This window comes from Rhizobium aethiopicum (genome assembly GCF_014197535.1).
Lineage (GTDB): Bacteria > Pseudomonadota > Alphaproteobacteria > Rhizobiales > Rhizobiaceae > Rhizobium > Rhizobium aethiopicum_A.
The window spans coordinates 109,936-166,288 of record NZ_JACIFV010000009.1 but is presented as its reverse complement, the minus strand read 5'-3'; the positions used below and the strand labels follow the sequence as shown (position 1 = coordinate 166,288).

Below are 56,353 nucleotides of genomic sequence, written 5' to 3'. Positions count from 1 at the left end.
GTTGCCCGCATTCGAGATATTGTTCGATACGACACTGCTCTGCGTGCCGGTATTGTTGAATATGTTCTGCGCGGTATTAAGTGCGGACGTGAGCGACATGGCTTACCCGTTACCCTGCTTATCTCTTGAGGTTGACGAGGACGTCCATAATGTCGGACCCCGTCTGGAACACTTTCGAATTGGCGGTGTAGCTGCGCTGCGCTTCGATCATCTCGGTCAGTTCGCCGGCAAGATCGACGTTCGAACCTTCGAGAGCGCCCGACTTGATCGTGCCGAGGCCGTTGGTCTGCGGGAAGCCGGTGACGGTGACGCCCGACTGGCCATTGGCACTGTAGACGTTGCCGCTCATCAGCGTCAGCTTGTCCGGGCTTGCGACATTGGCGAGCGGAATACGATAGAGCGGCTTGGTGCTGCCGTCTTCGTACTTGGCGTAGACGATGCCATCGCCATCGATGGTGACGTCCTTGACCGGGGTCGCCGCCTGGCCGTTCGGCGTACCGGTGCCGGAAAAGGCGGCGCCGAGCTGGGTAAAGCCGGAGAGATCCATTGCTATCGTCTGGCCGGTGGTCGTATCGTTGATGCTGAGGGTGCCGCCAGTGAGCATCTTGCCGTCACGGTCAAAGGTTAGCGATCCCGATCCGACAGCGCCACCGGCGCTGTACGGAAATGAAGTTGTGCCACCTGTCGCCGCGTTGGCGTTGCGAAAGACTGCAACCTCCCAGGTTGCAGCGGTACCGGTTGCCGGCGGCGGCGTAACGACCGAAGTCTTCGTGAAGTAGAAGTCGTACATCACCTTGTTGCCGAGACGGTCATAGGCGACCATCGAGACCTTTTTGGTGTCGGCGGTGGTGGTCGCGAGGTTTGCGCTTGGAAGGGTCGCCGGGGCAACCGGAGCGACGTTAGCGTTGGAATCAAGGTTCCCCTTGAAGACACCTGATGTCGACGCGATTGCGGTCAAACCATCCTGATTGACGTTGACGGGGACGAGGCCGTCGAAGCCGTTGACGACGACGGCGGGAGCGCCGGAGTCGTAGGAATAACCCATCAGCTGGAAGCCGGCGGCATTGACGAGATTGCCTTCGTCGTCCTTCTGGAAATCGCCGGCGCGGGTCAGAACCGGGGTGCCGTCAGGCCCTTGGACAATGAAGAAGCCGTCGCCCGAAATCGCAAGATCGGTGGAGGAGGTCGTGTAAGAAATATCGCCTTGGTCGGAGACGGCCTGGCGCACGGAGGTCTGAACGCCGCCGGAATTGTAGTTGCCGCCCGAGGAGGGAAGAACCAACGAGGAGAAGCTCGTCGATACGGCCTTGTAACCGGTGGTGTTCACGTTGGCGATGTTGTCGGAGACGGTACTGAGGCGGTTTGCCTGCGCGTTCATGCCCGACACTGCCGTCTTCATGCTGCCGAAAATGCTCATCTGAAAACCTCGTTTTACCTGTTAAACTCGAGAGTATTTGCCGGGCCTTGCGTGAAGCTGTCTGTCATGGGGAGCAGCGAGGCCGATATCGAGGTTCAGCCGGGCGCCGCCACCCGGCCGGAAAAATCAGGCCCAATCAATGCAGTAGCCGAGGAAGCGCTTGGAATCGACCGGATCGACGCCGAGCTTCTTGCGCAGCTTCTTGCGCAGCTTCGAGATGTGGCTTTCGACGACGTTCTCCTCGACCTCTTCATCGAAGATGCCGTAGATGGCGTTGAAGATCTGGGTCTTGGTGACCCGGCGACCGCGGTTGGCGATCAAATATTCGAGGATGCGGCGCTCGCGCCGGGGAAGCGCAAAAACCTCGCCGTTGATCTCGGGGTCACGGCCATCCGAGAAGACGCGGATGCCGCCGATGTCGGTATAGTTTGCGATCGCCTTCAGCCGGCGCCGGATTGCTGCCGCCCTGGCGAGGATTTCGCGCGGATGGACCGGTTTGCGCACCACGTCGTCGACGCCGCAATCGAAAAGCGCGAGCGTGTTTTCGAGCGAGGGCTGGTCGCTGACCGCGATCACCGGCGCCATCGAGCGGTCCCGGATCGCCCGGGGCAGTTCGAAGCTGCGCTGGCCCTGACCGATTAGGAAGGCCTCGACCGCCGCAATATCCGAATCGGCGGCGGTCTGCACCCACTCGCCGAATTCCGATGGATCAAAGCCGGTAGAGGGAATGCCCTCCCGGCCAAACAGGGATGTGTATCCGTCTTTCACGAGCTCACGCTCATCAACCACTACGATCATTCGTCCGCCTCCGAATCAGTGTGGCACTTCGATGATCTATGGGTACGAATCGCGCGAATCGGCGACAACTCGTTAAAGTGAATGGCAGAAATTAATAATTGATTAAGACCTGCGTGGCGATTTGATCTACATCTAGTGGCCACTCTCGGATATCCACACAAAAGTTTCGTGGAAAAGTTAACGAGTTGTTAAATGTGACTTGCACACCCATTTGGCGCCGGATTCCTGCCACATTACGCACAGTTTCGTCATAATCTGGCACTTCTATCTTTGGTTGAACTAATTTTGGCAGAAGTTACTCGCATTGGGAGTCCATTTGCCATAGCCGGTGGCCACCAAATTGGCGATGACGCGGCAGACATATTGCTTTTGCGCGGGGTTGTTGTTCGGCCCTGCATGGTATCGGGCTACCGCCATCGTCCACGTCTCATGACGGTCATGCAGGTTGCGGAGAAACTTCGCCGCATATTCGACGTTGCGATGCGGATCGAACATATCTTCGGCGGAGGCGAAATTCTCGCCGTGATAATAGTGATTGATCTGCATGCAGCCGATGTCGATGAGCTTCGCCCCGCTCCTGCGGGCGACATCGAACTGCCTCATCGCATCTTCTTCCGAGGGCGGAAAAATCGCCCTGCCTTCGACGTTCATAGCATAGGGATAGAGTGAGCCCTTGCGACCGGTCTCCGTCAGGCCGACCGAATAGAGGATGCCTTCCGGGATACCGTATTTCACCGCAGCCGACTGGATTTCGCGTTCGCAGGCACCGGTGGAAGCGGCTGCCTCAGAGGTAAACGCCGCCAGCGCCGCTGCTGCGATCACTGCCAGCAGAGACGTCTTCGAAACCGGTCTCGCCTGCGCCATTGAAGCCTCCATCCGTCCGCTGCGCCATCTGATTGTGGCGCTCGCGCGCCTCGCCGCCCTGCCCTTGCTGAGGGAGCGACTGCTGCTGGGAGGCCTGCCCCTGGCTGTCGGCCTGATTGCCGGCGTCGGCCCGCTCGACAGGGGCCATGCTGATGGTGACGTTGTCGACCGCATAGCCCTGGCTGCGAAGGGATTCGAGAATCTTGCCGTGATCTTCCTTCAGCTGCCGGTAGGCGGCGCCGGTTTCGACCTTGAGGTCGACGTTCAGGGCGTCGCCGGTCAGGCGCATGGTCGCCGTCACCAGGCCGAGATCGATCGGGTTCATCTGGATCTTCAGCGTATTGACCACCTTACCGGTGCTCGTCCATTCCGCCGCGTTGGAGAGCGCCGAACTCGGCTGCATGGCGCGCGCCCATTCGGAATCACCAGAGAGAGCGGCGGTGACCGCAGCGGAATTGGTATTCTGCGCCAGGCCGATATAACGGCGCGATTCGAGGACCGAGACGTTCTCGAGATCGGTCTTCTTCGCACCGTCCTTGGACCCGGCCTGTTCCGCGCCGAGGTGAACGTCCATCGACACGCCGCGGCCATCGGCGCGGCTGATCCGGAACGTTCGGCCGTCGGCGGCTTCGGTGTTCTCGGCGCCGGGAACCTTGATATCATCAGCCTTGACGCTTTCGACATTGCCGCTGACGACCGCCAGGGCGTCGGATGCGTGCCCGCTCGTTTTGGCTTCGATACCAGCGGCCGTCTTCTCGGCAGTTCCGGCCTCGCCGGTCTTGGTGATGGCTTGATGGGCGGCTGCGGCGGCCGGCAAAGCGACCGTGCCATCGGCGGGCTCCTGCTTCAGCAAACCGAGCACATCGGAAACGCCGCCGTCCTCGGCCTCACCGTCCGTATCCGCATCTGTTTTCGAGATCTCCGTCTTGACGCGCTTGACGCCCTTCGCCGCCTGCGCGGCCTCGTCGGCTGATTGATCCTTGGCATCGGGCTTGCCGACGCCGGCCGGCAATTTGAGCCCATCCTTCGCAGGCTTTGCGGCGACCTTTTCGACATTGGCGACCGTTTCCGGCTGCACGTCGGCCTGTGCCTTCAGCGCGGCGCTGCCGAGATCGATCAGCGGTTTGGTGCTGCTGCGGCTGCGGATCGTCCGCGCCACTTTCCCTGGATCGCCATCGGCGACACCCTGATCCGGCTGTGCATCGTCGGGCGCGTCGTCGACGGCGCTGCCGCCTGTCTTGGCAAGCACATCGGAGAAGCCGCCCTGCTGACCGGCGGCATCGCCCTTTCCAGCCTTCGCGGATTTCGCGGCCGCAGCCGCCTCCGCACCGGAGGCTCCGCCCGAGACGCTCAAATCCATCATTGTTCGTTGCCTTCCTGCGCCAGAAGACCATCGATCTCGTCGAGCTTGGATCGGCTGGTCGTCACAAATGCGTTGAATGAGGAGTCGGTATCCTGGCTCTGGCCAGTCGATGCCACACCTCCCGGAACAGGCTCGGGAGGCGCGCCTGGCGTCCCCGGTTGCATGGCTATCGCCGCAGCCTTTTCAGAAGTGATTTCTTGTTGAGAAGTGTTAGGATTGGATGCTTGCGTCAAGCTTGCCAGATCCGGCTCACGCAGAATCTGCTCGGCAACGGACCGCGCCGCCGCCTGCAGCGCCTGATCCCGCGGCGAAAGCGTTTCGCCGTCGATGCCACTGACATTCTTCGCCGCCTGGTCGATATCGTCCGTGGGAAGGCCGGCCATGCCGCCATAAAAATCTGCGAGCGGGCCGAAGGCATTGTCGGTGCCCGCGCCAAGCAACTGCACATGTTCGACCGCCATGCGCGCCAGCTCCGGCTTGCCCGCTATCGCGGCGGCGCGGGCGATGCGCAGATAGACCTCGCGCTGGCGCGGGGCATCCATGAAGGAGAGGATATCGACGACATCCTGCGGTTTCACGTCGTGATCATGGGCGACGACAAGCTTGACGAAAAGATCAGCGAACTGGCTGGCATAGGGCGAATGCAGGAAGCGTCTGGCATAACGCTGCGAATAGGCGAGTCCCTTGTCGAGCATTCCCTTGTCGACGCAGATGGCGAGGGAACGGCGCAAGGCCGCCTCCTCGACGATCGTGCCCGGCGCGGCGAGACGTGCCTGGTCGTAGAGGTCAAGCGCATCTGTCGGTTTCGTGGCGATCATCACGTTGCCGCCGATCAGCGCGAGGTATGGACCGATCTTCTTGTCGCGATATTCCCTGGCGGTTTCCTCCAGCGTCTTGGCGACGAGCAGCCCCTTGCCGGTCAGATATTTGCGCAGCACATCGGTGACGCGGTTGTCGAAATAGCCGTTGACGTCATGGGCGATCAGATATTCGAGCGTCTGGGGATTGCCGCCGCTCATCGTATAGATCAGCGCCGCATCGACATTGCGGTCGTCATCGAAAATCGTTGTATCAGCTGTTCGCAGCCGCTCGTCGATCGTGCCCAGCATGAAGCGCTGCATTTCGCCGGCCGAATGATCGCCGGCAACGACCGAATCCTGCACGAACTGCAGCGACCGCAGCATCTTGTACGGCGCAAGATCGTCCGGATCCTGCGCTTTGCCTGCGGCAGGCGAAAGCATCGCCAGGCCGAGGGCCATAAATCCGACGTAGCGATGCTGCCGACGCGCCATCCGACTATCCCTATTCCGCCTGCACCAGGATCTCGATCCGGCGGTTGGCCGCGTTGAACGGGTCGGCGGGGAGCTTCAGCCGACGGTCGGCGAAACCGGAGACCTGGGAGACGCGCGTCTCGTCCAGCCCGCCGCGCACAAGCATGTAATAGGCGCTCTGGGCGCGATCCATCGAAAGCCGCCAGTTCTCGTTCTGCCCACCCTTGTATTGGCGCCCGTCCGTGTGGCCGCGGATGGCGACTGCGCCACCCCTCTCCTTCAGGATCGTCCCGATCTTTGCCATGGCGAGCACCATCTCCTGGCGCGGGACAGCCGAACCGATATTGAACATCGAATCGTCGTTCTGGTCGGAGATGCTGACCAGCAGGCCGCCTTCGGCCGCCGTCACTGTCAGGCCTTCGGCGAGCTTGCCGGCAACACCGCCGATCTGTTGCGCGATCTGCGCCTGAAGCTGTTCGGCTTCCTTCTGCTGCTGCTCGGCCCCAGCCGCGCTCTTGTCGGCTTCCTTCTGATGCTCGGCATCCTTCCGAGCTTCCGCCTTCTTCTCCTCGGGCGCTTTGCCATTCGTCGCCTTGCCGTCCTTGGCCTCGGCGGCGCCGGTCGTTTCCCTGGTCTCCTTGGCTTCTTTGGCGGGAGCTTCCTTAGCGGGCTTCTGATCGGTCGCCAAAGGCACCGGCTTCATATCCTCGGCCTTGGCGATCTCCGTCGTCTCGCTCTCGGTCGCCTGCTGCTCGCTTTTGCCGGGCGGCAAGGGTTTTCCGGCCGTTGTCACCTCGACCTGCTTTGTCCAGAAATCCGGATCGAAGGGATCGCGATAGGCTTGCCCGCCATCGGCGCCGGTGGCAGGGCCGGAATCGGCGGCGCCGCCATCGCCCTTGGCGCTGACATTGGCCTGCTGGCCGACCTCCTGGGCGATCTCGGCGAGAACCGAATAGGGATTCTCGAAGAAATCGGCCTCGGAATAATTGGTCTGGTCGCCTGAGGTCGATGTCTGGTCGTCACCATCGGCGGCCGACTTGCCCTCGGTCGGATTATCTTCCTTCTGTTTCGACTTTTCTTTCTTCTCCTCGCCCTCGGCGTGATCGACAGGCTTCTTCAAGCCTTTCTCGGTCGGCTTTTCGTCGGCAAGCTTGATCGGATTGAAATAGGTCGCGACCGCGGCCTTGGTCTCCTCGTTGGCGGCGTTGACCAGCCACATGACCAGGAAGAATGCCATCATCGCCGTCATGAAGTCGGCATAGGCAATTTTCCACGCACCGCCATGGGCACCATCGTGATCACCGCCGCCATGCCGCTTGACGATAATGATCTCGTTTCTGCCGTGGTGATGGTTTTCGCCGTCGCTCATTCGAGAACTTTCTTCAAGCTGGCCGCCCAAGCGGACATACGGGTGACGATGACGGATTCACCGATTTCGACGGCTAGATCGACATCGTCGGCCTCGATGTGCCGAACCGCCGCGGCATGTTCGCCGAGCTCGGCTTTCAATATGTCGAAGAGGCTGGTCGGCCCCCTGACGACGATCGGTCCGGCCGCGCCTTCGAGAATCGCTTCACGCAGCAAAGCGGCGAGACTTTCGGCAGCCTTGGCCGCCAGCGCTTCCGTCATGACGGGCGCAATGGCCGTGGCTGCGCCGGCGCTGACCAGCTGAGCGACTTCTTCGGCGATATCGAGGACGCGGGATGCAATGACCGCCGCCGCCTCCACTTCGTAGCGAATCTTCAGTTCCTCGAGCGCGCGCGCATGGGCCTCGGCCAGGGCGCGCGCCTCGCTTTCGTATTTCTCGGTCAAATCAGCGGTCGCCGCCGCATGGCCTTGCGCATAGGCCTCGCGCCGCTCCGCCTCGATGTCGACCGGCGGTTCGCTCGGCGTCTCCGGAAAAACATCTCCGGCCAAATCGTCGATATCGATGATCGGCGCTGACGGCTTCGGTTCGCCGAAGTCCTTCAAATACCGAGAAAGCGAAATGCTCATAGAAACCATCCAGCGTCCGGGAAACGTGCGGCATGCCCGCCCCCGTTCAAAATGACCTTGCGCGCGACATGTCCTTCGCAGCGAACAAGGGCTTGACCTTGCGCCGGCACGATTTTCGGACGATGCCTTCATGCCGGAAACTAGGAAGTCAAACTTGCGCGAGGATGAATGGCGCCGCCGCCATCGGTGATCGCGCCCAGCTCTACTCCAGCAGAATGAGGATCTTGCTTGCAGCCGTGTTGAGGATCGAGATCGCTTCGACGGCCATCTGCTTCTGGGTTTCAATCGCCTTCTGGCGGATCGAAGCTTCATCCATATCGGTATCGACGAGCGCGCCGACGCTCTTGTCGATCGAATCCGACAGATCGGCCGCGTAGTCGATCTGGTCGTCGATACGCGTCTTCATCACACCGATGGAGGCGGCCGTCGTCGTCAGCGAGGAGAACAGGGCGTCGGTCACATCGAGCATGTCGACCAGCTGGGCGTCGGTGGTGTTGTTGTCGATCGCGATCTCGCTGCCCGTCGCCGACGTGGTCGAACCGGCGTCCAGCAGGTAATAGTTGCGCGGTCCGGTGCCGCTGTTGTTGATCGCCTGGGCATCAATCGCCTTGGTGAACAGGCCACCGCTCGCATTGTTCTTGTCGATGAGGATGGTCTGCGACGAAGCGAAGTCGATGGTCTGGGCCTGGTATTCGCCCGTCGAGGCGCGCACGAAGCCTGAAATGACCGACCATGTCGGCGGCGCGGTCTTGTCACTGTTCAGCAACCAGTTCTCGCCTGCAAACGACGTCGATTCGACAACTGTCTTCAACTGCTCCTTGTATTCGCTGATCTCGGCATTGATCTTGTCCTTGTCGGTGCCGGGCTCTCTTGCCGCAACCAGCTTGGCGCGGATCTGGCTGACGAGATCGATCGCCGAATTCATTGCCGTGTAGGTCGCGTCCACCTTGGCAGCGCCGAGACCGAGCGCATCGCCGATCGTGCCGAGATTGGTGCTGTCCGAACGCATGACGGTGGCGACCGACCAGTAGGAGGCATCGTCCGCGGCCGTCTCGATCCGATAGCCCGAAGAAACTTGCTGCTGGGTCTGACTGGCTTCTTTGTTGATGCTGCGCAGCACCGCAAGTGCATTCACCGCGGCCGCGCTGGTAATCTTAACGGTCATCGACAGGTCTCGGAATAAGATGAAAGGGCAGGCCGGATTGCCGGCGGCGACTGAAGTGGCCTCATGCCTCCGGCGAGTTTTCACCGGCGCGTCGCAAAAGCAAATCAACTCAAGGCGAAGTTAACTCGATATCAACTTGTTGGGCAAGAGCGGCGCCGAGAGCGCGACAAGCGGATTGTCTCGCAAGTCAAGCTACTGATATTAAATAAAGAACCGCGCCGTTTCGGGCGCGGTCCGGAAGGTTTTCTGCTTGCAGCCGAACGGCGGCGCAAGATTCGGTCCAGCTTCAGCGGCTGATTTAGCTGCGGAACAGCGTGAGGATGTTCTGCGCGCTGGAGTTGGCGATCGACAGCGACTGGATCGCCAGCTGCTGCTGGGTTTGCAACGCCGTCAGCTTGCTCGATTCCTCTTCCATGTCGGCATCGACGAGGCGGCCGACGCCCGAGTCGATCGAGTCGCTGAGCGCTCCGACGAAGTTTTCCTGCAATTCGATACGGGTCGAAATCGAACCGAGCTGCGAGGCAGCCTTGGTCATTGCTTCGAGGCCGGCCTCAATCGAGGTCAGGGCCATGGAGATCTCAGCCGAACCGAAGGTGCTGATGTCCATAGAGTAGATCGAACCGATCGTGCCGTAGGACGTGCCGATGATGCCGGAACTCGTCTCGATCGTACCGGTCGAAGTCATGCCGAAGAGAACGTTGCCCGTGGAGCTCGTGTCCAGGACGTAGTCCGTCGTCTTGACCGAGACGTTGCCGTTGCCGTCGCGGACGAAGGTCGACACGACGCTCTTGGTGCCGTCGGCGCCGGCGACCCAGTTTTCACCGGAGAAGGAAGCCGACTGCGCGATGCTCAGGAGCTGCTGCTGCAGCTGACCGATTTCCTCCTGGACCTTGGTCTTGTCGACGCCCTTTTCGGTTGCGGCGACGATCTTCGCCTTGATCTCGCTGATGACGTCGATGGCGCTGTCCATGGCGGAGTAAGCGGTGTCGACCTTGGCGGCGCCGAGACCGAGAGCGTCGGACACGGCCGAAAGCGCCTTGTTGTCCGAACGCATGGTCGTTGCGATCGACCAGTAAGCGGCATTGTCGGCAGCCTTTTCAACACGATAACCCGACGAGACGTGGTTCTGCGTGTCTTCGAGGCTGTCGTTGATTCCGCGGAGTGTCTGAAGAGCGGCCATCGCCGCGACGTTCGTCAAAATGCTGGTCATGAAATGATTGCCCCTTGTTGGCATCTGGGAAAAAGGGACATTCCGGAATGTTACCGGGAACGGGGATCAGCCTCATGCCTGTTAACCGGTTGTTAATGTCGGTTAACCCGCCGTCTCGTTGAGCTGAGAAGACAACATTATGGTTAATCAATCGTTAACGGAAATAAGAAAGCCGCGCTTCATCGAAGCGCGGCTCGAATACGAGGTGCCCGCCGGACACCGGCGGGCCATATTTTCTGGCGCTTATTAGCCGCGGAAGAGCGACAGGATAGTCTGCGAAGAGGAGTTGGCGATCGACAGCGACTGGACGGCGAGCTGCTGCTGGGTCTGCAGGGCGCTGAGTTTGGAGGACTCTTCTTCCATGTCGGCGTCGACGAGGCGGCCGATACCGGAGTCGATCGAGTCGCTGAGAGCCGACACGAAGTTTTCCTGAAGTTCGATACGCTTGGAGATCGAGCCGAGAGCAGCACCGGCGCTGGTCATGGACTTCAGAGCCGATTCGACGTTCGTCAGAGCCGACTGGATCTCGCCGAGGGTGAAGTTGGTGATGTCCATCGCGTAGACCGAACCGGTCGCGCCGTTCGAAGAACCGAGGATACCTGTGGAGGTTTCGACCGCGCCGCCGCTCATGCCGAACAGAACGTTGCCTGTGGAGCTGTTGTCGAGAACGTAGTCAGTCATCACGACCGAAACGGCGTTGGAGCCGTCGCGGACGAAGGAGGCAACGACGTTCTTGGTGCCGTTGGCGCCGGCAACCCAGTTTTCACCGGAGAAGGAGGCCGACTGAGCGACGCTCAGGAGCTGCTGCTGCAGCTGGCTGATTTCTTCCTGGACCTTGGCCTTGTCGACGCCGTTTTCAGTCGCGGCAACGAGCTTGGCCTTGATGTCGCCGACGACATCAATGGCGCTGTCCATGGCGGAGTAAGCGGTGTCGACCTTGGCGGCGCCGAGACCGAGAGCGTCGGAAACAGCCGAAAGAGCCTTGTTATCAGAACGCATGGTCGTTGCGATCGACCAGTAGGCAGCGTTGTCGGCAGCCTTGCCGACGCGGTAGCCGGACGAAACGTGAGCCTGGGTCGTCTGGAGACCCTGGTTGACGCCACGCAGAGTCTGGAGGGCTGCCATCGCAGCGTTATTGGTGTTGATGCTCGTCATAGTTTGTTTGCCCCTTGTTGGCAGATTTTAAGAAGGGACATTCCGGATTTTCGGCCGGCCCACAGCGATCAGCATCATGCCTGTTAACCATTCTCGTTAGGGTTAACTCGCCGTTTCGATGGGCCTAGAAAACAGCAAGATGGTTAAGGAAAGCTAAATCGAAATTGAAAATAACGTAAAAATATCTGATACTTAGAAAGATTTTCATTAACCTTATATTAAAACATTTCGCGGCCGGGGATAAGCCGGCCGCGAAACTTGGAAACCTTGTGCAGACCGCTCTTAGCGGAAGAGCGACAGGATGTTCTGCGAAGAGGAGTTCGCGATCGACAGCGACTGGATCGCCAGCTGCTGCTGGGTCTGCAGAGCGCTGAGCCTCGAAGATTCCTCCTCCATGTCGGCGTCGACGAGACGGCCGATACCGGAGTCGATCGAGTCGCTGAGAGCCGAGACGAAGTCTTCCTGGCTGTCGATGCGGCTGGAAAGCGAGCCGAGAGCAGCACCGGCGCTGGTCATGGACTTCAGAGCCGATTCGACGTTCGTCAGAGCCGACTGGATCTGGCCGGCTGTGAAGTTGGTGATGTCCATCGAGTAGATAGAACCGGTCGCGCCCGTCGACGTACCGAGAATACCCGTGGAGGTTTCAACCGTGCCGTTGCTCATGCCGAACAGAACGTTACCGGCGGAGCCGCTGTCGAGAACGTAGTCGGTCGTCGTGATCGATACGGCGTTGGAGCCATCGCGGACGAAGGAGGAAACGACGCTCTTGGTGCCGGCAGCGCCAGCAACCCAGTTCTCGCCGTTGAAGGAAGCCGACTGAGCGATGCTCAGCAGCTGCTGCTGCAGCTGACCGATTTCTTCCTGGACCTTGGCCTTGTCGACGCCGTTTTCAGTTGCGGCAACCAGCTTGGCCTTGATGTCACCGACGACGTCGATGGCGCTGTCCATGGCGGTATAAGCGGTATCGACCTTCGCAGCACCAACGCCGAGGGCGTCGGAAACGGCCGACAGAGCCTTGTTGTCCGAACGCATGGTCGTTGCAATCGACCAGTAAGCAGCGTTGTCGGACGCCTTTTCAACGCGATAACCGGACGAAACGTGATTCTGCGTCTTGTTGAGGCCCTGGTTGACATTGCGCAGCGTCTGGAGAGCGGCCTGTGCGGAAGAATTCGTGTTAATGCTTGTCATAAATCTGTCCCCTGGAAACTAGATACAAAAAGGAGGACATACCGGACTGTAATACCGGCGATGACGGACCAGCTTCATGCTACTCGGCGCCTGTTTGTTTGGCCCAAACCCGTCATGTCCAGGGCAATCTCGCAGCCAATGCTTGCCAACTTCTTAAAAATAGAGGCTCCGTTCCGGCTCCTTACATCCCATAGTTAATACCGGCTGAATCTATCCGTTCGCATGCTAACGTATCGGGAAAGAAGCCGTTCTCTCGGACAAGACAATGTCTTCATGAGGCGCACCTGTTTCAAGCAAGCTTCGAATGGCAACGTGGCAGGTGCCGGGATAGCATCGTCGGATCAATCCACCCATTGCCTGGGAGGACGGATCGTGCGCGCTCGGCAATCGACAGCCATGCCAGAAAATTTCCTTCACGGAGTTGGGTTTTGAACAGCAAAGTTTCGTTCTCTGCGGCATCCAAAGATTACCAGGCAGGCCGCTACACAAAGTCCTTGGCGACGCTCAACCAGCTCATCGATACTCAGCAGGACGCCAAGACCTATGCGCTGCTGGCCAAAAACCTCGTGCAGCTCGGCTTCAAGGCCGACGCCGCGAAAGCCTATGGCCTGGCCGGCAATTGCGAAGGACCGAACGCCTACGAATATCAGAAGCAGGCTGCCAAGCTGCACTACGAAACCGGCAACGAGGACGAAGCGCTGCTGATCGCCATGCGCAACCTCACCAGAGCGCAGGAAGATGCCGAACTCGCCTTCATCATCACCGCTATCTATCTGAAGCGCCAGCAGCGGGATATCATCCGTCCGTTCAAGACGGTTCTGTCGGAAAGCATGAATCCCGATCACATGCGCCTGGCGGCCCTGCTGCTCAGCGACGATCTCAACGACGCAACCAACCAGACGCTTGCCCGCAACATCTTCAAGCGTTTTCCGGGCAATCACGCCTTCCGCTTTCTTCACCTGGTTTTTGCCCGCGAATTCAACGATTTCGAAGAGGCGGCCAAGCATCAGGCAGTGATCGACGACGCGCTGGCAAAGGGCAATGTCGAGATCCTGCGCAAGGACAACCCGTTCTATCATCTGCACTGGTGCGGCAACGAAGATTTCAACCGGTATGCGACGATCGGCACGGCCCCGCTTAATCAGGAACGGGTCGCTTTCCGCCGCAACCAGCCGCACACATGGTCTGACAAGATCCGGATCGGCTACATGTCGTCGGACTTCTGGGATCGCCACGCGACGATGAAGCTGCTGCAGCGCATTCTCGAACTGCACGACAAGGACAGGTTCGAGGTGACGCTCTTCTGCCATACGGGCCCCGAATACCTGAAGCATAACGACACCGACCGCAGCCGCTGGGGCAGGATCGTTGACATTCACGGCTTCTCCGACCAGGCGGTGCTGGAAATCGTACGCGAGCACAATATCGACATCATGGTCGATCTGAAGGGTCATACGTCGGGTAGCCGCGCGGCAGCCTTCAACCTGCCGCTCGCACCTGTGCATGTCGGATGGCTCGGTTTTCCCGGCAGCACCGTCAACATCGACCTCGACTACGTCATCGGCGACCATTCGGTGCTGCCCGACGTGGCCAAGCCATTCTTCCATGAGAAATTCTGCCGGCTTCCGGAGAGCTACCAGCCGAACGATCCGATGCATCGCCCGAAGCCGCGTCCGGTCACCCGCGAGCAGCTCGGCCTGCCGGAAGAGGCCTTCATCTTCGCCTCCTTCAACGGCAACCGCAAGATCACGCCTGATGTGGTCAACAGCTGGTGCCGGATCCTCAAGCGGGCGCCGAACAGCGTGCTCTGGCTGATGGCCAATTCGCCGCGCAACCAGGCGAACCTGCTGAAGCAGTTCCAGACATCAGGCATTGCGCCCAAACGCATCATCTTCTGCCCGCGCGCGCCCTACGAAGACCACATCAGCCGCCAGCAGGCTGCCGATCTCGGAATCGACACTTTCCCTGTCAACGGTCACACGACCACCTCGGAGCAGCTCTGGGGCGGCCTGCCGGTCCTGACCGTCAAGGGCACCAACTTCGCCTCACGCGTCAGCGAAAGCCTGCTCAGGGCAATCGATCTGCCCGAGCTCGTCGCGAGCGACCTGCAGGCATACGAGGATCTCGCCGTCGAGCTGGCGCAGAATCGCGGCCGGATCGCCGAATACAAGGCACACCTCAAGGAGAGGCGCTATATCGCGCCGCTCTTCGACGCCGAACGTTTCTGCCATCACCTGGAGCAGGCCTACGAAAACATGGCCGAACGGGCGAAACAGCGCCTGGCACCCGAGCACATGGATATTCCGGCGCTGCCCCCGCGCACGGCCCCCTTCGCGGCCTTGTAACGGCTCGACTGCATGATAAACCCCGCCGGAGCGGATCCGGCGGGGTTTTCTTTTTTCCAAATAGAGACGGGCCAGCCGATCAGCTGAACGAGCGCACCAGGCTGCCGACGAGCAGGTTCCAGCCGTCGATCAGTACGAAGAAGAGAATCTTGAAGGGCAACGAGATCGAGGTCGGCGGCAGCATCATCATGCCCATCGCCATGGTGATGGTGGCGACGATGAGGTCGATGACGAGGAACGGCAGCACGACGAGAAAGCCGATCTCGAAGCCGCGGCGAATCTCCGAAATCATGAAGGCAGGAATCAGCACCCGATAATCGATCGGATCGGTCGTCTGGATATTCTGGCCGCGTTCACGCGCGAGATCGACGAAGAGCGCCAGATCCTTGTCGCGGGTATTGGCCGCCATGAAGGTGCGGAAGGGCTCGGCGATGCGCTGCACTGCGTCCGTCTCGTTGATCTGGTTGGCAAGCAGCGGCTGCACACCGTTCTGCCAAGCCTGATCGAAGGTCGGCGACATGACGTAGAAGGTCATGAACAGCGACAGCGACAGGAGGATCATGTTGGAAGGCGTCGAGGAGATGCCCATCCCCGAGCGCAGGATCGAGAAGGCGATGACGAAACGCGGGAAGCTCGTCACCATGATCAGGATGCCCGGCGCGACCGAAAGTACGGTCAGCAGCCCGAATGTGCGAATGATCCAGGCGGCGACAGAGCCATCGACCGGCACGTTCAACAAGTCGGTGGGCAGCTGCTGTGCCACCGCCAGTTCCGGCACCGCCATCATGGCGGCAAGGAAAACTATGAAACGAATCATTCGATGACAAAGGTCCTGAACATGACCTTCGATACCCGCCCTTGCGAGCGAAGGTCAACACGTTCCTGGATGTCATCCTTGAGATATTGAAAGCCGCGCGGCCCCTCGATCTGCTGAAGGGAAACCGTCCTGATATAGGCGAGGATATCCTGGTGAATGTCCTCGGCGACCTTGACGTCGGGCGGCCCGTTGAACAGCAGCGCGACTTCGAGTCGGACCCAGTTTTCCGAGGGGTAGGCAAGGTTCGATGTAATCGGCTCGAGCTGGACGACGTTGTTGGCCTCGGTCGAGATGCGCGCCAGACCTTCCTCGGCCTTCTTCTTGGCATCGGCTTCCTTGGCCTGCTCTACCTCCTTGGCGCCCTTGACTTCGGGCGCGACGATCGTGCCGACCGCCCAGCCGCCGCCGGCGCCGAGGAGCGTCAGGACGGCGATGCCGATGATCGTCATCAGGCCGGATTTCTTCTTCGATTGACCTGCGCTTACGTCTTCGTCTGCCATCGTCGTTCGGCCTCAAAGCGGCGAGAAGAGATCGACGGCCTGCTGGCCGCGCGGAGGCTGCTGCACTTCCATCAGGCGACCGCGGCCGCCATAGGAGATGCGGGCTTCGGCGATCTTGTCGTAAGAGATCTGGTTGTCGGCGTTGACGTCCTGCGGACGCACGATACCGGCGACGTTCAGGATGCGCAGCTCCTGGTTCAGACGGACTTCCTGCGAACCCGAAATGACCAGATTGCCGTTTTCGAGAATACCGGTGACGACGGCCGCAACAAGAAGGGTCAGCTTGTCGGTGCGCTCGATCTTGCCCTTCCCGTCGGTGCTGGTATCCGAACCGTAGGTCAGATCGGTCTTCGATTCCGGGGTCCAGCCGAAGATCTGGGCATTAACGTCCCAGTTCATGCCGCTCGAATTCTTGCGGCTGCGGTTGGTCTCGTTGTCGAAGGAGGCCTTGTCGTTGATCTGGATGTCGACGGTCAGGATGTCGCCGACGTTCAACGCGCGTGCATCCTTGAAGAGCGCGGCCTGCGAATCGCTCCACAGCGAATAGCCCTGCGCCACGGCGCGCGGCTGCTTCGGATAGAGCGCCATCTGCGGGGTCTGGCCATAAGCAAGGCCGCTGCCGATCGGGCTCATGGCGGGCGCGCGGCCGATCTCGCTGACTGCCGTCGGAGACTGGCAGCCCGCAAGGAGTGCGAGGGCGGCGATCGCGGCCGGGAAACGCATATTCATGAAGGATCCTTCGACGTATTGGGATCGGACGCACTGGCGATGACGCTGGCGATGGCCGCGGCCTTCTTCGAGTCCATCTCGTTGAGGATGAGGCTCGACTGGCGCGGGCCGAGCCGCATGATCACGGCCGACGCCACTTCGATGTTCATATCCTGCAGCTGCAGCGCCGCCGCATCCGGCTTCATCTTCTTGTAGATATCGGTGAGGCCGGCTTCCGCCTGCTTCAGGAAATCGTCGCGCCGCTTCAGCCAGTCCTGATATTCGGCCTTGCGCTTGTCCATCTCTTCCATCCGGGCGTCAATGTCGGCGCGGAGCCTTTCCAGCTCCTGCTTCTGCAGCAGGTAGCGCTGGTCACGGGCGGGATCGGCGATGTTGGTGCAGAATTGCTTGATCTCGTCCTGAGACGTGATGTCTCCCTCCGGATGCTCCTGTGCGAAGGCGCCAGGGATCGACAGCAGGACGAGGCCGGCTGCCGGCAGCGCCAGGCGGCGCAGCAGCTGCAGCACGGTCATGTCAGGATTCAGGATCGTTATCATTGCAGCACAAGCTCCGCCTGCAGGGCGCCCGCCGATTTGATGCCCTGGAGAATGGCGATGATCCCATCCGGTTTCACGCCGATATTGTTGAGGCCGGCGACAAGGGTCCTGAGGTCGGGACCGTCGATGATGGCAACGCGCCCACCGGTCTGCTCAGCCGCGATATCGGTCTGCGGCTGAACGGCGGTCCGCCCGCGCGAGAAGGGTTCGGGCTGAATGATCTGCGGTGTCTCGGTGACCTGAACCGTCAGAGTGCCGTAGCTGACGGCGACCGGCGAGACACGGACATCGGAGCCGATCACGATCGTTCCGGTGCGCTCGTTGATAACAACCTTGGCCGGCGTATCGGTTTCGACGATGAGGTTTTCGACGTCGGCCATCAGCCGGGTGAGATCGGCCGTGCGCGGTTTCTGGATCACCACTTCCTGTGAATCCTTGGCTTCGGCGACCGGGCCGCCGAAGCGCGCGGAGGCATAGCCATTGACGATGTCGGCAATGCGGATCGCCGTCGAGAAGTCGGGATTGCGCAGCTGCAGGACGAGATTGACCGAATCCTTGAAGTGGGACGGCAGTTCGCGTTCGATGATCGCGCCGCCGGGCACGCGGCCGGCGGTGGTGACGCCTTCTGTCACCGTCGCCGCCTGGCCCTGCGCCTGAAAGCCGGAGACGATAACGGAGCCCTGGGCGACAGCGTAGATCTGGCCGTCGGCACCGGAAAGCGAGGTCATGACGAGCGTGCCGCCGCGCAGCGAGGTTGCATCGCCGAGCGAGCTCACCGTAACATCGAGACGGCTGCCGGGGCTTGCGAAGGGCGGCAGGTTGGCGGTGACCATCACGGCCGCGGTGTTCTTCGCGTTGGACTGGCCGCCCTGCGTCGAAATGCCGAGATTCTGGAGCATTGCCCGCATCGACTGCTCGGTGAAGGGCGAGGAACGGAAGCCGTCGCCGGTTCCCTGCAGGCCGACGATGAGGCCGTACCCGATCAGCTGATTATCGCGGCCGGCCTGAAGCGAAGCGATATCCTTGATGCGGGACGTCAGCGCCCAGGCGGGCGCCACCTCGGCCAAACTCATGGCGACAACCGCAACAAAGGTGACGATACGGAAGAACAATTTCATTTCGCCCTCACATGGATCGTGCCGTCCGCAAGCACCGTGCCGCTGACGATGACGCCGGAATCCATATTACGTGCACGGACCACCTGCCCCGTCGCACCGTCTTCAAGCGGCGTGCCGGCGGCGGAGATCGTCATTGCACCGAGAGAGAAGACCAGGCGGATCGAAGAGCCACGCGTCACAGTGTAGGGCTCGCGCAGAGCTGAAACCGAGATCGTGCGGCCCGGCAACAGCGTGCGTTTGGAAACCAGACCTTCGACCTGCGAAATCGATTTGGCATAATCGCCGGCGAGGTTAGGGTTGGTGACCTCGACCTCCTGAAGCTGGCTGCCCGACAATGTGTCGCCGGGGTAGATGATCGTCGTCGGGACGACGGCATAACCCATGCCGGCATCCGCGTTCACGGGCAAGATGATGCCCGCGAGTGCGATCGTGGCTGCCGCCACCCATCCTGAGATGTGTCCTGCCCGGCAAAACATCATGTTTCGGCCCTTCCCTTTACTTCAGGTTCTTGCTGACGATGGAGGCCATTTCATCAGCTGTCGTGATCACCTTGGAATTCATTTCGTAAGCACGCTGAGCCGATATCAGCTCGGTGATTTCCTTCACCGGATCGACGTTCGAGGATTCCAGATAACCCTGCTTCATATAGGCAAAGCCTTCCTCGTCGGGGTTGCCGACGACCGCTTCGCCCGAAGCCGGCGTTTCCTGGAAGAGATTGTCGCCGATCGGCTGAAGACCCGCTTCGTTGACGAAATCGGCAAGCGTCAGCTGTCCAAGAACGGTCGGATCGGTCTGGCCCGGCAGCTTGGCCGAGACCTCGCCGGAGCGGCTGATGGTCAGTTCGGTCGATCCCTGAGGGATGGTGATCCCGGGCAGGACCTCATAGCCGTCGATGGTGACGAGCTGGCCCTGGTCGTTCTTGTTGAAAGCGCCGGCGCGGGTATAGAGCGTGGTGCCATCGGTCGACTGAATCTGGAAGAAGCCCTTGCCGATCAGCGCCACGTCGAGGTCGTTGCCGGTCTGCGTCAGTTCGCCCTGGAGATGCAGATTGCGGACGGCCGAGGTCTGGACGCCGAGGCCGATATTGGCGCCTTCAGGAACGACGGCCTGGTTGGCCCGGTTGGCGACGCCCTTGGCGCGTTCGGTCTGGTAGAGAAGGTCGGTGAACTCGGCGCGGGCCCGCTTGAAGCCCGTCGTGTTGATGTTCGCAATATTGTTGGCGATGACTTCCAGATTGGTCTGCTGGGCATCCATGCCCGTTGCTGCGATGGCGAGCGCTCTCATGTGTTCGTCCTCAAATCAGTTACATCTGCATCTTGGTGACTTCGAGAAAGGCCGAAACGACCTTGTCGCGGATGGCAATCGCGGTCTGCAGCGTCTGCTCGGCCTGGAGCATGGAATCGACGACTTCACGGGTCGTCGCCGTGCCCTTGATGCCGGCGAAGGACATGCTTTCGGCACCCTTCAGGCTGCTGACCGCGTCGGTCGCCATGCCGCCCAGGACCGAGGCGAAGCTCAGGCCGTTGGCCGCACCCGCAGTGCCCGGCATGGTCGTTGCGGAGGACGAAGCGGAATTTTCGGTGTCGACGGCGCCGAGCGCGCGGGTCATCGAAAGATTGCTGACATTCTGGACGCTGTTGATCATTGATTATTGGCTCTTCAGAAGATCGATCGTGGACGAGATGAGGTCGCGGGTCTGCTTGATGGTCTGCAGATTGGCATCATAGGAGCGATTGGCTTCACGCATGTCGGCCATCTCGACCAGGATGTTGACGTTCGGCAATTTGACGACGCCCCTGGCGTCCGCCGCCGGATTGCTGGGGTCGAACTCGGTGCTGAAATCGCCTTCGTCGACGCCGACCTTCTTAACGTTGACGGTCTCGACGCCGCTGGTGCGGTCCATCTGCTGACCGAAGGTGATCGTCTTCCGGCGGTATGGGTCGGCGCCCGGCGTGTCACCGGTCGAGCGGGCGTTGGCAATGTTTTCCGAGACGATGCGCAGGCGCGTCGATTGCGCCTCGAGCCCCGAACCGGCGATTTTCATAGCTGCGGAAAGCGGATCCATGGCAATTACTTCCTGACCGTCATCAACATCATGCGGTTGAAGGAGCTGACAAGCGAGGTGTTCAGGTCGTACTGGCGCTTGATGTCACCCGACTTGGAAAGCTCCTCGGCCAAACCGACGGTGTTGCCGGATTCCTGAATGCCGATCTCCTGGTCGAGGGCCGCTTCCTTGACGTCGATATCGCCGCTGTCGCTGAAATCGTTGCCGCTGAAGTGCGCCGGATTGGTGCGCGCCATGGTGATGTCGGATCTGTCCAGCACGGCATCGAAGGGCGTGACGTCCTTGGCGCGGAATTTCGGAGTATTGGCATTCGCGATGTTGCCGGCAACAACCTGCTGACGGATCGTCAGCCATTCCGCCTGTCGCGAAGCCAAGTCGAAAAGTTGGATCGGTTGCATGAGAACTCTCCGTTTTTACTATCCGGAACCTAGAGCGGTAATCTTGCGTGGGACTTACGGGAATTCGGCCTTCGAGGCGCTTCGCCGAAGGCCGCCATAGAAAAGGGCTCCTGCCGGTTCGCGGCGGAGCCCCTCTTGTCTTCAGCTTTTGCGAGGAGGTTCAATCGTTCTTGTAGATATCGCCCTTGGAGGTGATGATCACCCATTTGCCCTCGCGCTGCTCGATCATCGCCAGGCGGCTTTCGTCGGGCAGGACCGAGCCGATGCGCACCACGTACATGCCCGAGGGATCCTCGATCAGCGCCCGGCCGTTGGACACGTGCAGTAGGCGGAAGGAAGACTTGCCCGGGAAAGGCTGGTCTTCCAGCATCGCGCCGCCGTCACGCTGCTTGCCGAGATCGGAGACCGTCGCCGTCGTCAGCGGATCGACCGGCGGAGCCTTCTTGGCCGCCTCGTTCTTGTTGACCATGGCCAGCGGTGAGACGCTGAAGACGTTGCGGGCGGGCCAATCCGGCAGTTCGCGCGAATTGCTGCTGGTGGCGACATGGATGCCGAACTTGTCGGCATTGAAGAAGACGTACCAGGGGAAAAAGGCGGAGGCGCCGGCAAGCGCCAGGCCGGCGAAGGTGAGAAACCGATCCAGAGTGGCGGTCTTCTTGCGCTGCGTCAGGGAAGCGATGCGTTCATCGTCGAAATCAGCCACGTCTATCTCCTCTGCATGGGTGCGCCCTGATTGCCCATGCCGGCCGCAGCCTTGAGCGCGCCGGCGAGATCGGCAAAAGCGTCGACCGAGTCGCGATCGCCTGGAGACTGTTTCAGGACGTCGTAAATGATGGGGACCTGCCTGACCGCCATGTCGAGATCGGGATCGGCGCCCTGGCGATAACCGCCGATCAGCCGCAGGTCCCTCGTTTCCTCAAAGCGGTGGATCAATACCTTCAAGCGCGACACCAGCTTTTCCTGATCCGGCGTCCAGGCCTTACGGGCAAGACGCGAGATCGAGGCGAGCGGATCGATCGGAGGATAGCGCCCTTCTTCGGCGAGACTGCGCTGCAGGACGATATGGCCGTCGAGAATACCGCGCGTCGAATCGGCGATCGGGTCGTTGTGGTTGTCGCCGTCGACGAGGATCGAGATGATGGCGGTGATCGTGCCGGCGCCCTCGGGGCCGGGACCGGCGCGTTCGAGCAGGCGCGGCAGCTCGGTGAAGACGGAGGCGGGATAACCGCGAGCGATCGGCGGTTCGCCCGAGGCGGTCGCCACCTCGCGGATCGCATGGGCAAAACGGGTGACGCTGTCGACGATGAAGAGCACGTTTTCGCCCTTGTCGCGGAAATGCTCGGCGATGGTGACCGCCGTCAGCGGCGCCATCTTGCGCAGCATCGGGCTTTCGTCGCTGGTCGCGACGACGGCAATCGCCTTCTTCATATTGCTGCCGAGCGTATCCTCGATGAATTCGCGCACCTCGCGGCCGCGTTCGCCGACGAGCGCGATGACCACCTTGTCGAAGGCGTCGGCGCGGGCGAGCATGGACAGAAGCGTCGACTTGCCGACGCCGGAGCCGGCAAAAATGCCGAGCCGCTGGCCGAGGCAGAGCGGCGAAAAAATGTCGATCGCACGTACGCCGGTCTTGAAGCCGGTCCCGACCCGCTGTCGGGTCATCGACGGCGGCGCAGTATTGGAGATCGAGCGGCGGTCGAGGCCTTCGGTGATCGGACCCAGCCCGTCGATCGGTTCGCAGAGCGAATTGACGGTGCGCCCGCACCAGCTGTCCGACGGCGCGATGCGGAAGGCGCCCTTACGGATGACGGTATCATGGATGCCGATCGGCTCGCCGGGCTCGATCGGGCAGACATAGATCAGCTCCGGCTCGACACGAACGACCTCGCCGAGATGGACGCCGGAGGCGGATTTATGCGCCACGAACTCGCCGAGACGAACATGGCGGGAAAGACCGCGGACGGTATAGTGGCCGGCGGCAATGGTCTCGACGCGACCGCCATGGGCAACGGCGAGTTCCGGCGATGCATATTGGACGACGAGACCTGCCAGATGCGCCAGCTTGGGGGAAAGGCCATCCTCGGACAACAGCGTGGTGCTCATTGCTTAGCGGCTGCCCCCAAGCGTCTGGACGGCTTGCTTGAACGAATCCTCGCTGTCGCGCATCAGCGAGGAGACACTTTCGAAGGCTCGGTTGACTTCGATCAGCTGGGTGATCTCGCGCATGGCGTTGACATTGGAATTTTCCAGATAACCCTGTTCGACGCCGACATTGAAACGGTCGACGACGGCGCGCGGCTGGTCGGTGGTCATGATGCCGCTGTTTTCGTAGCGCAGGTAACCCTTGCTGATATCGGCCTCGAACAGGCCAAGCGAGCCGACCTGGCGGCCGCCCTGATAGATGATGCCGTCGGTGCCGACAGTAGGCTCGCCGCCCTTCGTATCGAGCTGGATCGGTGCGCCGCCGGCATCGAGAACGGGATATCCGCGGATCGAGACGAGTTCGCCGGTATCCTTGAGCGTAAAGCGGCCGTCCCTCGTCAGCACACGGCCGGCGGGAGTGTCGAGGGCAAACCAGGCATCGCCCTTAATGGCGAAATCGAGCATGTTGCCGGTGTGCTGCAACTCGCCGTTCTGCTCGTTCAGATAATCGTTGCCCTGGGAAACGAAGGCGACCTTGGTGTTCAGCTTGTTCTTGGTGGCCGCCACCATCTCGTCGAACTTCACCTCGGTGGCGCGAAAACCGGTGGTGTTCACGTTCGCCATGTTGTCGGCGATGGTGTTCAGGCGCTTTTCAAGCGCCATCTGCGACGACAGAGAAACGTAAAGACCGGATTGCATGTCTGTAAGCTCCAAGCATTGGCGATGAACGGTACGAAAAGCCGGGCGTCGTCTGATCTGGTTCGGCCGGAATTTCGCTGAGGCGGCATCTCAGAAACGGGCGCGAGCGCCCATTCGTCTCCTTTAGATTGGCGGCAGATGCTTGCGCGAAGCTGGCACGTGGAAATGCCCCGGGACCGACCCTTTCATCAGCCTCACGCAAGGCAGAAACCCTATCCGTCTCGAAGAAAAGCAACGTTCAGATTGGGCTGACGATGAACATCATTATCGGATTTATTGTTGTCTGCGGCTGCATCGTCGGCAGCTTCATGGCGATGGGCGGCGAAGTGGATGCGCTGTTCCAGCCCTTCGAATTTCTCATCATCGGCGGCGCCGGCCTCGGCAGCTTCATCATGGCGAACCCGATGAAGGTGGTGAAGGACTCCGGCAAGGCGCTTGCAGAGGCCTTCAAGCACGCCGTGCCGAAGGAGCGCAATTATCTCGATACGCTCGGCGTACTCTACTCGCTGATGCGCGACCTGCGCACCAAGTCGCGAAACGAAATCGAAGCCCATATCGACAATCCTGCCGAATCGACGATCTTTCAGCAGGCTCCGACGGTTCTGAAGAACAAGGAACTGACGGCGTTCATCTGCGATTACGTGCGGCTGATCATTATCGGCAACGCCCGTAGCCACGAGATCGAGGCGCTGATGGACGAAGAGCTCAACACCATCATGCACGACAAGATGAAGCCCTATCACGCGATCCAGATCATGGGCGATTCCTTCCCGGCGATCGGTATCGTCGCGGCCGTTCTCGGCGTCATCAAGGCGATGGCCCACATCAACGATTCGCCCGAGGTGCTCGGCCATCTGATCGGCTCGGCGCTCGTCGGCACCTTCCTCGGCATTCTCCTGTCCTACTGCGTCTGCTCGCCGCTGGTTAGCCAGATCAAGGTCGTCCGCAACAAGCAGCATCGCCTCTACGTCATCGTCAAGCAGACGCTGCTTGCCTATATGAACGGCTCGGTGCCCCAGGTCGCTCTCGAATACGGCCGCAAGACGATCTCGGCCTACGAACGTCCTTCCATCGATGCAGTCGAACAGGAAATGATGAACCCAGGCGGCGAGAACAAGGCGGCTTAAATGACCATGAGCGATGCTTCGCATGACAAACCGGCAATGGATCCCGCCCTTCTCGCCAAGCTGACCGGCGGGCTCGGAGACAGAGGCAGGGTCGCCAAGATCTGTAGCGCCTTCGGGGATGTCTACAGCGAGTTCTTTCCCGACGTCATCAAAAGCGAGACCGGCCTCGACATGACCGTCAGCTATCTCGGCTGCGAGATCGGCTACAAGAACCACCTGGTGGACGACCTCAGCCACAACGTCACGCTCGTCGACGCGACGCTGCGCAACTGGTCTCAGAACGTCGCGCTTGCCTGCGGCAACGGTTTCATCATCACGCTGATGGAACACCTGCTCGGCGCCACCGCCGATACGATCGAGGAGCCGGCCGAGCGGCTGCTCTCCGTCATCGAACTCGATCTGGCGGTCATGGTCTTCGACAAGATCGCCAAGGTGCTGCGCTCGGCGGTGAATGCACCGGGTGGTTTCGAGCCCAGTCTTTCGGCCCCGCATGCCCATGACGCCCGCCCCCGGCCGGCGGAGGACAAGCCGGACGAATTTGCCGCCGCCATCAATATGTCGATCACGCTCGCCGGCATTGTTTCGGAATTCTCACTGATCATTCCGCAGACGGCGCTGCTCAAAACCAAGGTGACGCCGCCGAAGCCGAAGCGCCAGACCGGCGGCAATTCGCCGGAATGGACCGAACAACTCGGCGACCAGGTCCGCCGCTCGCATGTCACGCTCGAGGCCAGGATCAGGCTACAGGACCTGACGCTGCGCACCATATCGAAGCTGATGGCCGGGGACGTCATCCCGTTCCGCGACAGCGGCGACGTACGCGTCGAGGTCAGCGCCAACAGCAAGGAACTCTATATATGCGAGTTCGGGCGCTCCGGCGAAAACTACATGGTCCGCGTCAAGGATACGATGAACTCGGATGACGAACTCATCCGTCACTTAATGAATTGATCGGTTCTCTGGCTTCTGGGCCGCAAAGGCAGTTTGAGGCAAGTTTCAACTGGAATAGTGATTTCATGGCAACGAAGAAAACACAGCAGAACAGTGACCTCTCCCTGGATATGCCGGGCAGCGAAGCCGATCTCGACCAGGCGATCGACGATCTGCGCGGCGTGCTGAAGAAAGATGCCGATAGCGACCTGTCGCAGTTTGGCGGCGAGCTGGAGAATGATGGCTTCGCGGCAGGAACGGATCTGGCCGCCTTCGGTGGCGAGATTTCGGATTCCCCTTTCGGCGGCGATGATTTCGGCGGCGATTTCGGCGCCGGCAATGCCAGCCCGGCCGCAGGCATGGATTTCGGCGGCAGCTCTTCGTTCGAGGCGTCATCGGCGCCGCTCGGCAGCGCGCTGACCTCGAACTTCGAGCTGATCATGGACATTCCGATCGATGTCCAGATCATGCTCGGCACCAGCCGCATGCAGGTCTCCAGCCTGATGAACCTCAATGAAGGAGCGACGATCGCTCTCGACAAGAGAATCGGCGAACCCGTGGAGATCATGGTGAACGGCCGCAGGATTGCACGCGGCGAGATTACGGTTCTTGATAACGACGACACCCGGTTCGGCGTGAAGCTGATAGAAGTTTTGAGTACGAAAAAAGCCTGATCCCTGTGGGGACGGAGAGGTTAGACCATGATGGACTTTGACGATTTCGGCGGCGCGCTAGCCGGGAAACCGTTGACCCAGGCTGAAAAGGCGGCGGCGGTCCTTCTCGCCATGGGAAAGGGTGTCGCCGGCCGGCTGTTGAAATATTTCACCCAGGCCGAGCTGCAGACCATTATCGCATCTGCCCAGTCGCTGCGCGCCATTCCGCCGGACGAGCTCCTGTCCCTCGTCTCCGAGTTCGAGGACCTCTTCACCGAGGGCGCCGGACTGATGGACAATGCTAAAGCGATCGAGGCTATTCTGGAAGAAGGCCTGACCCCCGACGAGGTGGACAGCCTGCTCGGCCGCCGTACGGCCTTCCAGGCCTACGAGACCTCGATTTGGGATCGCCTCAGCGAAGCCGAGCCGGCATTCGTCGCACAGTTCCTACTGCGCGAACATCCGCAGACCGTCGCCTATATCCTTTCGATGATGCCCTCCTCCTTCGGCGCCAAGGTGCTGCTGCAGCTTCCCGACAACCGCCGCGCCGACATCATGAATCGAACGGTCAACATGAAGGCCGTCAGCCCGAAGGCGGCGCAGATCATCGAGAACCAAGTGATGACGCTGCTTGCCGAAATCGAGGCAGAGCGCAACGCTGCCGGCTCGACGAAGGTCGCCGATCTTATGAACGAGCTCGACAAGCCGCAGGTCGATACGCTGCTCACCTCGCTCGAATCGATCAGCCGCGAATCGGTCAACAAGGTTCGGCCGAAGATCTTCCTCTTCGAGGACCTCATGTATATGCCGCAGCGCAGCCGCGTCCTGCTGCTCAACGACATTTCGACCGACGTGCTCACCGTCTCGTTGCGCGGCTCGCCGGCCGAGATCCGCGAATCGGTTCTGTCCGCCATCAGTCCGCGCCAGCGCCGCATGATCGAATCGGATCTGCAGAGCGGCATGGGCGGCGTCAATCCGCGTGAGATCGCGATTGCGCGGCGCGCTGTGGCGCAGGAAGCGATTCGCCTGGCCAACTCAGGCCAGATCGAGCTCAAGGAGAAAGAAGGCGAAGCTTCGGCCGCCGCCTGACCTTCTGAGACTGTTGACAAATCCGGCCGGCAAACAGGCCGCTGTTGATCGCCGCGCCACAGGCGATTACCCTTCATCGATAGGCCGCGCTCTATGGCGTGTCGCAGAACACTGGGTTTCTGCGGCGCGCCATAGGTTTTTGTTTTGACGCATCTCGTCATCCCAAAATCGCTGCCCGGTTCGGGGTGGCATGCATGAGCTGCGGCCTGTTTTTTGACGGAGGGCCGCGACTTGGCAGATGATGACAAGGACAGCAAAACAGAAGCCCCGACCGCGAAAAAGCAAACGGACGCCGCGGAAAAAGGCAATGTGCCGTTTTCGCGTGAGCTGTCGATCTTCGCGACCATCCTCGCCACTTTCATCTATCTGGTGTTCTTCCTTCCCGATAGCGTCGGCCGCATGGGCGAAACGCTGCGCGACATTTTCGAGCAGCCCGACCAGTGGAAAATCGAGACGGGACCGGACATTCTGGCGCTCTTCGTCCGACTCGGCTGGGCGAGCGCGGCGCTGCTGGCACCCGCCTTCATCCTGTTCATGGTCTTCGGCATCGCCTCCTCGATATTCCAGAACCTGCCGACGCCTGTGCTCGAACGCATCAGGCCGCAGGCCTCTCGCATCTCTCCGGTGAAGGGCTGGTCACGGCTCTTCAGCCTGCCCGGCCTCGTCGAGTTCGGAAAGTCGCTGTTCAAGGTCGTCGTCGTCGGGGTCGTCCTGTTCTTCGTGCTCAGGAGCGAATATTTCGGCTCGATCGACGCCATGTTCTCCGATCCGCAGACAATCCTCGTGCGGATGATGACGGCGATGCGCAAGATCATCATCGTCATGCTGATCGCCACCGCGATCGTGGCGATCGCCGATCTTTTCTGGACGCGCCATCACTGGTTCACCGAACTCAAGATGACGCGCCACGAGGTGAAGGAAGAAAACAAGCAGGCGCAGGGCGACCCCTTCGTCAAAAGCCGGCAGCGCTCGCTGATGCGCGACCGCGCTCGCCGGCGCATGATCGCCAACGTGCACCGCGCCACGCTTGTCATCGCCAACCCGACGCACTACGCCGTGGCGCTGCGCTATGCGCGTGAAGAGAACGACGCGCCGGTGGTTCTGGCCAAGGGCCAGGACCTGATCGCACTCAAAATCAGGGAGATCGCCGAGCAGAACGGCATTCCGGTGTTCGAGGACCCGCCGCTTGCGCGCTCCATGTTTGCGCAAGTCTCGGTCGATAGTGTCATACCGTCAGTCTTCTATAAGGCCGTTGCGGAGCTCATACACAGGGTCTACGCCGCAGACGCCAAGAACAAACGGGTAAGATAAGCCGAATGAAAAAATGCCCTCACTCTGCCCAGCGTGAAAAAATCCTCGCAGACGCGATCAGCCCGGTCGCCACCGAACTGCGCCTTCTGGATGCCTCTGACCTTATCTCACTGCTGCGCTTCGAGTATTACGGCAATCTTTCCGATCTCGTCGCTTCGGCGGCGGAGCTTTTCTTTCATCCGGGCACGGTCAATTTCGGCCTGGGCGGAAACTATACGCTGGAATGGGGCGGCAAGCCGGAAGTCGTTCTCGACCTGGAAATCAAGCCGCGCGGGGTCACCGTCTATGCCCAGCTCACCCTTGCCGACAATCATGCCGGCATCGAAATCAACCACATCGCCTTCGAGGACCCCTCCTCCGATCCCGACGAGAACACTGCCTTTCTGGAAAAGAGCCTTCGGCAATCCCGCTACAGCGTGAAACCGCCGCACGCGCTCGCCAGCTGATTTGCCTCAGGGCAATTTCGCCGTCTTACAAGAAGGTGGCAGGCGCTCTAGCTAATGTATCCGAGCCGGATCGCCTTGGCGATCGCCTGGATGCGGTTGACGGAATCGAGCTTGATGGTCGCCGAGCCGAGATAGGCATTGACCGTGTGCACGGACAGGCCGAGTTTTTCGGCGATCTCTTCGCTGATGCGGCCATCGCCGGCGAGCTGGAGACAGGCGATTTCCCGTTCGCTCAGCGCTTCGGCAGCGGCCGAGCGGCGTTCGTCGAGCGAGAGCAGATCCATCATCACGTGGCAGCAGCGGCCGTGCAGCTCGACGATCGTATCGCTTGAAGGATCGATATCATCGCCGGTGAAAAGGATGAAGCCGTTGCCGAGGGTGCCGAGCCGCACCGGGAAAGCAAGGCCGGAGAAAGGCAGAATTCCATCCTTCAGGCGCGTCATGAAGGGCGAGAAATCCGCCGGACCGGGGGCCGCCCGGTCGTGTGCGCCGGCCCATGAAAGCGGCAGCAGCGACTTTTCGATATGGTCGAGAAGAATATTGCCATAGGCATCCGTGAAAGCTTTGGCAAAACCGCTATTCGAAGGTCCCCAGTTCTCGAGCTCACAGACAAGGCGCTGCTTTGCCGGCAGTCCCGAGCCGCTGACACGGTAGATCGCGAAGCCTTGAGCGTCGGCGAGCTTCTGCATCGCGATCAGTCGCGGATAAAGATCCGAACGGCTGGAAATCCTGTTCACCCGCACCATGCGCAGCGGATCGGCGCCGTTCATCACCCTGCTTGATGGATGTGCCATGGATTCCCCTATACGAGATTGTTGCGGACCGCGAAGGCAATGGCCTCCGACCGGGTCTTGGTCGCCGTCTTGCGCATCACGCTGGTGATGTAATTGTTGATGGTATTGCGGGATATTCCGAGAATCATCGCGATCTCATCGCTGGTCTTGCCCTCGGCGATCCAGAACAGGCATTCCAGCTCGCGGTCGGTCAGTTCGAAATCGCGGTCGACCTTTGCGCCCCCGCAGCGAAGGAAGCTTGCGACGTAGCCGGCAAGCAGTCCCACATCCCGCAGGCGCTCCGGCGACAGGATGAAGCCTTCGCCGAACAGGAACATCAAGGCGAGCCGCGAGCGGCCGACATTGAAGGTCAGTGAGCAATACTGGCGGCTGGCACCCTCCGGCACATCGGCGCCTTCGGGCAGAAGCGCGAAATTCGGCTGGAAGACCTGCATGCATTTTTCCAGCTCGGTCGAGCGGGCATAGGTGCTGACGAGATCGTTGGCGACCTCCTTGACCAGATCGAAGGGCCAGTCGGAGGAAACGATGAAATCCAGGCCGCTTTCCTGGATGAGATCACAACGCGCCAGAAGATAATGCGAGGCACCGACATATTCCGTCAGTGCACGCAGGCCGGACTGCAACCTGCCAGTGTTGGCGACCCCGTGCAGGCGCTGGATCAGTTCGTCGCGCGGCAACAGAGCCGGCGCCACTGCGCTCGCGAAACTCATCATCTGCCTCTCGCCTTTGCTCGCCAGAGCTATGTTCATATCCATCGGCAACGTCCTGCGGCTGAGAAGCGATCACACTCGGGTGCAACTGCACTTTTTCTGCAAAGGATTCAATTCAGTCCCGCTCGAATCCCATTTCGAATCACCTAAGGGTAAGCCAGCCGATGTAAAGTACCATCTCCGACTTCTAGGGATTTACTTTCGCTGCCGCTCATGCCGTGATTCGAGGACGACTTGCGCCCCTCAGAATACTCGGAAGGCTAAGATGATTCTGGCTGTACCGCAACTTCATTCGCGTTTTACGCGAGTGATCTTCAACAATTTTATCCAAATTCTTCACGCGGCCGGATCTATTCCCATTCGACAGCCGGAGCCGAATACAAATCGGGGAATGAGCAGTCGGCTCTCCTGCGGAGACCGATAACAATCCTGCTCCGGCAGTGAAAAGCCTGTACCGACATGAAAAAAGGCCGGTTGCCCGGCCTCTTTCTTATGCTGCGTCGTCGATCGCCCATTTTCTAAGGATTTTGGCGGCGCGCTCCTCGTTGATTTCCACCATGCGGGCAAGCTTGCGTTCCGGGCCCTCCCTGACGCGGCGGTTGAAGTTGCCGTCGTCGTCGCCGAGGCTGAGCAGATCCTCGGTGCTGTCGAAGCCGAAATCGGAGCCGAAGCCGTCCATGAGAGCGCCTCCAGGGGCGCCGGCCGCCGGTGCGAAGTCCGGAAGTTCGAGACCGGCCGCTTCCGGCGTGGCGTCGCCGAGAACCGCGCCGTTGCCGCTGACGCTGCGTACCAGCGGCCGCAGACCCATCCAGACCACCACGAAGGCGACCGCGACGAAGGCGAGCGAGTTGATGATGCCGGCAAGGTTGCGGCTCAGCATATCCATGACGCGGACACCGCCGGTGGCGTCTTCCAGCAGCTGGTTCTCGAGGAAGTCCATCGCCGTGACGGTGACGACGTCGCCGCGCTTGGCGTCGATGCCGGCCGCCGATGCGACGATCTTCTGCATTTCGGCGAGATAGGCGTCGATCTTGGCCTGGTCGGCGGGCTCGCCGACCATCTTGGCGATGCGGCCCTTGTTGACCACGACGGCGATCGAAAGCTTCTCGACCTGATAGCTGTTGCGGGTCGTCGCCGTCGTCTTGCTGTTGATTTCGTAGTTTGTCTGCTCTTCGCGCTTATCCGACTTGTCCTGTGATTCCGGGCCGCCGGAGCCGCCGGCATCAGGAGCCGCCTGGGGAATGTTCTGTTCGACCGTCGTCGCGTTGTCGGACTGCCTCTGCTGCGACTGCTGAGCTTCCTTCGTCGAACGAACCGAACGTTCGACCTTGGATTCGGGATCGTAAACCGTCTCCTGGATCTGTTGAGCATCGGTGTTGAGGTCGGCGGTGACGCTGGAGCGGAAGTTATCCATGCCAAGGAAAGGCGCCAGCGCCTTGTCGATGTTGGATTCGACTTCCTGCTGAACATTCTGGACGATGTTGAGCGAGCGGTTCAGCGAGCTGTTGCTCGCTTCGTCGCCGGACGCGAGAAGCTGGCCGGCTGAATCAAGAATCGTGACGTCATCGACATCAAGCCCCGGCACGGCCGAGGCGACGAGGTGACGGATCGAGGTCGCGGCGCCGCGCCCGGTGGCGGCGCTGGCGCGAATCATCACGGAGGCGGTCGGTTTCTGCTCCGCCTTCCGGAAGTTTCCGACCTCGGGCATGACGATATGGACGCGCGCGGCCGTTATGCCCGAGATCGACTGGATGGTGCGTGCGATTTCGCCTTCCAGCGCTCGAACCCGCGTCACCTCCTGCATGAAGGAGGTCAGGCCGAGGGAACCGACATTGTCGAAGAGTTCATAGCCGGCATTGGCGCTGTTCGGCAGGCCGCGCTCGGCAAGCATCAGGCGGGCCTTGCCGGTCATGCCAGCCGGAACTGTGATGCTGGCGCCGTCCGTGCCGACCTGGAAATTGATGTTGGCTTCGGCAAGCGCCATGCTGATCTGGTTGAGATCGGGAGCGTCGAGACCGACATAGAGCGTTTCTTGGGCCGGTTTGTTGACGAAAAGGGCAGCCGCAAGGATGATTGCGATGGAAACGGCGCCGACGCCTCCCAGAATCATCAGGCGTGTCCGGCCCAGGGCGCCAAAGTTCTTAAAAATCTGAACTAATTGATTTAACAGATTCATTCTGTTCTCGCACGATCCGTCAAAGACAAAGCAGGCTTATTGCCTCATCCGACGAATAATCGGCGAAACTTGTGCGAGCGTTTCGTGAGGAGCGCGCGACAGCGAAGGCCGAAGCATGTCGCGCAGCGATTTTGCGAGAACGACGTGCGTGAAAAGGACCTGGGGCGCGAAAAGCGGCGTTGAAAAGCCGCGTGCTTCAGAAGAAGTCGAAGTCGCCGGCGGCCTTGCTCAGCGGCTGCGAATGACCGTGGCGGGTGGAGCCGCCCAGCGCCTTCTGCATCTCCGCCAGCTTGACGAGGCTGAGCGCGGTCGCGACGTCGACCGTCCAGCCGAGCGGGATTTCGCCGGTGATGGTGTCGATGAATTCGGCAAGACCGCGTGACTTCTGCACGGCCAGATCGATGCCCTGCATGACCTTCATGGCGTCCGGCGAATTCAGAATTTCAGCGCCACCGAGGTCGAGGAGCTGCGGCTCGATGCGCTCGATCAGGTAAGCGACATCGTGGAGTTCCGAAACGATGCGCATCAGGATGTCGCTCAGCGCTTCGACAGGCGCGGGCGGCTCCATCACCGGAGTAAATGTCATATCAAAATCCTCGCCATCAAAAAAATTCGATGCTGGTTTCGGCGGGCTTCTGCGGAGCGGCGGGACGCTGCTCGAGAGCTACGGTTCTCTGCGTTTCGGCGCCGGTCAAAGGGTATTGCCGGGCCCGACCGGAGACCGGCCAATATTCGAGCTTGCGCCCATGCTCTCCGCCTGTGGAGGAGCCGACCACCGGAATGCCTTCATCCCTCAGGAACTGCATGGCGAAGGTCGCATTCTGCTCGCCGACGTTGGAAAAAGTCGAGATCGTCTTTGCGCCGCCGAAGATCTTTGCCTCCAGCCGGTCGCGCCGGGCGCCCTGCTTCAGGAGACCGTTGATCAGCAGTTCCATCAGATGCACACCGTAGCGTGTGGCATCGCCGCCTGATGTCGGCGACGTCGCCGAACCGGGTAGTAGAAAATGGTTCATGCCGCCAACACCGGCGACGGGATCTCTGAGGCACGCAGCCACGCACGAGCCGAGAATGGTCGAGAGGACCGCATTCGGATCGCTCAGAACCTTGTACTCGCCTTGAATGATGTGCACGCGGCGGGCTGCCCCCTCAGTGATCATTTCAAAGCTCCAAACACGGCTTCAATGGCCGCTTTCATCTTCTCGATCGTAAACGGCTTGGCGAGCACGTTGTTGGCGCCGAGCTGAGCCGCCTTCTGCACCAGCGCGCGATCGCCCTGGGCGGTGAGGATGATAAAGGCCGCCTTCTTGGTGTTCGGGTTGGTGCGCACGGCCTGAAGGAAGCCGATGCCATCCATCTTCGGCATGTTGAAATCGGAGATCACCAGGTGGTGCGGCTGCTCGGTCATGATCTTCATGCCCTGCTCGCCGTCGCCTGCGGATGTGATCTGCTTGAAACCGAGCTGGGTCAGCGCGTCGCTGAGCAGCAACCGGCTCGTTACCTGATCATCGACGATCAGAACTTTGATTTTCTCCGCGATCGACATTTATTCGGTCCCTTCCTTTCGGGCGGCTGTCAATTTCAATATTTCTTCACCGATGGCAGTCAGTGGCAGCTGCTGCTCGACGGCGCCAAGTTCGTGAGCAACCCTTGGCATTCCGTAAACGACGCAGGTTTTTTCGTTCTGGCCGAGCGTTCTGGCGCCCGCGTGGCGCATTTTCAACAATCCGGCGGCGCCATCGCGGCCCATCCCGGTCAGAATCACGCCGACGGCGTTGCGGCCTGCGAGTTCCGCGACCGAATCAAAGAGCACGTCCACAGACGGGCGGTGACCGTTGACGGGCGCCCGGTCGACGAGACGGCAGCACGGCGCGGAGCCGCCGCTGACCTGGAGATGACGTTCGCCGCCCGGCGCCAGGTAGATCTTGCCGATCTCGAGACGGGCGCCATCGGTCGCTTCCTGCACCACCGGCGCGCAGAGACGGTTCAGCCGTTCGGCGAAACTCTTGGTGAAGGTCGGCGGCATATGCTGAGTGATGACGGTCGGCGGGCAATTTGCCGGGAATTTCTGTAATACGGCGATCAGCGCCTCGACGCCGCCGGTCGACGAACCGATCGCGACGATCTTGCGGCCGACGCGGAAATCGGCGACGGAGGGCGGGGGCGCGACGGCGGCGGCCGGTTGGGAGAACTGACGCTGCGTGCGCGCGGCCGCCTTGACCTTCTCGGCGAGATCGCCGAACGGCCGGGGTTCGCCGGGACCCGGCTTGCCGACGCAATCGAAGGCGCCGATCTCCAGCGCCGCGAGCGTCGCTTCGGCGCCGCGATGTGTCATCGTCGAGACCATGATCACCGGCATCGGCCGCAGCGTCATGATCTTTTCGAGAAAATCGAGGCCGTTCATATTCGGCATCTCGATATCGAGCGTCACGACGTCGGGATTCAGCCGCTTGATCGCCTCGCGCGCTTCCAGTGCGTCGCCGGCCTGGCCGATGACGCTGACTTCCGGGTCGGAGCTCAGTACTGCGGTAATCAGACCCCGCATGGTCGGCGAGTCGTCAACAACGAGAACTCTTGCCGGAGCGCTCATGCCTTCCTCCCGAGACCCTTGGTCGTGTAGCGATAGGTCGTGATGCCGATATTGTCGAAGACGTGCTTCGCCTCACCGGAGACGCGCTCGGAATGGCCGATATAGAGATGGCCGCCTTCCGGCAGGAGGCCGGCGAAACGCTGCCAGATCTTCATCTGCGTCGGCTCGTCGAAATAGATGACGACGTTGCGGCAGAAGATGACGTCGAACTTGCCCTTGAACGGCCATTGCGCCATCAGATTCAGCTCGTTGTAGGTGATCAGCCGCTTGACGCGGTCGTCGACCTGGAACTTGCGCCGGCCCTGCACCTCGACTTCGCTGAACCATTGCTTGCGCATGGCGGGCGAGACGGTTTCGAGCGCGCTCTCGTCGTAAGCGCCGGCCCGGGCGATGGCGAGGATTTTCGGGTCGATGTCGGTCGCCAGGATCTTGAAGTCGTAATCGGCGACATTCGGCATCAGCGACAGCACGGTCAGCGCGATCGAATAGGGTTCCTGCCCGTCGGAGGAAGCGGCCGACCAGATGCGCACCCTGCCGCCCGATCTCGCCCGCTGCAAAAGCTCCGGCAGAACATGGTCGCGCAGATGCTCGAAATGATGGTTTTCGCGGAAGAAGCGGGTGAAATTGGTCGTCAGATGCGAGAGCATTTCGCGGCGCGCCGCGGCACCGGCCGGTGAGGCGACGAGTTCGCAATATTCGCGGAAACCCGACAGACCAAGATTGCGGATATGCTTGGACAGACGCGAATAGACGAGCGAGGCCTTCGTCTCGTTCAAGAAGATGCCGGCATCCGAGTAGATCATGGCTGCAATTTCCGTAAGGTCGCGGCGCGTCAGCGGATATTCTCCGCTCGCCAGCACCTCATCGGCTCCCTGCCTCTGATCTTTTGCACCCATTGCACTCATGCGGCTTCGCTTTCGGTCTCGGAAAAGAGGGCTTCAAGTTCGATCAGGCAGATCATGCGCTTGTCGATGGCGAGAATGCCTCGGGCAAATTGGCGCTCGAGGTCGGAAGAGATTTCGGGCGTCGGCTGAATGATCTCGTCGGTGACGGTCAGAATGTCGGAGACGGCGTCGACCAGGAGGCCGACGACCTTGCGGCGGACCTGGGCGACGATGATGACATGACGGGCTGTGGGATCGGCGGGCTTCATGCTGAGTCGAGCGGCAAGATCGATGATCGGCAGCACCGCGCCGCGCAGGTTGATGACCCCCAGCATATAGGCAGGCGAGTGCGGCATCGCGGTCGCGGGGGTCCAGCCCCGGATTTCGCGAACCGACATGATGTTCACGCAGAATTCCTGATCTCCGATGCGGAACGCGATCAACTCGCGATCCCCCTGGTTCAGACTTTTTACAGCGTACGACATTCCTTACCCTACCGCTGCTAACGACATTTCCGCTTTGAGCGAGTGGCCGCGCGAGGCGCCGACCACCGCGTCGACATCGAGGATGAGAGCCACGCGGCCGTCGCCGAGGATGGTGGCGGCAGCGATGCCGGGCACATGGGTGTAGTTGGCTTCCAGGCTCTTGATGACCACCTGGCGCTGACCCTGGATGGCATCGACCATCAGGGCGCGCTGGCCGCCGCCTTCGGATTCCACCAGGAGCGCCACACCTTCGACAGGGTTGGCCTGGGTCGCGCGGAAGTTCAGGATGCGGCCGACATCGACCAGCGGGCAGAACGAGTTGCGGATCGAGATCAGCCGGTGGTTCGCGCCGAAGGAGTGGATCGCGGCAGCTTCCGGCTGCAGGGTTTCGACGATCGCGGTCAGCGGCACGACCAGCGTCTGGCCGGCGACGGTGACCACCATGCCGTCGAGAACGGCGAGCGTCAGCGGCAGGCTCATGGTGAAGACTGAGCCGTGGCCCGGCTTGGAGGTGATGTTGATGCGGCCGCCGAGCGCCTGGATCGAGCGCTTGACGACGTCCATGCCGACGCCGCGGCCCGATATGTCGGAGATCTTGTCGGCCGTCGAGAAGCCCGGAAGGAAGATCAGGTTATCGATTTCCTCATCCGACAGGTTGGCATCGGCCGGGATTAGATCGTTGTCGATCGCTTTCTGGCGGACCTTCTCACGGTTGATGCCGGCGCCGTCGTCGGCAAGCTCGATCAGGATGCGGCCCGACCGGTGCTTGGCGGTGAGGCGAACCGTGCCTTCGGTGTTCTTACCGGCGGCTGCGCGCTTTTCCGGGGTTTCGATGCCGTGGTCGACGGCATTACGGATCATGTGGGTCAGCGGCTCGGCTAGCTTATCGATAACCGTCTTGTCGACTTCGGTATTTTCACCTTCGGTAATGAGGCGGATCGATTTGCCGGTCATATCGGCGATTTCGCGGACGATACGCGACATGCGCTGGAAGACCGGCTTGACCGGCTGCGCGCGGATCGCCATGACCGAGTCCTGGATCTCGCGCGTGAGCTGCTGAAGCTCCTCGAGACCCATGTTGATCGATGAGGTGCCGGTCGTGTCGTTCTCGATGACGCTCTGCGACAGCATCGCCTGGTTGATGACCAATTCGCCGACGAGGTTGATGAGGCGGTCGACGCGATCGAGATCGACGCGGATCGTCTGGCCGGCTCCGGCAGCATTGTTCTGGGCGGCGGCATTGGCGGCGGCGGCTGCAGCCGATTCCTTCTTCTCGACGCGGGAGGCGGCGGCCGCCATCTGCGTGACGTTGGAAGCAGTTTCGGCGGCGGCAACGGCAGCGGCCGTGTCTTCGGACCGTGCAGCGGAAACGCCTTCCGTTGCGCCGGTTTCGTCCAGGATCGACAGGTCGAAGGGAACCGGCACCATCGGCAGTTCCTCGTTGCTCGAAACGTCGCCACCGGTCTCCTCGACCGGCTTCACCGTCAGTTCGCAATCCCACTCGGCGAATTCGAAGACGGAGCGAATGGCATCCTCGCCCTTGTCGGTCCTGAGCGTGACGTTCCAGAAGAAATAGGCAGCCTCCGGATCGAGCTCCTCGAGACCCGGCAGCTCATCCGTATTGCAATAGATCGTCATTTCACCGAGGCGCGAAAGGTCGCGCAGCAGCAGGGTGGCGTCATTACCCTTCGAATAGAGTTCGTGGCGCGGCTTGAAGGTGATCTCGTAGGCCGGCAGGCCGGTCTCTGCGCCGTCCTCATCACCGAAATCGTCGAAGGAAAAGGGGATCGGCTGGAAGCCGCTGTCGTCGGTCGGCTTGGGGGTCGACGCCGGAGCGGCCGGAGCCACCTTTGCGGCGGCCTTGGGCGCAGGCGCTTCGGCCGAAGGAGACGGCAGCTCACCATTGGCCAGCGCCTCGAGCTCCTTGACGAGGCCGCGGCTGCGGCTTTCATCGACACTGCCGCCGTCGCGTGCAGCATTGGTCAGGTCGGCGAGCACGTCGGCCGACTTCAGCATCACCTTCAGGACGTCCTGGGTCGGCTCAAGCTTGTTGGAGCGAACGCAATCGAGAGTGGTCTCGAAAACATGGGCGAAGGCAACGAGATCATCAAGGCCGAAGGCGCCGGCGCCCCCCTTGATCGAATGCACGGCACGGAATACCGCATTGACGGTTTCCGGATCGCGATCGCCATCGTTCATTTTCAGAAGACCGGATTCCAGCTCGGCAAGCTGTTCCTCGCACTCCTGGAAAAAGATCTCTTTGATTTCGTTCATATCCATAGGAGCAAATCCTGGGTTTAAGCGGTTACGCGCTCAATTGCATCGATCAGCTTGGCCGGGTCGAAAGGCTTGACGATCCATCCCGTGGCGCCGGCCTGGCGGGCGCGGTTCTTCTTTTCCGCGTCGCTTTCGGTCGTCAGGACCAGGATCGGGATCGCCCGATACTTCTCATTGCGGCGCACACCTTCGATGAAGCCGAAGCCGTCGAGGCGCGGCATATTGATGTCGGTCACGATCACGTCAGGATTGGATTCTTCGAGAACCTCGAGTCCCTCGACGCCGTCTTCCGCCTGGATCGTCTCGAAACCGGCATTGTTCAGCGTCACGAGCAGCATGTTTCGGATGGTGCGGGAATCATCCACGGTAAGCACTTTTTTCTTCATTGCCGAATCTCCTTGGCAAGCAGGTGGTCAATATTGACGCCAACCAGCTGCATGGTTTTGTGAAATGCGTCGGACACCTTGGAGAAGGTGAACGGCTGCTTGTCCTGCTCCCAGGTCTTCTCGGCGGACATCAGGACCTGAGCGCAAAGAGCCCCGATCCGCTCGACGCCCGATGCGTCGATCGAAAGACCGCTGCCCCTTAGAGAGATGAGTTTTTCACGCAAGGCGGAAGCCTCGTTGAGATCGAGCACCGCTGTCAAATTCAGCGTCTTGCCACTCTTCTTTGCCACCATCAGCTTGTCCTTGTCCCCTTGTCCCCGGCCCGAAAAGATGAGCTGCGGCGATCATCCGATAGGTTAGTAAACATTCCGCCCACCTCCGACGCTTGCGAGCGACTGCGGAAGGTCAAAATCGTCATTTTCGTATTCGTCTTCGACCGCAGGACGGGCAGCCGCTTCGATCGCGCGAGACGGCGTTGCGCGAACCGAGCCCAGGCGCCCGGAATGCGCATTTTCCCTGGCGATGCGGAATTCGCGAATCGTCTGGCCGAGCTCGAGAATGACGGTATGCAGGTGGTCGGCGCCTTCGGCGGAGCGTTCGGCCAAACCGGCACTGTCCGCCACCTCTGCGCCGAGACCCTTGACGTCGGCCGCCACGCCGTCGAGGCTTGCGGCATGCTCGCCGGTCCTGGTGGCGATGCCTGATATGGCGGCGTTGATGTCGGTGACCTGCCGTACGATGCTGCCGATCGAATCCTGTGTACGTCCGACCATCTGCACGCCGGCGTCGACCTGCGCCTTGGTCGTCGTCACCAGCGTCTTGATCTCGCGGGCGGCGTCGGCCGAGCGCTGGGCAAGCGCACGGACTTCCTGGGCGACAACGGCAAAGCCGCGGCCGGAATCGCCGGCGCGAGCCGCCTCGATGCCGGCATTCAGCGCCAGAAGATTGGTCTGGAAGGCGATCTCGTCGATCGCGCCGATGATCTGGCCGATCTTTTCGGCCGACTGCTCGATATCGGCCATGGCGCTGATCGCGCGGCCGACGACCTCGCCGCTTTGCTCGACCGCAGCGCGCGTCGAGGCGGCCGCCTGTTCGGCGGCGCGGCTGTCGGCGGCGCCGTCGCGGACGCTTCCGGCAATGCCGGCAAGGGCAGCGGCGGAAAGCTGTAGCCGGTCGGCGTGGCCGGACGCCGTACCGGCGAACTGCCGCGACTGGCCGGCCAGCAACGTGGTCGCCGTTTCCGCCTTATCAGTGCGTTCGGTCACGGCGGTGAATTCTGCCTGCAGGCCATCCAAGGCGCCGTTCAGGGCGGCGGCGATCCCGGCATAGGCGCCGTCGGCCTCGACCGGCGCGCGCCGCGTCAGGTCGCGGGCGGCGAGACCCTCGATGACCTCACCGAAGATCCGGGCAATCTCCGCTTCACTTCCAGCGCGCTGATCGGCGAGCGCACGGCTCTGGGCGGCTCGCAGCGCATTGAAGCGAAGCGAAACGGCGATTTCGACGTCGACCATGACGATGCGGATGATCGCCGTCATCAGATCGGACATTTCGCGGGTGCGGCGCCTGGCCGAGGGCAGCAGGGGCCGGCCGGCGATTTCTTCGACGAGGCCGGAAAGGACATGCTCCAGCATGACGCCATGGCCGGCCACATGCCAGCGCGGGTCGAGGCCCATCTTGCTTTCGGTGTCGGCGAGAACCTTGACGCGCTCGGCATAGAGGCTGTCGAAGCGCGCATCCGTCAGCACGTCCCAATGCGAGGACTGCAGATCATGCAGACGATCGACCTGTCGGTCGCTCTCGAAATTGCGCGCAGCGTCGGGATAGGACTGGAACCTGTGGAAGAGATCGCGCAGGCCGGCTTTCAGATGCGCTTCGAGTGCCGGCCGGTTGCGGCGCACCAGTTCGCACTGATCGGCATCGAGACCGGCAAAACGCAGGCGGTCGCGCAAGCTGCCTGCCTGCGTTCCACGAGCCTGATCTGATGGCATGTCCTGCCTCAACGCCTGTCCCCGACCCACTTTCCAGGCGAATGCCCGGCAAAAAACTTTTGCAGCATTCGATGAACGCAAGCGCGGAGCCGGTCTTCACCGCCGGCGACGACCGGCAGGTAAAGGCCCCTGATCAGCTATGTTTCGAAGCTGTCTGAAGAGATAGATACCGGATCGACCCGGTACGGCGGTACGGCGTCATGCCTGCTGGGAACGAGCACATCTTCCCATTCCGACGTGTAACCCAATCTTTATGGTTAATTCCTTGCCCGAAGGTTAATACGCCTTTGCAGGAGCAGGCTTTTGGAGCAATTCAAGGCAGTTCGCAGGAAATACTTCCACGGAGTTGCACGGCTGCTACAAGGCACACGCAAGCTCCGTGTTATAGGCCGGTCGACAACCAAGACATGACGTCGACAAGGACAGAGCAATGATTGTTCTCGGATTGGGTTCCTGCTTGATCGCAATGGGCGTACTTGCCGCCATCGCCCGCCTCGATTTCCTCGCCGCAAATCGCGACATCCGCATGCTTCGGGTGTTCTGAAGCCCCTCTGGCTCCAAGCCTATCCATTCCATTCCCCGTTGGCAGTCCGGCGCCTTTGGTGTAATCGCACTCGCGCCTTTCATGTCAGCGGAACACTCGGTTCATGTCCCCCAGATCTGGTCTCCTCATCGTTCTCGGCTTCACGCTCTGGCGTGTCGTCACGCTGCATTTCGATGCCACAGACCTGTTTGTCGACGAGGCACAGTACTGGTTCTGGTCGCAGAATCTCGATCTCGGCTACTATTCGAAACCGCCGATGATCGCCTGGGTGATCCGGGCGATGACGGAGCTTTCCGGCTCCAACGCCATCTATTTCATCAGGCTGCTCGGACCGCTGATCCACATGGCGGCGGCACTGGTGCTGATGAAGGTGGCAAAGCGTTTCGTCGGGCCGGAGATCGAAGGCTGGACGGGCGCCACCTACATTACGCTTCCCGGCGTAGCACTTTCTTCGGTGTTCTTCTCGACCGACGTGATCCTGCTGTTCTTCATCGCCATCGCATTGCTCGCCTATTTCGGCCTGACGCAGCGGCGCTCGGTCGGGCTGGCGCTCATCATGGGCCTCGGCGTCGGCCTCGCCTTCCTGACGAAATATGCCGTGCTGTTCGTCGTACCGGGCGGCGCGATCGCCCTCCTGCTCATTCCGTCGGCGCGCATCGCTGTTCGGGATTTCATCATCGCGGTCGCGGTCGCGGCGGTCGTCGCCTTGCCGAACCTCTGGTGGAACCTGCAACACGACAATACGACGGTGCGCCATACGCAGGATATCGCCCATTGGAGCGACCTCGGCCTCAATCTTCGCCGCGGGCTCGAATTCTTCTCCGCCCAATTCGGCGTCGTCGGACCGATCATCTTCTTCGCAATGCTCTGGGCGGTCTATCGTATGATCAGGGGCCGGAGCGACGACCGCGAAAAGATGCTGATCTGGCTGTCGATGCCGGTGGTGGTGCTGATCACCCTGCAGGCGACGGTCGCGAAAGCCTATGCCAACTGGGCCGTAACCGCCTATGTCGCCGGGACCATTCTTGCCGTCTGGCTGCTTTACCGGATGTGGCCGAAGGGGCTGAGGCTGTCGCTCACCATCAACGGCATCGCAAGCCTGCTCTTTCCGCTGGCGACGATCTTTCCGCAGCAATTGCTGCTGCCGAATGGCGACGAATTGATGAAGCGTTACCTCGGCCGCGCCGAGGTCAGCCGCGAGGCGGGAGCCCTTGCAGCTCAGGCCGGCACCGACATCATCGTCACGAACAACCGCGACATGGTCGCCGATCTTTTCTATACCCTGCGCGACGGACCCTACCGGATCTACGCCCGGGCGCCCGCAGGACTTCCGGAGAGCTATTACGAGCAGGAGTTCGCGCTGCCCGCCGACGTCACAGGAAAGGTGCTTTTCCTGACGGACGCCCCCCTCACCTGTGCCACTGAAACGCCGGAGGTCCTGAAGAACTGGCAGCCGACCGCGGGCTATTACAAGAGCAAGGCGCTTTACATCTACAAAGTCTCCGCGGGCTGCCTGGCGCCCTGAGCCGCTTCGGCCTGTTCATTGGGCAGGCAGAGGCCGGTGCCTGCCCCTTCGATTTCGACGAACCTGACACCACCCTTTTCGAAAGCCAGGCGCAGCTGCGCCTCCGTCGCGCGGTGGATGTCGTGGTGGCGTCCCTCGTAATCGCGGATGGTGCTGCGCGAGACGGCGGCTCGTTCGGCCAGGTCAGCCTGGGTCCAATCCAGCAGGCCGCGCGCCGCGCGGCAGAGAGCGGGAGTGAGAATTGTTTCCTTTGCGCCTTGACCCATGATTTCGTGTTGCCCATATTGGTCGAGATAGGCCATATATGTCATATTACGCATGGGATTTCCAGATCGGGAGACAGCAATGCCGCACGATACGCCCTTGATTTCGACAATCGTCGGCGGCCTCGTTCTGGCTTTCATCTTCGGCGCCCTTGCTCATCGGCTGCGCATGCCGCCGCTCGTCGGCTATCTGATCGCCGGCGTGCTGGTGGGGCCGCACACGCCGGGTTACGTGGCGGATCAGAGCCTTGCGCCGGAGCTTGCCGAAATCGGCGTCATCCTGCTGATGTTCGGCGTCGGGCTGCATTTCTCTCTCAAAGACCTGCTGTCGGTGCGCGGCATCGCGCTGCCCGGCGCGATCGCGCAGATTGGTTTTGCAACTTTGCTCGGCTGGGGCCTCGGCGCCTTGATGGGCTGGCCGACCGGCGGCAGCCTGGTCTTCGGCTTGGCGCTTTCGGTCGCCTCTACCGTCGTGCTGCTCAAGGCGTTGCAGGAGCGCCGGCTGGTGGAGACGGAGCGCGGCAGGATCGCCGTCGGCTGGCTGATCGTCGAAGACCTCGCCATGGTGCTGGCGCTGGTGCTGATCCCGGCCGCAGCCAGCATCGGCGGCAGCGGCCATGGCCCCGTCGAGCCGCTGTCGGCGGGTCTGAACAGCCTGCTCGGCCTCGATCTCGGCATCGGCGGCATGATCGCTATGACGCTGGTCAAAGTGGCACTGTTCGTGGCGCTGATGCTGGTCTTCGGCCGCAAGCTCGTTCCCTGGACCATGCACCGCATCGCCCATGCCGGCTCGCGCGAGCTCTTCCGGCTCGGTGTGCTCGCTATAGCGCTTGGCGTCGCCTTCGGCGCGGCGAAGCTCTTCGGGGTGTCGCTGGCGCTCGGCGCCTTCTTTGCCGGCATGGTGCTTGCCGAAAGCGAGCTCAGCCACCGCGCCGCCCAGGAAAGCCTGCCACTGCGCGACGCCTTTGCCGTGCTCTTCTTCGTCTCCGTCGGCATGCTGTTCGATCCGAACATCCTGCTCGACAGGCCGCTGCCGATCCTCGCCACCGTCTTCATCATCGTCATCGGCAAGTCCGTCGCCGCTTTTCTGATCGTGCTCGCCTTCAGGAAGCCAGCCGGCACGGCGCTGACGATTTCGGCAAGCCTCGGTCAGATCGGCGAATTCTCCTTCATCCTCGCCGCTCTCGGCATCGAACTGGGGCTGTTGCCGGAGGAGGGCCGCGACCTGATCCTTGCCGGCGCCATCATCTCGATCATCCTCAATCCGCTGCTGTTCTTCCTCTGCGACCGCATGCGGCCTGTTCTCGAAGGTGCGAAGCGCGAGGAAATCGTGGCCGCCGCGGATGCGGGTGCCGCTCAGGAGCAGGTGCCGCCTGAGGACGACGCCGTGCATCCGACCACGCTTAGCGGCCACGCGATCCTCATCGGCTACGGCCGGGTCGGCCGGATCGTCGGGCAGAACCTCAAATCGTCAGGCACGCCCTTCCTCGTCATCGAGGATTCCGACAAGCGCATCGGCGAATTGAAAGCGCAAGGGATCGAAGCCTTCATGGGCAATGCGGTGGCGCGGAAGACGCTCGATCTCGCCAATCTTTCGGCGGCGCGCAGCCTTGCCATCGCCATCCCGAACGCCTTCGAGGCTTGCCGCATCGCCGAGCAGGCGCGCAGCGTCAATCCCTCCATCCTCATCATCGCCCGCGCCCATTCCGACGCCGAGGTCGACGAGCTGAAACAATACGGCGCCGACACCGTCATCATGGGCGAACGCGAAATCGCACTGGGCATGGTTGACCGGCTCGCTCAAGTGCATCATGAGAGTGTTTCCTATGAAGACAGGCAGGAGCCTGCTACAATCATCCCGACGGGCACTGCTCCGCCGGAACGAGAATGAGAGATTGGCGCGCTTTTGAGCCGATACGGAAGTGACATCGCCGGGACGGAGGAGATGGAGCTGGATCAGCACCGTCTGCCGAGCCGTATCGCCGCTTCCCTCCTCTTCGCCATCCTCGCCTATGTCGGCCTGCTTTTCGGCGGCAATCTCATTATTGCGCCGGCGACCGTCGTCAACACGCTTTCCTCTTCCGGCCGCGATCCGCAGCCGCCGCAACTGAGCGCGCGCGATGCCGTGCGCGGCGTGCTTGCCGCCGAGCGCAAGCTCGCGCCGAAGCAGACCGCCTACGACGCCGGACCGGCCGCCATTGCCGCCGCCCCGGCCGTCGATTTCACCGGCTGGAACGTGACCGCTCCTGTTGCGGCATTCGAACCTGCGCTTCATCCGGTAGTTTCCGGGACCCATCAGCCGCGCGCACCGCCGATCGCCGCCTGAGTCTGGCGCCGCGCGGCGCTTCCGACCATTGACGACATGCCGCCAGCGCTCGCGCGCCGGCCCCCGATTATCTAAGGAATACAACATGCGTACTTCACCATGGCTGGTGTTCACCTATACGGTGATCATCGTGATCGGCCTATTCATCGCCCTGCCGAACGTCCTGCCGCAGTCCGTCCTTCAGCGCATTCCGGCATGGCTGCCGCATGACCAGGTGTCGCTCGGCCTCGACCTTCGCGGCGGCTCCCACCTCGTTCTGGAAGTCGACGAGGCTGATCTGACCAAGGAGCGGCTGCAATCGCTGCTCCAGGACGCGCGCCGCGTGCTGCGTGAAAAGGGCATCCAGCCGAAGGCCGTCGTGCGCAGCCAGAACCAGATCGTCGTGACGCTCGCCGATGCCGGGCAGAGCGATGCCGCCGTCACCGAACTTAGGACGCTCGCCAATCCGATCAGCACAGGCCTCAGCGCTGGGAAGGCCGATCTCGATGTCACCGCGAACGGCGCGACCATCACCGTTGGCTTCTCGCCGGCCGGCATCTCCGCCAATGTCGACAACGCCGTCCAGCAGAGCCTTGAAGTCATCCGCCAGCGCGTCGACCAGGTCGGCGTCGCCGAGCCGACGATCCAGCGCATCGGCGGCAACCGCGTGCTCGTCCAGCTTCCCGGCGCGCAAGATCCGTCGCGCCTGCGTGAACTTCTGGGCTCCACGGCCAAGATGTCGTTCCACATGTTGGCGCCGAACAATCAGCCCGGCCCCGGCGTCACCATGATGCAGGATAACGAAGGCCGATCCTATCCGGTGCTCGACCGCGTCGAAATCTCCGGCGACCGCCTTTCGGATGCCCGCGTCAGCTTCGATCCCAACACGCGCGAACCCATCGTCAGCTTCCGCTTCGACAGTGCCGGCGCCACCCGCTTTGCCGAGATCACCCGCCAGAACGTCGGCAATCCCTTTGCCATCGTCCTCGACGACAAGGTGCTGAGCGCTCCCGTCATCCGCGAGCCGATCACCGGCGGTTCCGGCCAGATCTCCGGCAACTTCTCGGCCGACAGCGCCACGACGCTTGCCGCCATGTTGCGCGCCGGCGCGCTGCCCGCCAAGCTGACCGTCATCGAGGAGCGCACCGTCGGCGCCGACCTCGGCGCTGACGCCATCAAGATGGGCATCTATTCCGGCATCGTCGGCTTCGTCCTCGTCGCGGCCTTCATCTTCGTGCTCTACGGCACCTGGGGCATCCTGGCCAACGTGGCGCTGCTGATCCACACGATCCTGACCTTCTCGGCCCTGACGCTGGTCGGTGCGACGCTGACGCTGCCGGGTATCGCCGGCGTCGTTCTCGGCATTGGTCTTGCGGTCGACGCGAACGTTCTCATCAACGAGCGTATCCGCGAGGAAACCCGCAAGGGCCGGAGCGCCTTTGCAGCCATCGATACCGGCTTCCGCCGTGCCTATTCGACCATCATCGACGGCAACATGACAGCTCTGATCGCTGCGGCCATCCTGTTCTGGTTCGGCTCCGGACCCGTCCGCGGCTTTGCCGTGACCATGGCGCTCGGCCTGATCATCTCGATGTTCACCTCCGTCGCCTTCGTGCGCGTCGCGATGATCGAGATCACCCGCCGCAGCAAGGTGAAGGTGCTGAACATACGGCCGTTGATCCCCTTCAGCCCTTATGACAAGCACATCCAGTTCATGAAGGCGCGCTTCTTCGGCGTCACTGTTTCGGCGCTTCTTTCGATCGCCTCGGTCGTGCTCTTCATCCATCCGGGCCTCAATTACGGCGTCGACTTCCGCGGCGGCATCCAGATGTCCGTCAAGACCCAAGGGGCGGCTGATCTTGCGAAGTTCCGCGAGGGTCTCGATAGTCTCGGCCTCGGCGAAATTACGCTGCAGTCCTTCGGCGACAAAAACAGCATTCTCGTTCGCGCCCAGCGGCAGGAAGGCGGCGAAGAGGCGCAGACGGCGGCGGTGACCAAGCTAAAGGCCGAAGTCGCCAAGATCGATCCGAGCGCCACTGTCGAAGGCACCGACGTCATCGGTCCGAAAGTCAGCGGCGAGCTTGCCTCGGCCGGCATTCTGTCGGTCGTAATCGCCAGCTTGGCTATGCTGATCTATATCTGGGTGCGGTTCGAATGGCCGTTTGCCGTCGGCGCCATCGTTACGCTGGTGCTCGACGTCACCAAGGCGATCGGCTTCTTCGCCATCACCGGGCTCGATTTCAACCTGACGGCCATCGCCGCCATCCTGACGCTCGTCGGCTATTCGGTGAACGACAAGGTCGTCGTCTACGACCGCATGCGCGAAAACATGCGGCTCTACAAGTCGATGCCGCTGCGCGAGATCATCGACAAGTCGATCAACGAGACCCTGGCGCGAAGCCTTTACACCAATGCGACGGCCTTCCTCGCCCTGGTGCCGATGGCGATCTGGGGCGGCAGCGCCGTTTCGAGCTTTGCGATCCCGATGGTCTTCGGCATCCTGGTGGCCGGCGCCTCGTCGATCTTCATCGCCGCGCCGATCCTGCTGTTCCTGGGCGACTGGCGCCGCCGCCACGCCAAGGCGGCAGCGGCAACCGAGGCGGCGGGCGAAATCATTCCGCCGGAAGAGGGTCGCTCGCGCAAATCAGCGAGCTGAAACGGGTTGTTAACGCATCCTTGAAGAGGGCGCCGGTTGCAGAGCCGGCGCCCTCTTTTTATTGTTGCCTATTGCCAGGATAAAATTATGCAGCAATTCAAGATATTACAGCGTCCGTCGCGCGGCTGAAAAGGGGCGCGACGCCGCAGCAGAGATCGGGGAAACCGCGAGATGTCACCCAACCCGACGAAACCACTTGAGACCACTATTGCCGGCGACAACGAGGAGCGCATCAAGCGCTTTCTCGCAATCGCCTCGCACGACCTGCAATCGCCGCTGCGCCACATCGCCATGTATGCCGAGCTGCTGCTCGACGATCTCGAGGAGACACTCGACGGCGAACAGCTTCAGAGCCTCAAGATGATCCTGGAAAAGGCGCAAGCCGCACAACGCCTCACCAAGGCGCTGATGAGCCTTGCCGGCGGAGCGCCGCAGGTAACGCTGGAAAAGGTCGACCTGAAGGCCGTGGCCGAACAAATCTGGAGCGAACTCATCGAGGAGGCGGGAGCGCGCGACGCGACGCTCGCCGGTCAGGGACTCCCCTCCATCCGCACCGACCCCGCGCTGTTCGGCCTGGTGCTGAGGCAGCTCATTTCCAACGCCCTCACCTATCGCAGCGCATCGCCGCTGCATGTGGCGATCGCGGCTGAGCAAGAGGGGGCGAACTGGTTCATCCGGATTTCCGATAACGGGACCGGCATCGATCCCGCCTATCGAGAGCGGATCTTCGAGCCATTCTGGAAATTGCCGAAGGCCGGGGCAGCCCCTGGCGCCGGCCTCGGCCTGACGACAGCGCAGGAGCTTCTGAAGGCGCTTGGCGGCGATATCAGTCTCGAGCATTCCGACGCAAACGGCAGCCGCTTCACCATCCGCCTTCCCGCCGGCTGAGGCAACATGTTGCAATCGCTCACCTTCGTTTGCCGTGCTTGAAGCGCATCGCCATCTCAGATTCGGTGGACGTGCTTCCTTTGCGCATGTCGCTACCGCAAAACCTTCGCGCTGTTTTGCGCGGCTCAAATGCTGTAATCGTCCTTCCAGAAATCCGGCACATCGTAGTGCACATATTCGCGGATGATGTGCTGCAGCGTCTGGACGTCGATTTCGTCCTTGCCGATGCGGAAGTCGACGCCGTAATCTGGGAATTCCTGGAAATAGCCGCCAGATATGTCGGTCGAGACGACGCCGATCGGGCCGGTATAGCCGATGCCGCGCAGCTCCGGCACCGTCTCGCGGAAATCGGCATTGGGCAGAAGGCGATTGTCGAGCAGGATGAGATCGAAGCGCGCCGCGCGGACCTTTTCCAATGCGTCTCCGATCGACGGTGAATATTCGACGTCGACCGCCGGCTCGGAAAGATCGGCGATCTTCTTTTTGAGCGCGCGGAATTCGATGAACTCGTCGTCGACGAAAAGAACCTTGACGGCATTCTGTCGGACCGTTTTGGTGATCATTTCATTTTCCCCAGTCCCGAAGCCGATTGTCACGAAACCAAACCATTCCTCAAGGCGATTGCCACCATGTGGACGCGGTTCACGGCGTCGAGCTTACGCGCGGCCGCAGTGATATGCGAATTGACCGTATGTTCGGACAGACCGAGGATGATGGCGATTTCGGCCGAGGTTTTGCCTTCGCTTGTCCACTTGACGATTTCCGCTTCGCGCTGGGTCAACCGCCCGGACATCTCAGGCGTCAGGATTTCCTCGTAGAGCTTGTCGAAAATGCGCATGGCATCAAGAAGCATGTCGGCGATCTCACCCTGATCCGGCTCTTCACGCTCGCCGCTCAGCACGAGGCAATATCGCCGCCCTTCGGGCGTGAACAGCGGAATGAAGAGGAAGACGCCACTGCGGAACTCGTTGAAAAGCCGATCGGAGGGATAGGTGTCCGGCTGCGCACTCCTGCCATGAACCGGCGTCGCCAAAAACTGGGCGCTCTTTGCCCGGACGGTCCCGAGCGCCTCCCTCAACGTGGCAATGAAAAGGCCGATCCGTCGCTCGGCGACATTGGTGATGACGATATCGCGCTCGCCGAACGGGGTCGAAGCCTCGGAAATGCGGGCAAGTGCGAAATTGTCGAAGCGGTAATGCTGCGCCGCCGCTTTCAGCAGACGGAAAAAATCGGTGCGGTTGATTGCCCGGCTCAGCTCCGGTCCGGCATGAAAAGGAGTTGCCGCGGCATTGTTCATTCCCACTCTTCCTCTCCTCCCGCCATGCCCCCGATCCCCAAATCTTGGGATATACGTCTTAAACGCGAACAGCTACAAAAATTGCGAGACGGTTGATGAGAGATATCGAAACGGGGACTTTCGGTATACAAGGCGGATATCATCAAATGCCTCAACTACAGGTGATGCACGGGCAGATATACTGAGGGGCAGTAGTTCTTACCTGGGTATCGTAAATCTTCGCGCATTCAACATCCATGAATGCGAGAAGGCAGTGCCAGACGTAAGCGCGAGAGAGCCGATAGGCCCATTCAGCTAAGGGGTTGGCTGGAAGTTCGTGGCGGCGAACACGGGTCAATCGGCTCTCTCAGCGCTTATTTTTCGTTCCGTCCTTTTCGCTTCGGTTGCATCTTGAAATGCACACTCGGCCTTGTCAATTGCGGTTTGTCACTTCGCCCGGACCAACGCCAGGAGACGCACCATTCGGTTTCCGCTGTTTCCTACACTTCCAGATTGAGAAGGATCGCGGCGAGGTCAAGCGGCTTCTCGAGGTAAAGATCGGCACCGGCTTCGAATGCGCGCGCGCGATCCTCATCGGCATCCGATCCGCTGCAGATGGCGAGACGCATCGTTCTGAACCGATCATCCCCGCGCAGGCTGCTTACCAGGCCGATGCCGCTGTCGAGGGGCATGTAGAGATCGGCGACCAGCAGCTCCGGCGGAGCCCAGCCTTCGGCCACGCGCTGCTTCAGCGCCTCCAGCGCCGTCTCGGCCGTCGAAAAACAGAATAGATCGACGTCTATCTGCTGCTTCTTGCGGATATAGTCGAGATAAAAGAGATCATCCCTGCTGTCGTCGACGTAAACTATCGTAGGCATCCGGCACCGTGATTTGGGTATTGTTCGAATGAACTTCGTTGTCCTTCGACGTCACGATATCGCGATTTCACCAAAATTCGACCTGTTCGATCGAAAAATCATTTCGGAAAAAGCGCAGCGGCGGCGTTCGCTGGCTATTGAGTATTCCTCGATTTCGGAAAAAATGGCCGCGCGAACCGAGAGAGGATACACGGGTGCAGGATAAGGGCAACGTGGACCTGCAGGACCAGCGGAGGCGATGGCGCTACCGTGCCTTCGCGATTGCGGTCGGCTGCCTGCTGTTCCTTCTCGGGGTGAGCGCCCTTGCCGGCTGGCTGCTGCAGATCAAGGTCGTCATTTCGCTCTTCCCCGGCTTTCCGTCGATGGCCTTCAACACCGGGCTCTGCTTCATGCTTTCCGGCCTTGGGCTTGCCGCCTCGACGCTTGCTGCCCGTCGCTTTCTTACAATGGCAACGATCATGACAGGGGTTGCAGCGGCGATCGCGGCAGCCCGGCTCGTGGAAATCGCAACGGCCGGCCGGACCGTCCATTATGTCGACCAGTTAATCACCCGCTTGGTGATTCCGCCCGATTTCATTGCAGAAATCGGCGGCGGCATGGGACCCAATACGGCGCTGATCTTTCTGATTGCCAATCTTTCGCTGCTGCTCTCGCTCCATGCGGACAAGCCTGGAAATCAGGTGGTGCAGGAGCTGACCGCCTATGTCGTCGTCACACTCGGCATGATCGCGCTCGCCGGTTATCTCACCGATGCCGAACAGGGCTACCGCTGGGGCCCCTATGCGGCGATGGCGTTGCACACGGCGATCGGCATGGTGCTTTTCGGCGCGGGCCTGCTTGCCCGCTCCTGGTGGATGCAGCCGGCAAACCGGGCGCAGATTCCGCTCTGGATTCCAGCGGCGGTCTGCTTCACCGGCCTTGTCGTCGATCTCTATACGCCGCTCGGCCTTGCCAACGGCATTCTTTACGTGCCGCTGGTGCTGACGGCGCTCTGGTTCGGCAACAGGAATGCGCCGCTCTTCTTCGCCTTTGCCTGCACCGTGCTCCTCATGCTCGGCTTCTTCGCCGTTAGGCATGACGAGGCGGCATTCTGGCAGGAGATCGCCAACCGCACCATCACCGCCGCCACGCTCTGGCTGATCGCCATCCTCGTCTTCTATTTCCTGCGCAACAACAACAACCTGGAAGCCGAGCGCGTTCGCTTCGGCGCGCTGGCGCGTAGCACGCCCGATGCCGTCCTCGTTATCGACGGGCGCGGAACGATCAAGAGTTTCAATCCGGCAGCCGAAAGCATGTTCGGCTATTCGCCGCAGGAAACGGTCGGCCGGAACATCAAGATGCTGATGCCTGAGCCTTATCATTCCGAGCATGACGGCTATCTCGCCCACTACCGGCAGACCGGCGAGGAGCGCATCATCGGCACGACGCGCATGGTCTCCGGGCGGCGCAAGAACGGCATCGTCTTCCCGATCGAAGTGTCCATCAGCGTTGTTGTCAGCGGCGAGACCAAGACCTTCGTCGGCATCGTACGCGATATCAGCGAGCGCGTGCGGCAGGAAGAACGGATGAAGACGACGCTCGCCCAGCTCGAGGCCTACACGGCCGAGCTCGAGCGCAGCAACCACGACCTCGACGAATTCGCCTATATTGCCTCGCATGACCTGAAGGAACCGCTGCGCGGCCTGCACAACCACTCGCGTTTTCTCCTCGAGGATTATGAGGACAAGCTCGACGCGGACGGCGTGCGCCGGCTGAACCGGCTCGTGCGTCTGAGCCAGCGGATGGAGAAGCTTGTCAACGACCTGCTCTACTTCTCCCGGCTCGGGCGGCAGCAGCTGGCAGTCAAACGCACCGATATCAGCCTGATCGTCAAGGATGTGGTCGCGACAATGGAGCTGCTGCTGGAAGAGCGGCATGCCAGGGTCGTCACCGACGGCCGGCTCCCTGACGTGGTCTGCGACGCGCCGCGGCTGACCGAAGTGTTCCGCAATCTCATCACCAATGCGATCAAGTACAACGACAAGCCGGCGCCGCTGGTCTCGATCGGCTATCTCGAGCGGTTCGTCGGCAAGGACGGCACGGTTGCCCGCAACGTGTTTTTCGTTAGGGATAACGGCAAGGGAATACCCCAGGAATTCCATGAGGATATTTTCCGCATTTTCAAACGGCTCGAAAAGTCGCAGGATTCCGACGACGGGACCGGAGCAGGCCTTACCTTCGTCCGCAAGATCATCGCGCGGCACAACGGCGATATCTGGCTGGAGTCCGAAGTCGGCGTCGGCACTACGTTCTATTTCACCCTGGGAAGAAAACGCGAGGGGCAGAATGCAGCAGCGTGACACGCAACCGATTTTGATCGTCGAAGACAGTGAAGACGATTTCGAAGCGACGATGCGGGCCTTCAAACGCACCAACCTGCGCAACTCGATCCGCTGGGCCGCCTCGGGTCAGGAAGCACTCGACATGCTCGGCGTGATGGTGCCGAAACCAGGGCTGATCCTGCTCGATCTCAACATGCCGGGACTCGACGGCCGCAAGACGTTGGAAGCGATCAAGTCGAACGACGGCTGGCGCAAAATTCCGGTGGTGATCCTGACGACGTCAGACGATGAACGCGACATCGAAGGCTGCTACGCGCTCGGCGCCAACACCTATGTGCAGAAGCCGGTCGATCTCGACGGTCTCTTCGCCGCGATCCAGCGGTTAAAGGAATATTGGTTCGAAATCGCGATCCTGCCGCTCGAGGACTGACGGTTTGGCGGAAGACTGCTGCATTCTCATCATCGACGACAACATCGACGACCGCGAGGTCTATCGGCGCATTCTGGGCCGCGTCTCCAGCACGGCCTATAACGTCCTCGAGGCGGAGACGGGTGAAGAGGGCCGCGCTCTCAACAGCCGGAAACGGCCGAACTGCATCCTGCTCGACTATTCGCTGCCGGGGCGCGACGGGCTCGGTGTTCTTGCCGATATTTTGGAGGACGATCCCGTCGCCAACGTCATCGTGCTGACCGGTCAAGGCAGCGAAACCGTCGCCGTCGAGGTGATGAAGAGCGGCGCGCGCGACTATCTCACCAAGGATTCGCTTTCACCCGAAACGCTGCATCGCTGCATCCAGAACGCCATCATGCATGGCATGCTGGAAGGCCAGCTGGAGCAGAAGCGGCAGTCGCTTGAGATCTTCACGCGCGCCATGGCGCATGATCTGAAGGAGCCGCTGAGGACGATCAAATCCTTCAGCCGGATCCTGCACGGTTCTGCAGTGCTTCCGGCCGAAGACCGAGAGCTGCTCGATTATGTCTTAAGCGCCGCCGACCATATGGAGGACCTGATCGTCAAGGTCTCGAATTTCACCAAGCTCGAGGCCTATGGCGGGCCGCAGCTGACGCCGGTCTCGCTGTCCGATGTGCTCGACCAGGTGGAGGACAATTTGCGGCAGCAGATGGAAAGCCGTGGAGCCGTCATCAACCGTGGGCCGCTGCCGGAGGTGATGGGCGATGCGACGCTGCTCACCCAGCTTCTGCAAAACCTGGTGTCGAATGCCATCCGCTATTGTGATCAAAAGATTCCGGAGGTCCAAATCTCGGGCGAAGCGCATGGGGATAGCTGCCGCCTGATGGTGCGTGACAACGGACCGGGCATCGATCCCCAGCACCGCGAGCTGATCTTCCAGCCATTCAAACGGCTCGTCGGCCGCGGCATCGAGGGCACCGGACTCGGCCTAGCCATCTGCCGCCGCATCGCGCAGCTGCATGGCGGCTCGATCTGGTGCGAAGCGGACAAGGGACCCGGCGCCGCCTTCATCGTCGAGATGCCGCTCGCCGAGGCACGGCCCGCGCCGCCCACCGCGTCAACCGTTCCGCCCAGCCTGAAGCCCGCGGAGCAGCCGGGCGAAGGTTCCGGCAGGCTTGCCGAAGTGCTGCTGGTCGAAGACAGCCCCGCCGACATCCAGATTCTGAAGATCAAGCTGATGCGGCGGGAGAAGGTGACCTTCAACCTGCATGTTGCCACCAACGGGCGCGAGGCGATGCGGCTGCTCGAAGAGCGCGCCGGCATAGCCGATGTGCCGCAGATCGACCTGATGCTGCTCGACATCAACATGCCGATCATGGACGGTTTCGAGGTGCTGAACGCGCTTTCGGCCGATGCCCGTCTGAAACGGATTCCCGTCTGCATTCTCAGCACCTCAAGCGATGAGACCGACATGCAACGGGCCAGAAATCTCGGCGCGCGGGCCTATATGGTGAAGCCGCCGACCCTGCAGCAACTGGAAGAGGCGCTCGAAGATGTCGATCATTTGGAACTGCTGCAGCGCGGCGATTCGCTTGCGCTTTGCGCGGAACAAAACTAAGCGGTGGTCATTGGCAACGGTATGACTTTCGCAGCTCTCATACTCGCGC

General features: G+C 61.2%; 59 protein-coding genes (2 of these 59 running past the window's edge). 17 read left to right on the top strand and 42 right to left on the bottom strand.

Annotated elements, in window-relative coordinates; translation table 11 throughout:
• From flgK to GGD53_RS15180, 12 genes are all read right to left on the bottom strand, one after another.
• Nucleotides 1-99, bottom strand: partial view of a flagellar hook-associated protein FlgK gene (flgK, locus tag GGD53_RS15235; RefSeq protein ID WP_184457302.1) — the start only. Its footprint begins 1,389 nt before the window's first position; the window shows 99 of its 1,488 coding nt (coding positions 1-99); the start codon lies at nt 97-99; the stop codon falls past the left edge of the window.
• Between the two features lie 19 nt (nt 100-118).
• Nucleotides 119-1,417 carry a flagellar hook protein FlgE gene (locus tag GGD53_RS15230; protein WP_184457300.1) on the bottom strand — a complete coding sequence of 433 codons (1,299 nt, stop codon included), beginning with the start codon at nt 1,415-1,417 and terminating at the stop codon, nt 119-121.
• Between the two features lie 126 nt (nt 1,418-1,543).
• On the bottom strand, nt 1,544-2,215 hold the full coding sequence (rem, locus tag GGD53_RS15225) for a transcriptional activator Rem (RefSeq protein ID WP_064709879.1): 672 nt from the start codon (nt 2,213-2,215) through the stop codon (nt 1,544-1,546).
• Nucleotides 2,216-2,494: 279 nt separating this feature from the next.
• On the bottom strand, nt 2,495-3,079 hold the full coding sequence (locus tag GGD53_RS15220; protein WP_184457298.1) for a lytic transglycosylase domain-containing protein: 585 nt from the start codon (nt 3,077-3,079) through the stop codon (nt 2,495-2,497).
• Nucleotides 3,000-4,442, bottom strand: coding sequence for a flagellar hook-length control protein FliK (locus GGD53_RS15215; protein ID WP_184457296.1), 1,443 nt, complete (start codon nt 4,440-4,442; stop codon nt 3,000-3,002). The genes GGD53_RS15220 and GGD53_RS15215 overlap by 80 nt, the downstream gene beginning before the upstream one ends.
• Nucleotides 4,439-5,734, bottom strand: coding sequence for a chemotaxis protein MotC (gene motC, locus GGD53_RS15210; protein ID WP_184457295.1), 1,296 nt, complete (start codon nt 5,732-5,734; stop codon nt 4,439-4,441). The genes GGD53_RS15215 and motC overlap by 4 nt, the downstream gene beginning before the upstream one ends.
• A gap of 10 nt (nt 5,735-5,744) precedes the next feature.
• Complete coding sequence (locus GGD53_RS15205) at nt 5,745-7,082, bottom strand: MotB family protein (protein ID WP_184457293.1); 1,338 nt, start codon at nt 7,080-7,082, stop codon at nt 5,745-5,747.
• On the bottom strand, nt 7,079-7,708 hold the full coding sequence (locus tag GGD53_RS15200) for a hypothetical protein (protein WP_184457291.1): 630 nt from the start codon (nt 7,706-7,708) through the stop codon (nt 7,079-7,081). The genes GGD53_RS15205 and GGD53_RS15200 overlap by 4 nt, the downstream gene beginning before the upstream one ends.
• 202 nt (nt 7,709-7,910) lie before the next feature.
• Nucleotides 7,911-8,873 (bottom strand): flagellin, encoded by a 963-nt coding sequence (locus GGD53_RS15195; protein WP_184457289.1) that lies wholly within the window; start codon nt 8,871-8,873, stop codon nt 7,911-7,913.
• A 298-nt stretch (nt 8,874-9,171) separates the two neighbouring features.
• Nucleotides 9,172-10,083: a flagellin gene (locus tag GGD53_RS15190; protein WP_184457288.1), complete on the bottom strand. Its 912-nt coding sequence runs from the start codon at nt 10,081-10,083 to the stop codon at nt 9,172-9,174.
• Nucleotides 10,084-10,329: 246 nt separating this feature from the next.
• Complete coding sequence (locus tag GGD53_RS15185; protein WP_184457286.1) at nt 10,330-11,238, bottom strand: flagellin; 909 nt, start codon at nt 11,236-11,238, stop codon at nt 10,330-10,332.
• 282 nt (nt 11,239-11,520) lie between these two features.
• Complete coding sequence (locus GGD53_RS15180) at nt 11,521-12,426, bottom strand: flagellin (protein WP_184457284.1); 906 nt, start codon at nt 12,424-12,426, stop codon at nt 11,521-11,523.
• Nucleotides 12,427-12,854: 428 nt separating this feature from the next.
• Here GGD53_RS15180 and GGD53_RS15175 point away from each other — a divergent pair, with 428 nt between their 5' ends.
• Complete coding sequence (locus GGD53_RS15175; protein ID WP_184457282.1) at nt 12,855-14,771, top strand: glycosyl transferase; 1,917 nt, start codon at nt 12,855-12,857, stop codon at nt 14,769-14,771.
• A gap of 79 nt (nt 14,772-14,850) precedes the next feature.
• On the opposite strand, the gene fliP is transcribed toward GGD53_RS15175, so the two are convergent.
• The 13 genes from fliP to flgF form a co-directional block, all read right to left on the bottom strand.
• A complete protein-coding gene (gene fliP, locus GGD53_RS15170; protein WP_184457279.1) occupies nt 14,851-15,588 on the bottom strand; it encodes a flagellar type III secretion system pore protein FliP in 738 nt (245 codons plus the stop codon).
• A complete protein-coding gene (locus GGD53_RS15165) occupies nt 15,585-16,088 on the bottom strand; it encodes a flagellar basal body-associated FliL family protein (protein ID WP_184457277.1) in 504 nt (167 codons plus the stop codon). The genes fliP and GGD53_RS15165 overlap by 4 nt, the downstream gene beginning before the upstream one ends.
• Before the next feature lie 12 nt (nt 16,089-16,100).
• Nucleotides 16,101-16,817, bottom strand: a complete 717-nt coding sequence (gene flgH, locus GGD53_RS15160; RefSeq protein ID WP_064800681.1) for a flagellar basal body L-ring protein FlgH — start codon at nt 16,815-16,817, stop codon at nt 16,101-16,103.
• Nucleotides 16,814-17,353, bottom strand: coding sequence for a MotE family protein (locus tag GGD53_RS15155; RefSeq protein WP_184457275.1), 540 nt, complete (start codon nt 17,351-17,353; stop codon nt 16,814-16,816). The genes flgH and GGD53_RS15155 overlap by 4 nt, the downstream gene beginning before the upstream one ends.
• Nucleotides 17,350-18,471 carry a flagellar basal body P-ring protein FlgI gene (locus tag GGD53_RS15150; RefSeq protein ID WP_064800679.1) on the bottom strand — a complete coding sequence of 374 codons (1,122 nt, stop codon included), beginning with the start codon at nt 18,469-18,471 and terminating at the stop codon, nt 17,350-17,352. Before GGD53_RS15150 ends, GGD53_RS15155 begins: the two co-directional genes overlap by 4 nt.
• Nucleotides 18,468-18,950, bottom strand: coding sequence for a flagellar basal body P-ring formation chaperone FlgA (gene flgA / locus GGD53_RS15145; protein ID WP_064800678.1), 483 nt, complete (start codon nt 18,948-18,950; stop codon nt 18,468-18,470). Before flgA ends, GGD53_RS15150 begins: the two co-directional genes overlap by 4 nt.
• A gap of 16 nt (nt 18,951-18,966) precedes the next feature.
• Nucleotides 18,967-19,755: a flagellar basal-body rod protein FlgG gene (flgG, locus tag GGD53_RS15140; RefSeq protein ID WP_011424026.1), complete on the bottom strand. Its 789-nt coding sequence runs from the start codon at nt 19,753-19,755 to the stop codon at nt 18,967-18,969.
• A 19-nt stretch (nt 19,756-19,774) separates the two neighbouring features.
• Entirely contained in the window at nt 19,775-20,116 is a 342-nt protein-coding gene (locus GGD53_RS15135) for a flagellar hook-basal body complex protein FliE (RefSeq protein WP_184457273.1), read from the bottom strand.
• 3 nt (nt 20,117-20,119) lie between these two features.
• Nucleotides 20,120-20,536, bottom strand: coding sequence for a flagellar basal body rod protein FlgC (gene flgC / locus GGD53_RS15130; RefSeq protein ID WP_184457271.1), 417 nt, complete (start codon nt 20,534-20,536; stop codon nt 20,120-20,122).
• Between the two features lie 5 nt (nt 20,537-20,541).
• Complete coding sequence (gene flgB / locus GGD53_RS15125; RefSeq protein WP_011424023.1) at nt 20,542-20,934, bottom strand: flagellar basal body rod protein FlgB; 393 nt, start codon at nt 20,932-20,934, stop codon at nt 20,542-20,544.
• A gap of 160 nt (nt 20,935-21,094) precedes the next feature.
• Nucleotides 21,095-21,637 (bottom strand): flagellar protein, encoded by a 543-nt coding sequence (locus GGD53_RS15120; protein ID WP_184457269.1) that lies wholly within the window; start codon nt 21,635-21,637, stop codon nt 21,095-21,097.
• Between the two features lie 2 nt (nt 21,638-21,639).
• Nucleotides 21,640-23,037: a flagellar protein export ATPase FliI gene (gene fliI / locus GGD53_RS15115; protein WP_184457267.1), complete on the bottom strand. Its 1,398-nt coding sequence runs from the start codon at nt 23,035-23,037 to the stop codon at nt 21,640-21,642.
• A gap of 3 nt (nt 23,038-23,040) precedes the next feature.
• Entirely contained in the window at nt 23,041-23,775 is a 735-nt protein-coding gene (gene flgF / locus GGD53_RS15110; protein WP_184457265.1) for a flagellar basal-body rod protein FlgF, read from the bottom strand.
• 254 nt (nt 23,776-24,029) lie between these two features.
• Here flgF and motA point away from each other — a divergent pair, with 254 nt between their 5' ends.
• The 6 genes from motA (at nt 24,030) to GGD53_RS15080 (ending at nt 29,331) form a co-directional block, all read left to right on the top strand.
• Entirely contained in the window at nt 24,030-24,902 is an 873-nt protein-coding gene (gene motA, locus GGD53_RS15105; RefSeq protein ID WP_020920386.1) for a flagellar motor stator protein MotA, read from the top strand.
• The gene (locus tag GGD53_RS15100) at nt 24,903-25,853 is read left to right on the top strand and encodes a FliM/FliN family flagellar motor switch protein (protein WP_184457263.1); all 951 of its coding nucleotides are present in this window, start codon (nt 24,903-24,905) and stop codon (nt 25,851-25,853) included.
• Between the two features lie 65 nt (nt 25,854-25,918).
• Complete coding sequence (gene fliN, locus GGD53_RS15095; protein WP_085858082.1) at nt 25,919-26,506, top strand: flagellar motor switch protein FliN; 588 nt, start codon at nt 25,919-25,921, stop codon at nt 26,504-26,506.
• A gap of 27 nt (nt 26,507-26,533) precedes the next feature.
• Nucleotides 26,534-27,574, top strand: a complete 1,041-nt coding sequence (gene fliG / locus GGD53_RS15090; protein ID WP_064800671.1) for a flagellar motor switch protein FliG — start codon at nt 26,534-26,536, stop codon at nt 27,572-27,574.
• Nucleotides 27,575-27,805: 231 nt separating this feature from the next.
• Nucleotides 27,806-28,885, top strand: coding sequence for a flagellar biosynthesis protein FlhB (gene flhB / locus GGD53_RS15085; protein ID WP_064800670.1), 1,080 nt, complete (start codon nt 27,806-27,808; stop codon nt 28,883-28,885).
• Between the two features lie 5 nt (nt 28,886-28,890).
• Nucleotides 28,891-29,331, top strand: coding sequence for a hypothetical protein (locus GGD53_RS15080; protein WP_184457261.1), 441 nt, complete (start codon nt 28,891-28,893; stop codon nt 29,329-29,331).
• Between the two features lie 47 nt (nt 29,332-29,378).
• On the opposite strand, the gene visR is transcribed toward GGD53_RS15080, so the two are convergent.
• From visR to GGD53_RS15015, 13 genes are all read right to left on the bottom strand, one after another.
• Nucleotides 29,379-30,125: a transcriptional regulator VisR gene (gene visR / locus GGD53_RS15075; RefSeq protein WP_184457259.1), complete on the bottom strand. Its 747-nt coding sequence runs from the start codon at nt 30,123-30,125 to the stop codon at nt 29,379-29,381.
• An 8-nt stretch (nt 30,126-30,133) separates the two neighbouring features.
• Nucleotides 30,134-30,880: a transcriptional regulator VisN gene (visN, locus tag GGD53_RS15070; RefSeq protein ID WP_184457257.1), complete on the bottom strand. Its 747-nt coding sequence runs from the start codon at nt 30,878-30,880 to the stop codon at nt 30,134-30,136.
• A 445-nt stretch (nt 30,881-31,325) separates the two neighbouring features.
• Complete coding sequence (gene fliF, locus GGD53_RS15065) at nt 31,326-33,011, bottom strand: flagellar basal-body MS-ring/collar protein FliF (RefSeq protein WP_184457255.1); 1,686 nt, start codon at nt 33,009-33,011, stop codon at nt 31,326-31,328.
• Between the two features lie 196 nt (nt 33,012-33,207).
• On the bottom strand, nt 33,208-33,597 hold the full coding sequence (gene cheT, locus GGD53_RS15060) for a chemotaxis protein CheT (protein ID WP_088395213.1): 390 nt from the start codon (nt 33,595-33,597) through the stop codon (nt 33,208-33,210).
• A 16-nt stretch (nt 33,598-33,613) separates the two neighbouring features.
• Complete coding sequence (gene cheD, locus GGD53_RS15055) at nt 33,614-34,168, bottom strand: chemoreceptor glutamine deamidase CheD (RefSeq protein ID WP_184457253.1); 555 nt, start codon at nt 34,166-34,168, stop codon at nt 33,614-33,616.
• Nucleotides 34,165-34,554 carry a response regulator gene (locus tag GGD53_RS15050; RefSeq protein WP_004672258.1) on the bottom strand — a complete coding sequence of 130 codons (390 nt, stop codon included), beginning with the start codon at nt 34,552-34,554 and terminating at the stop codon, nt 34,165-34,167. Before GGD53_RS15050 ends, cheD begins: the two co-directional genes overlap by 4 nt.
• On the bottom strand, nt 34,555-35,598 hold the full coding sequence (gene cheB / locus GGD53_RS15045; protein WP_085776940.1) for a protein-glutamate O-methylesterase CheB: 1,044 nt from the start codon (nt 35,596-35,598) through the stop codon (nt 34,555-34,557).
• A complete protein-coding gene (gene cheR / locus GGD53_RS15040; RefSeq protein WP_020920377.1) occupies nt 35,595-36,503 on the bottom strand; it encodes a protein-glutamate O-methyltransferase CheR in 909 nt (302 codons plus the stop codon). The genes cheB and cheR overlap by 4 nt, the downstream gene beginning before the upstream one ends.
• Nucleotides 36,500-36,967 (bottom strand): chemotaxis protein CheW, encoded by a 468-nt coding sequence (locus tag GGD53_RS15035; RefSeq protein ID WP_184457251.1) that lies wholly within the window; start codon nt 36,965-36,967, stop codon nt 36,500-36,502. Before GGD53_RS15035 ends, cheR begins: the two co-directional genes overlap by 4 nt.
• A 3-nt stretch (nt 36,968-36,970) precedes the next feature.
• Nucleotides 36,971-39,247: a chemotaxis protein CheA gene (locus tag GGD53_RS15030; RefSeq protein WP_184457249.1), complete on the bottom strand. Its 2,277-nt coding sequence runs from the start codon at nt 39,245-39,247 to the stop codon at nt 36,971-36,973.
• 17 nt (nt 39,248-39,264) lie between these two features.
• The gene (cheY1, locus tag GGD53_RS15025; protein ID WP_003570362.1) at nt 39,265-39,630 is read right to left on the bottom strand and encodes a chemotaxis response regulator CheY1; all 366 of its coding nucleotides are present in this window, start codon (nt 39,628-39,630) and stop codon (nt 39,265-39,267) included.
• Complete coding sequence (locus tag GGD53_RS15020) at nt 39,627-39,923, bottom strand: STAS domain-containing protein (protein ID WP_064809596.1); 297 nt, start codon at nt 39,921-39,923, stop codon at nt 39,627-39,629. The genes cheY1 and GGD53_RS15020 overlap by 4 nt, the downstream gene beginning before the upstream one ends.
• Nucleotides 39,924-39,986: 63 nt before the next feature.
• Complete coding sequence (locus GGD53_RS15015) at nt 39,987-41,618, bottom strand: globin-coupled sensor protein (protein WP_184457247.1); 1,632 nt, start codon at nt 41,616-41,618, stop codon at nt 39,987-39,989.
• 647 nt (nt 41,619-42,265) lie between these two features.
• Here GGD53_RS15015 and GGD53_RS15010 point away from each other — a divergent pair.
• Nucleotides 42,266-43,687 (top strand): ArnT family glycosyltransferase, encoded by a 1,422-nt coding sequence (locus tag GGD53_RS15010; protein WP_184457245.1) that lies wholly within the window; start codon nt 42,266-42,268, stop codon nt 43,685-43,687.
• On the opposite strand, the gene GGD53_RS15005 is transcribed toward GGD53_RS15010, so the two are convergent.
• The gene (locus tag GGD53_RS15005; protein ID WP_184457367.1) at nt 43,654-43,998 is read right to left on the bottom strand and encodes a helix-turn-helix transcriptional regulator; all 345 of its coding nucleotides are present in this window, start codon (nt 43,996-43,998) and stop codon (nt 43,654-43,656) included. The genes GGD53_RS15010 and GGD53_RS15005 overlap by 34 nt on opposite strands.
• Before the next feature lie 34 nt (nt 43,999-44,032).
• On the opposite strand from GGD53_RS15005, the gene ybaL reads away from it, so the two are divergent.
• The 4 genes from ybaL to GGD53_RS14985 all read left to right on the top strand — a co-directional run bounded on the left by ybaL (nt 44,033) and on the right by GGD53_RS14985 (nt 49,799).
• On the top strand, nt 44,033-45,841 hold the full coding sequence (ybaL, locus tag GGD53_RS15000; protein WP_184457243.1) for a YbaL family putative K(+) efflux transporter: 1,809 nt from the start codon (nt 44,033-44,035) through the stop codon (nt 45,839-45,841).
• 54 nt (nt 45,842-45,895) lie between these two features.
• Complete coding sequence (locus tag GGD53_RS14995) at nt 45,896-46,276, top strand: hypothetical protein (protein ID WP_184457241.1); 381 nt, start codon at nt 45,896-45,898, stop codon at nt 46,274-46,276.
• 85 nt (nt 46,277-46,361) lie between these two features.
• Entirely contained in the window at nt 46,362-48,911 is a 2,550-nt protein-coding gene (gene secD, locus GGD53_RS14990) for a protein translocase subunit SecD (protein WP_184457239.1), read from the top strand.
• A 171-nt stretch (nt 48,912-49,082) separates the two neighbouring features.
• The gene (locus GGD53_RS14985; RefSeq protein WP_184457237.1) at nt 49,083-49,799 is read left to right on the top strand and encodes a sensor histidine kinase; all 717 of its coding nucleotides are present in this window, start codon (nt 49,083-49,085) and stop codon (nt 49,797-49,799) included.
• Nucleotides 49,800-49,924: 125 nt separating this feature from the next.
• Here the strand turns inward: GGD53_RS14985 and GGD53_RS14980 are convergent, their stop codons facing one another.
• The 3 genes from GGD53_RS14980 to GGD53_RS14970 form a co-directional block, all read right to left on the bottom strand.
• On the bottom strand, nt 49,925-50,362 hold the full coding sequence (locus GGD53_RS14980; protein WP_184457235.1) for a response regulator: 438 nt from the start codon (nt 50,360-50,362) through the stop codon (nt 49,925-49,927).
• A 29-nt stretch (nt 50,363-50,391) separates the two neighbouring features.
• Nucleotides 50,392-51,096, bottom strand: coding sequence for a helix-turn-helix transcriptional regulator (locus tag GGD53_RS14975; protein WP_184457233.1), 705 nt, complete (start codon nt 51,094-51,096; stop codon nt 50,392-50,394).
• Nucleotides 51,097-51,575: 479 nt separating this feature from the next.
• Complete coding sequence (locus GGD53_RS14970) at nt 51,576-51,953, bottom strand: response regulator (protein ID WP_064800650.1); 378 nt, start codon at nt 51,951-51,953, stop codon at nt 51,576-51,578.
• A 28-nt stretch (nt 51,954-51,981) separates the two neighbouring features.
• Between GGD53_RS14970 and GGD53_RS14965 the strand changes: the two genes are divergently transcribed.
• The 5 genes in view from GGD53_RS14965 to GGD53_RS14945 are tightly spaced (at most 21 nt apart) and all read left to right on the top strand, a layout consistent with a single transcriptional unit that may run on beyond the window.
• Entirely contained in the window at nt 51,982-52,158 is a 177-nt protein-coding gene (locus tag GGD53_RS14965; protein ID WP_184457231.1) for a hypothetical protein, read from the top strand.
• Nucleotides 52,148-54,292: a PAS domain S-box protein gene (locus tag GGD53_RS14960; RefSeq protein ID WP_184457230.1), complete on the top strand. Its 2,145-nt coding sequence runs from the start codon at nt 52,148-52,150 to the stop codon at nt 54,290-54,292. Before GGD53_RS14965 ends, GGD53_RS14960 begins: the two co-directional genes overlap by 11 nt.
• Nucleotides 54,279-54,704: a response regulator gene (locus tag GGD53_RS14955; protein ID WP_064800648.1), complete on the top strand. Its 426-nt coding sequence runs from the start codon at nt 54,279-54,281 to the stop codon at nt 54,702-54,704. Before GGD53_RS14960 ends, GGD53_RS14955 begins: the two co-directional genes overlap by 14 nt.
• 4 nt (nt 54,705-54,708) lie before the next feature.
• Nucleotides 54,709-56,304, top strand: a complete 1,596-nt coding sequence (locus GGD53_RS14950; RefSeq protein ID WP_184457228.1) for a response regulator — start codon at nt 54,709-54,711, stop codon at nt 56,302-56,304.
• A 21-nt stretch (nt 56,305-56,325) separates the two neighbouring features.
• Nucleotides 56,326-56,353, top strand: the beginning of a protein-coding gene (locus tag GGD53_RS14945) for a VOC family protein (protein WP_210303215.1). 1,652 nt of this gene lie beyond the right edge of the window; 28 of the gene's 1,680 nt are visible here — the first part of the coding sequence; its start codon is at nt 56,326-56,328; the stop codon falls past the right edge of the window.

Coding starts and splice junctions, on each gene's coding strand:
- cheT (WP_088395213.1), bottom strand. CDS start 33,597: ATGACATTTACTCCGGTGATGGAGCCGCCCGCGCCTGTCGAAGCGCTG.
- GGD53_RS15190 (WP_184457288.1), bottom strand. CDS start 10,083: ATGACCAGCATTTTGACGAACGTCGCGGCGATGGCCGCTCTTCAGACA.
- motA (WP_020920386.1), top strand. CDS start 24,030: ATGAACATCATTATCGGATTTATTGTTGTCTGCGGCTGCATCGTCGGC.
- GGD53_RS15080 (WP_184457261.1), top strand. CDS start 28,891: ATGAAAAAATGCCCTCACTCTGCCCAGCGTGAAAAAATCCTCGCAGAC.
- ybaL (WP_184457243.1), top strand. CDS start 44,033: ATGCCGCACGATACGCCCTTGATTTCGACAATCGTCGGCGGCCTCGTT.
- GGD53_RS15135 (WP_184457273.1), bottom strand. CDS start 20,116: ATGATCAACAGCGTCCAGAATGTCAGCAATCTTTCGATGACCCGCGCG.
- GGD53_RS15150 (WP_064800679.1), bottom strand. CDS start 18,471: ATGAAATTGTTCTTCCGTATCGTCACCTTTGTTGCGGTTGTCGCCATG.
- fliP (WP_184457279.1), bottom strand. CDS start 15,588: ATGATTCGTTTCATAGTTTTCCTTGCCGCCATGATGGCGGTGCCGGAA.
- GGD53_RS15100 (WP_184457263.1), top strand. CDS start 24,903: ATGACCATGAGCGATGCTTCGCATGACAAACCGGCAATGGATCCCGCC.
- GGD53_RS14970 (WP_064800650.1), bottom strand. CDS start 51,953: ATGCCTACGATAGTTTACGTCGACGACAGCAGGGATGATCTCTTTTAT.
- GGD53_RS15195 (WP_184457289.1), bottom strand. CDS start 8,873: ATGACCGTTAAGATTACCAGCGCGGCCGCGGTGAATGCACTTGCGGTG.
- flgH (WP_064800681.1), bottom strand. CDS start 16,817: ATGAATATGCGTTTCCCGGCCGCGATCGCCGCCCTCGCACTCCTTGCG.
- fliG (WP_064800671.1), top strand. CDS start 26,534: ATGATGGACTTTGACGATTTCGGCGGCGCGCTAGCCGGGAAACCGTTG.
- GGD53_RS15185 (WP_184457286.1), bottom strand. CDS start 11,238: ATGACGAGCATCAACACCAATAACGCTGCGATGGCAGCCCTCCAGACT.
- cheB (WP_085776940.1), bottom strand. CDS start 35,598: ATGAGCGCTCCGGCAAGAGTTCTCGTTGTTGACGACTCGCCGACCATG.
- GGD53_RS15015 (WP_184457247.1), bottom strand. CDS start 41,618: ATGCCATCAGATCAGGCTCGTGGAACGCAGGCAGGCAGCTTGCGCGAC.
- cheY1 (WP_003570362.1), bottom strand. CDS start 39,630: ATGAAGAAAAAAGTGCTTACCGTGGATGATTCCCGCACCATCCGAAAC.
- visR (WP_184457259.1), bottom strand. CDS start 30,125: ATGGCACATCCATCAAGCAGGGTGATGAACGGCGCCGATCCGCTGCGC.
- visN (WP_184457257.1), bottom strand. CDS start 30,880: ATGGATATGAACATAGCTCTGGCGAGCAAAGGCGAGAGGCAGATGATG.
- GGD53_RS14995 (WP_184457241.1), top strand. CDS start 45,896: ATGGAGCTGGATCAGCACCGTCTGCCGAGCCGTATCGCCGCTTCCCTC.
- GGD53_RS15215 (WP_184457296.1), bottom strand. CDS start 4,442: ATGATGGATTTGAGCGTCTCGGGCGGAGCCTCCGGTGCGGAGGCGGCT.
- motC (WP_184457295.1), bottom strand. CDS start 5,734: ATGGCGCGTCGGCAGCATCGCTACGTCGGATTTATGGCCCTCGGCCTG.
- rem (WP_064709879.1), bottom strand. CDS start 2,215: ATGATCGTAGTGGTTGATGAGCGTGAGCTCGTGAAAGACGGATACACA.
- flgG (WP_011424026.1), bottom strand. CDS start 19,755: ATGAGAGCGCTCGCCATCGCAGCAACGGGCATGGATGCCCAGCAGACC.
- secD (WP_184457239.1), top strand. CDS start 46,362: ATGCGTACTTCACCATGGCTGGTGTTCACCTATACGGTGATCATCGTG.
- GGD53_RS15050 (WP_004672258.1), bottom strand. CDS start 34,554: ATGTCGATCGCGGAGAAAATCAAAGTTCTGATCGTCGATGATCAGGTA.
- flgC (WP_184457271.1), bottom strand. CDS start 20,536: ATGGATCCGCTTTCCGCAGCTATGAAAATCGCCGGTTCGGGGCTCGAG.
- flgA (WP_064800678.1), bottom strand. CDS start 18,950: ATGATGTTTTGCCGGGCAGGACACATCTCAGGATGGGTGGCGGCAGCC.
- GGD53_RS15035 (WP_184457251.1), bottom strand. CDS start 36,967: ATGTCGTACGCTGTAAAAAGTCTGAACCAGGGGGATCGCGAGTTGATC.
- flgF (WP_184457265.1), bottom strand. CDS start 23,775: ATGCAATCCGGTCTTTACGTTTCTCTGTCGTCGCAGATGGCGCTTGAA.
- GGD53_RS15180 (WP_184457284.1), bottom strand. CDS start 12,426: ATGACAAGCATTAACACGAATTCTTCCGCACAGGCCGCTCTCCAGACG.
- GGD53_RS15220 (WP_184457298.1), bottom strand. CDS start 3,079: ATGGCGCAGGCGAGACCGGTTTCGAAGACGTCTCTGCTGGCAGTGATC.
- GGD53_RS15165 (WP_184457277.1), bottom strand. CDS start 16,088: ATGGCAGACGAAGACGTAAGCGCAGGTCAATCGAAGAAGAAATCCGGC.
- GGD53_RS15010 (WP_184457245.1), top strand. CDS start 42,266: ATGTCCCCCAGATCTGGTCTCCTCATCGTTCTCGGCTTCACGCTCTGG.
- GGD53_RS15155 (WP_184457275.1), bottom strand. CDS start 17,353: ATGATAACGATCCTGAATCCTGACATGACCGTGCTGCAGCTGCTGCGC.
- GGD53_RS15230 (WP_184457300.1), bottom strand. CDS start 1,417: ATGAGCATTTTCGGCAGCATGAAGACGGCAGTGTCGGGCATGAACGCG.
- GGD53_RS15200 (WP_184457291.1), bottom strand. CDS start 7,708: ATGAGCATTTCGCTTTCTCGGTATTTGAAGGACTTCGGCGAACCGAAG.
- GGD53_RS14980 (WP_184457235.1), bottom strand. CDS start 50,362: ATGATCACCAAAACGGTCCGACAGAATGCCGTCAAGGTTCTTTTCGTC.
- GGD53_RS15205 (WP_184457293.1), bottom strand. CDS start 7,082: ATGAGCGACGGCGAAAACCATCACCACGGCAGAAACGAGATCATTATC.
- GGD53_RS14965 (WP_184457231.1), top strand. CDS start 51,982: ATGAACTTCGTTGTCCTTCGACGTCACGATATCGCGATTTCACCAAAA.
- fliN (WP_085858082.1), top strand. CDS start 25,919: ATGGCAACGAAGAAAACACAGCAGAACAGTGACCTCTCCCTGGATATG.
- GGD53_RS14985 (WP_184457237.1), top strand. CDS start 49,083: ATGTCACCCAACCCGACGAAACCACTTGAGACCACTATTGCCGGCGAC.
- fliI (WP_184457267.1), bottom strand. CDS start 23,037: ATGAGCACCACGCTGTTGTCCGAGGATGGCCTTTCCCCCAAGCTGGCG.
- fliF (WP_184457255.1), bottom strand. CDS start 33,011: ATGAATCTGTTAAATCAATTAGTTCAGATTTTTAAGAACTTTGGCGCC.
- cheR (WP_020920377.1), bottom strand. CDS start 36,503: ATGAGTGCAATGGGTGCAAAAGATCAGAGGCAGGGAGCCGATGAGGTG.
- flgB (WP_011424023.1), bottom strand. CDS start 20,934: ATGCAACCGATCCAACTTTTCGACTTGGCTTCGCGACAGGCGGAATGG.
- GGD53_RS15020 (WP_064809596.1), bottom strand. CDS start 39,923: ATGGTGGCAAAGAAGAGTGGCAAGACGCTGAATTTGACAGCGGTGCTC.
- GGD53_RS14955 (WP_064800648.1), top strand. CDS start 54,279: ATGCAGCAGCGTGACACGCAACCGATTTTGATCGTCGAAGACAGTGAA.
- GGD53_RS15005 (WP_184457367.1), bottom strand. CDS start 43,998: ATGACATATATGGCCTATCTCGACCAATATGGGCAACACGAAATCATG.
- GGD53_RS15030 (WP_184457249.1), bottom strand. CDS start 39,247: ATGGATATGAACGAAATCAAAGAGATCTTTTTCCAGGAGTGCGAGGAA.
- cheD (WP_184457253.1), bottom strand. CDS start 34,168: ATGATCACTGAGGGGGCAGCCCGCCGCGTGCACATCATTCAAGGCGAG.
- GGD53_RS14975 (WP_184457233.1), bottom strand. CDS start 51,096: ATGAACAATGCCGCGGCAACTCCTTTTCATGCCGGACCGGAGCTGAGC.